The following is a 57,671-nucleotide window of genomic DNA, read 5'->3' on the forward strand; positions in this document are numbered from 1 at the left end:
CCAGTGGTCTCGGCTCGCGGCCGTCACTCGGCTATCCAGGTGACAAGTACGAAATGGGACTGGAGGCGATCGAAGAAATCGAGGTCATTGCGGCGAACCTTGCCTGTGAAGTCTTCAATTCGCGATACGCGGAAATCAGGGTTGGTTCTGGAGCGCTTGCCAATCTTTATTCTTTCATGGCGACCTGCGCGCCCGGTGACACCATCATCGCGCCGCCGGCTTCCGTCGGCGGGCATGTGACACATCATACTCCCGGCTGCGCCGGGCTCTACGGGCTGAAAATCCACGAAGCGCCGATTGACCAAGATGGTTACACGATTGATCTGGAGGGGCTCCGCAAGCAAGCGCTGGAACTTCGACCGAAGCTTATCACCATCGGCATGAGCCTGAACCTGTTCCCTCACCCGGTTTCCGAGATCAGGGCAATCGCAGATGAAGTTGGCGCCTATGTTCTGTTCGATGCAGCTCATCAATGCGGGATGATTGCAGGTGGTGTCTTCGCCGATCCTCTGGCTGAAGGTGCTCACCTGATGACGATGAGCACCTACAAGAGCCTAGGAGGACCGGCAGGAGGCCTGATCGTCACCAACGAACAAGCGCTGTCGAAAAAACTCGATGCGATTGCCTTTCCCGGCCTGACAGCCAATTTCGATGTTGCCAAGTCCGCCGCACTCGCGGTCTCCCTTCTGGACTGGCGCGACTTCGGCGCACCCTATGCAGAAAAAATGGTCGCCACAGCAGCAGCGCTTGCCGCGGCTCTGTCAGCGGAGCGGCTTCCGGTCTATTCAACCAAGAATGGCCCTACGGCCTCTCATCAGTTTGCGCTGGAAGCTGCTGCTTTCGGAGGCGGTCAGGCTGCCTCGAAAAAACTCCGCAAAGCGGGTTTTCTGGCCTGCGGTATCGGCCTGCCCCTCCCGCCGCTTGATGGAGACATGAATGGATTGCGGTTCGGGACGCCTGAACTCGTGCGCTGGGGCATGGATGAAAACGACATGACGCAACTCGCCCGCATGATTGCAGAAGCGTTGCGATCAAACGACCCGGAACCGATGGCCGAGCGCGTCAGCGAATGGCGCCGGAGTTTCAAGACGCTGCACTTCATCCGAACCTGATTCATGGAAAACAGAACGGCAGTGGATGCCTCTGCCGTTCCGGGGTCGGCAACAACGAAACAACTGTCTTGAGCGCAAAAGCCTTCTGGAGGCTGGAGCGTAAATGCCGCTTCACGGTTGACCAGTGTTTCCTCCTCACCATTGCCGTTCTCGCGAAGCGATGGGTCGAAAGACAACCTGTACCTAACCTGTCCCTTACGAAGGTCACTTTTTACCCCTCACCTGTTCCATCCTTTTCAATGCTGGGATCTAAAATTTATCCATTGCGTCTCAATTGCGCTTTCAGCTGAATCAAAAAAACCTTCAAGTATAATCAAGTGGCTTCTAAGCTTCTATTATTTATAGAAAATCAGTCACAAACCGTCTATCAACCAAGGCAGAATTCTGCGTAAATATCCAAGCGGGAAACTTCGCAGAAAGTCTCTCCTCATGGCCTCACGGGGAAATCTTCTTGACAAATCCAAACGTCACGATGAAAGTACAAGTAGGAACAGGTACTCAATATGAAAGCAGCAAAGAACATCGGCCTCCCCAAGGCGGAACAACTGGCCCAGACGATCGAGCGGGAGATCCGCGAAGGCCGGTTCGGCCATGGGGATCAGCTTGAGAGCGAAGGCGCCCTCATGCGCCGGTTCTCCGTCAGCCGAAACACCGTCCGACGCGGTCTGGAGAAGCTTTCCCGGCAAGGGCTTATCACGACGCGCACGGGGATCGGCTCGTTCGTCACTTACGACGGGACGACAATCGACAGCAATCTCGGCTGGACCGTCGCCCTTTCGGAAGGTGAAGGCGCAATCGAAACCCGACTTCTATCGCTTGAACGGGCTCCGAGCTCCGAAGCGAATGCATCGCTGAATATCGACACCGATTACCTTTGCCTGGACCGCCTCCGTTTCTGTCAGAAAGCAAATTGCGGCATTTCACTGGAGCGTAGCCGCCTTCCTTGGAGACCGGAATTCGAGACCGTCCTGCGCGAGGGACTGCACGGTGACTCCCTCAGCGAAACACTGAATGAATTCGGACTTGTCGCAGCCAGCGGTGAAGAGATGGCGGATGTCGTTCCAGCCCTGTCAGGAGCTGATGCAGCCATCATGAAACGCCCTGTCGGCGATCCCATGCTTCGTCTTCGACGCATTACACGCTGCGCTGACGGCTCGGCGCTTGAGTATGTCGAGAGCCTTCTGGATCCGGCACGCTTTGGTTTGAGGATATCGTTTTGACCTCTCAGATGGACAGAGCCATGGGTGCACTTGCCGGTGTCGCTCTGGGGGATGCGCTTGGAATGCCCGCGCAGACACTCCAGAGACCGGACATCGTGTCTGCCTATGGCCGCATCTCTGATTTTGTCGCCCCTTATTCCGGTCATCCGGTGTCTCACGGTCTCACCTCCGCTCAGGTGACCGACGATACCGAGCAGACATTGCTTCTGGCGAAATTGCTGATCGCAAACCCGGACGGGTTTGACGACCACCTCTGGGCGCAAACCTTGCTCGAATGGGAAGCCGATGTTCGCGCTCGCGGGCTTCTGGATCTGCTCGGTCCTTCGTCCAAGTCCGCTCTGGAGGCACTGGCGGCCGGTACATCTGTAAAAGAGACCGGCAAGAACGGTACGACCAACGGGGCTGCGATGCGCATTGCGCCGGTCGGGGTCATGATGCCCGCCGATGACACTGCCGGTCTTGTCGAAAAGGTAGTGGAGGCCTGCCAGGTCACGCACTCTTCGCGAGAGGCCATAGCTGCGGCTTCGGCCGTCGCGATGACAATCAGCCAGGGACTGGATGGCTCAAGCCTGGAGGCCGCGCTGCCCAAGGCGCTGGAAGCCTGCAAACTGGGCAGTAGCAAGGGACACCCTGTTGGCGAAGCCCATATGGATGCACGGATAACTGACGCCATTGAGGCTGCGGCAACCGGTGGAGAAGAGGCCTTGCTGAAGACCGCCGGCAATTCCGTCGCCAGCCGTGAATCCGTCGCAGCTGCATTCGGCATCGCCTGGCTCGCCAAGGATGATCCGTGGCAGGTGGCTCTTCTGGCGGCAAATTTCGGTGACGACACCGACACCATTGGCGCGATTGCATGTTCCATGGTTGGCGCCTGCACAGGGCTTGCCGCCTTTCCTGCCGACAAGATCAACCGGGTTCTGGAAGTCAACCACCTCGATCTGGAACCGATCGCCGGGTCGTTGCTGCACATTCGCAATGAAAAATCCGATCGCCGGAGGACCGCGCCATGACCGCTCGAATGGTCCAGCTGTCCGGCGTGATCGTTGATCTGATCTACACCGTCGAACAAGTGCCACTGCCCGGCACCGAAGCGATTGTCCATGACAGCACGCTGACGGCCGGTGGCGGCATAAATGCGATGATTGCCGCGCGCCGCACCGGCGTTGCAGTGGACTATGCCGGGACGCTTGGCACGGGACCGCTTTCAGACATCGTGGAAAAGGCACTCAAGGCAGAAGAGATCGGATTGTTGCGACCGCGTCTGAAGGACATGGACCAGGGTTGCTGCACCGTCCTTGTCGACCGGGATGGAGAGCGAAGCTTTATTGCCGCGCCGGGCGCAGATGGCGTTGTCCGCAGCGAAGACCTGGCGAGGATCCAGGTGCGAGCCGATGACTGGTTTCTCATTTCCGGTTACGCGCTCGGTTACGCTGGAAGCCACGCGGCACTTACCGAATGGCTTGCGCACCCGCCCGAAGGCCTTCAACTGGTCTTCGACCCCTGCCCGCTCGTGGCCCAGATCAAGCCGGCTGCACGGGAAGCCGCTATGCATGCCGCCACATGGATCACAGCCAATCAAAACGAAGCGGAGTTTCTGACGGGAGTTGCAGATCCGGCCAAGGCTGCTTCATCCCTGGCGAAAGGGCGTGCGGGAGGCGCACTGGTTCGCATGGGGGCTGATGGATGTTGGTTTGCGGAGGCCAATGGCGAGTGCATTCATCTGCCGGGCCACCGGGTAGAGGCAATTGATACGAACGGCGCCGGGGACGCGCATACAGGTGCCTTCATCGCCTTGGTTTCCCGTGGAGAAGCGCCGCTGGAGGCGGCGAAAATTGCCAATGTTTGTGCCGCCCTTTCGACCACAAGGGAAGGCCCCGCAACAGCACCGATCCTGAATACGGCACTGGAGGCAATGGGCCGGTAGTTCGCATCTGCGCCGGTCCGAAAGTCATTCTGATACAGGAGGAAAGAATGAAAAGACTGCTATTGACCACGGCAATGGCGCTTGCTGCTCAAAGCGCGTTTGCCGATGAAATTCGAGTCCTGAACTGGCAAGGTTACGGCACCGATCTCGACTGGTCGCTGGAAGCCTTTGCTGAGGCGACCGGGCACACGGTGGTTCATGAATACTTCACGTCCGAACAGGAGATGCTGACCAAGCTGCGCACCAATCCCGGCGCCTATGATGTCGTCCTGATCAACGCGGCTTACACGGCGCGGGCAAAGGACGAAGGCCTGATTTCTCCGATCGACAGTTCCAAAATCCCGAACTTTGTCGATCTGGATCCCAATCTGGCTGAAAACGAGGACCTCAACCCCGGTGGCGAACTTTATGGCGTTCCATGGACCTGGGGCCTGACATCGCTTGCGGTCAATGCCAACGAGTTTTCCGAAGTTCCCACATCACTTTCGGTCCTTTGGGACCCTGCGTTGAAAGGAAGGGTCTCCATTCGGGACGATGGTCTGGAAGCGGTTCAGTTTGCTGCAATGGCAACCGGCCAGAACATCAACGACATACAGGATATGGACGCGGTCAAGGAGAAACTGACCGAACTGCTGCCACAGATCACCACGTTCTGGGGGTCGGAGAACGACTGGAACCAGTACATGGCTTCGGGTGAATTTGCGGTAGCGACCTATTGGTCCGGCTCGGCGTCACGCTCCATTGCCAAGGGTCTGCCGATCACGTTCGTTGTGGCTGAAGAAGGCGCCATCGGCTGGCTGGACGGCCTTTCTGTTCCTTCGACATCGGAACACAAGGACGCGGCCTACGCCTTTATTAACTGGATGATCGATCCGGAATTCTACGTGAAGTGGGATGCCGAAGGCGCACCTGCAACGTCAAATGCAAAGGCAGCCGCCGGCCTTCCCGAAACAAGCTTCAATCGCAAGGTCCTGGGTGATCCGGCAACCGTTGCCAAGGTCCAGTTCATGCGGCCGGTCTCCGATGAAGACCGCGAGACTTACCTGAAGCTCTGGCAAGGCCTGAAAGCCAACCAGTAACGGCTGATCAAAGGGAGACGGGAAGTCGTGAGCACCATGATGGCGCGTGAAGACCGGACACGAGCGCTTATGCTTCTCTCTCCGGCTTACATCTGGCTGACGGTCGCGGTTTTTCTGCCGCTTTCGGCCATGGCCTATTTCAGCTTTCTGTCAGACGTGCCGTTCGGCGAACGCGAATGGCACGTCACGCTGGACAACTACCGGGAATTTCTTGAAACGGGCACCTATGCGACCCTGCTCTGGAAATCTCTGAAGCTTGGGCTGACGGTGACGGCCTTCTCGGTCGTCATCGGTTTTCCTTGCGCGTTCGTATTGGCCAAGGTGATCCGCGGGCGGTCTCGGGAAGCACTATTTCTTCTCGTCATCCTGCCTTTCTGGTCCAACTCGCTTGTCCGCATATTCTCCTGGGCCATCGTATTGCGCGGCAATGGTGTCCTGAACACCGCCGTCAATGCAATCCTGCCTTGGGACGTGCACGTAAATCTGATGTTCAGCCCGACGGCCATCGTGATCGGGCTGGTCCATTCCTACCTTCCCTATGTCATCCTGACCTCGTATCTGGCGCTTCAGGCCATTGACGATACGCTGATCGAGGCCGCCCGATCGATGGGAGCTCCGCGCAGAACAATCCTGACCCGCCTGATCCTGCCCCTGGCAGCCCCTGGCATCATTGCCGGAGCGGTCCTGATCTTCGTGCCAGTAGTCGGCTCGTTCATGGAACCACGCCTTCTGGGCGGCCGTTTCGGCACTTATTACGGCACGGTGATCGAGGATCAGTTCGTGGCCGTCTTCAACTGGCCTCTGGGAGCTGCACTGTCCTTCATTCTCCTGGCCGTGGTGCTGGCTATCCTGGCTGCCTTCAGCCCGATCCTCAGGAGAGCCCAGACATGAGCAACCGTTTTCTTGCCGGCCTTGGCCGCGTCTACGTGGCCTTGATCCTGGTGTTTCTGTACGCGCCGATCCTGGTGATGGCGGCCATGTCCTTCAACGCCTCGGAATTCTACCAGCTGCCTTTCAGCTTTTCGACGGAATGGTACGAGAGACTTTGGCGAAACAGCGAGATACTCGCTGCGGCGTGGCGTTCGGTCTGGATTGCGGTCATCGTGACCATTGTCGCGACGAGCCTGGGCACCGCCGCCTCGGTCGCGCTTTTCCGGTACGAGTTTCGCGGCAAGAAGGTCCTGCAGGTGTTGCTGTTCCCACCAATTGCGATTCCGTGGCTGATTACCGGTACGGCCATGCTGGTGTTTTTCTTCGGCATCGGCCTTGGCCGCGGCACGCCCGCAGTCATTATCGGTCACGTTGCGCTGGCCCTGCCCTATGTCATCGTCGTCGTGACGGCCCGGCTCACCACATTCGATCGCACGCTGGAAGAAGCGGCGCGCTCTCTTGGAGCCTCTCCCTGGAAAGTGACCCGCTCTGTGACCATTCCCTGGATCCTGCCAGGTATCATTGCCGGTGGACTGTTCGCCTTTGCCGTCAGCTTCGATCAGTTCGTGGTCTCCTACTTCCTTTCGGAACCGGGCGACAGCACCCTGCCGGTGTTGATCTACACCTCGATCCGCAAAGGCTTCACGCCTGAAATCAACGCAATTTCAACGATAATCATAGCGGCCTCCATGAGCATCATGCTTCTTGCCGCGCGCTACTCGAACTTTGGAGGAGAACGCTGATGGCCGAAGTCAGGGTTGAAAAGCTGATCAAGTCCTATGGTGCCCTGAAAGCCCTTAACGACGTGTCGCTGACCTTTCCCGATGGCGGGTTCTTCGGACTTCTGGGCCCCTCCGGCAGCGGCAAGACCACTTTGCTGCGCGCCATTGCAGGGTTCGTGATACCGGATACCGGCCGCGTGATCATCGGTGAACAGCCCGTCGAGAATGTTCCCGTGGAGCATCGTGAAATCGGCATGGTTTTTCAGAACTATGCGCTGTTTCCAAACATGAGCGTTGCAGACAACGTCGCCTTCGGGCTGGAGGTACGCAAGGTGCCGTCCGCCGATCGCAAGAAACGGGTGGCAGAAGCCCTGGAGCTTGTGCAACTCGGACATCTGGGCGAGCGGAAACCACACCAGCTTTCTGGCGGGCAAAGGCAACGTGTCGCCATGGCCCGCGCCATTGTCACCCAGCCGCGTGTGCTGTTGCTTGATGAGCCGCTTTCCGCGCTCGACAAGGCCTTGCGGGTCGACATGCAGATCGAACTCAAGCGAATCCAACGCGAGATCGGGATCACGACGATCTTTGTCACGCATGACCAGGAAGAGGCACTGACGCTATCGGACCAGATCGGCATCCTGAAGGATGGCCGCGTCATAAGGCACGGTCCGCCACGCGCCGTTTATGACGACCCCAGGGACGAATTCACTGCACGTTTTCTGGGCGAAGCCAATCTCTTTACCGGTACACCGGAAGACGGCGGCCTCCGGCTGCGTGACGGAAGCCTGATTGCAGGAACCAAAGCAGAGAAGATCGCTGTCAGACCCGAAAACCTGGAAATTTCCGAGACTGAACCAAACACACCGAACCGACTGAAAGCCCAATTGGTTCAACGGGTGTTCGGCGGGGCCATGGGAACCTGCATCATCAATTGGCAGGGAGAAACAATCAAAGTCATCGGCCGGGATAAGGATCTGCAAGGTCTTTCGGACACAGGCCCCGTCTGGATTTCTTGGGCTGCCGAACGGACGGTCGAGCTGCAAGCGTGAGGTTGATTGCGATCGAGGGAAGCTAGCGCGGACGCTGGCCAAGCACGAGGCCCGTCACGAGGGGGAGCAGCAGAACCATCCCGGTAAATCTGGCAATCTGGTGTGCCGCTACGAAGGCCGGGTCCAGGTCAAGCATGAAGGCCAGCAGCGTCATGACTTCCAATCCCCCCGGTGCATAGGCAAGCAGGGCCTGCCCGAAAGGAATGTCGACCAGCGCCGACACGAGCATAGCCCCGACGATGGATGTCAGGAACGCCGCACTGAAGGCGGCCAAAGAGGCGCCGAGCACGCTGACGAACTGGCGCAGTGTCATGTTGCCGAACCGGCAGCCAATCATTGCGCCCATCATCACGAAGCAGGGAAGGACGACGAAGTCCGGGAGTGCCAATGTCAGAACACCCGAAGCATTCAACCCCGCACTCATGAAGAAAGCGCCGGTCATCCATCCACCCGGCACCTTGAGCTTTACCGCCGCAAAACTGGCAGCAAGGCACACGGGCACACCCAGCAAAATTTCACGCAGGCTCGAAGACACCACAATGCCCCCTTCCCCCTCGACCACGCCGTTTGAAGACACGACAGCAAAGGGAAGCAAAGCAACGAGCACAAAGAGGCGTACAGACTGGCTGGAAGCAATGCGGGGCAGATCGGCTCCCCGATCGGACGCCAACGCAATCACATAAGACAACGCTCCCGGTATAGCACCGAAATAAGCCGTTTCCTTCGACCATTTCGCTCCGAAATGCAGCACGACGTAACCGGCAAGGGTGACGCAAACGACCACGACGAGCAAAAGCGCCATTGAAACCGGCCACTCGCCAATACGCTCAACAACATCCGGACGCACGCCCGCTCCCATGGAGATACCGATCAGCACAAACAACGCATCTCGCAAGCGATTGGGTAGGACCGTTGGAACCCCTCCGAGCGTTGCCACCGCTACGAACACCATTGCACCGGAAAGCCAGGCGGCCGGCAGATCGAGGATGTAGAACACGAAGCCGCCAAGAGCCGCGATCAGCAGTGTGGCAGGCAATCGAACGATGGTTGTGTCTGGCTTGGCGAGGGTCATAAAAAGCCGTCAGGTTTTCAAGATCTTCAAGCGATATAGATATATTGATCAGCTTGCGCATCATTGATTGCATCAATCAACATAATCAAGTTGCAACCAGCTACGCTGTTATGCCCGGCAAGGTCACTGGAGAAGGTGAAACGAAAGGAGAGCCCTCGATCATCTCCAGTTTGCAAGCTTGCCTGACCGCCGGTCTCTTTTCCAGCTCCGCCAGCAAATGTTTTATGCGTGGCGATGAATCGACCGGCCAGCTGCCGAACTGCCCGTAAATCTGCGCCCAGCGCGCGCACGCTGCCAGATAGTGATCGAGACAGCTCACTTCGCTTCCCAGAAGATAAGGCCCGCCGGTTGCGGTAATTTCATGTTCCAGTTGCTGAAAGGCGGATGCGATGCGGCCGGTCAAGGCATCGGCCAGCAGATTGCATTTCGACCTGTCCTCAACATACCTGTGCGGTTTGAAGGATATGCGCAGATCTGCGTGCAACGTGTTGGAAATGAAAAACAACCACTTGAGGAACCGTCCTCGTTCCGGCGATAGGGGCTCGGGAGAAAGCGCGCCGTAGCGATCCGTCAGGAACTGGATAATCGCACCGGTTTCAAACAATGGAGCGTCCTGCCCTGCGACCTCGAGAACCGGAATAAGTCCCTGCGGGTTGAGCTTTCTATATGCCTCCGACTTCTGTTCCGAAACCAACCGGTCAACCGGCACATATTCATAGTCTCGGCCAAGCTCCTCCAGAATCATTCGCACGACAAAATTGGCGCTGTCGGGAGAACCGTGAAGCCTGTACTGCGCGCCGGCATCACCTTTGACCGGTGGTTCATCAATGTCTTTCACAGTCGCTCTCCAATTTCGTTGCTCCGGACTTGAGCAATATCAAGGCTTCCACGGACAAATGCGGAAAATATGCGGCCATGACAAAAGATCCGCTTTCCTACGCCCTGCGCAACGTACCGCGCTACACAAGTTATCCGACTGCGCCACACTTCCACGCTGGCGTGACAGCCGAGACCTATGCGGACTGGCTGAGCACTATCACACCTGATGATACGCTGTCGCTTTACTTGCACGTGCCTTATTGCCGTGAGCTTTGTCACTATTGCGGCTGCCACACGAAGGCAACGCGTCAGGAAGCTCCCCTCAAGACCTACGCAGTTACGCTCGGACAGGAAATCGGCCTCGTCGGCAAGCATCTGAGAAATGCCGGTCCCGTCCGGCACATCCACTGGGGTGGCGGCACACCAAGCATGCTTCCAAGGCAGAGCTTTGTCGAACTGTCGGAATTGCTGAAGTCGCATTTCGATCTGGCGCCGGATCTCGAACATGCCATTGAACTGGACCCGCGTCTCGTTTCGGCCGAACTTGCTGAAACGCTTTCCGCCATTGGCGTCAACCGCGCAAGCCTGGGCGTGCAGGATTTTGACCTGAATGTCCAAAAGGCCATTGGCCGGGTGCAACCGTATGAGGTGGTTGCACGAGCGACGGACTATTTGCGCTCCGCGAACCTGACGGCACTCAATTTTGACCTGATGTATGGTCTCCCGCTGCAAACGCCGGAAACCATTCTGGATACGGTGGAAAAAACGCTTTCGCTGGCTCCGGGACGGATTGCTCTGTTCGGTTATGCGCATATGCCCTGGATGCGCAAGCACCAGAGGCTGATCGATGAGGCGACCCTGCCCTCTGCTGCAGAACGGCTGCAACTGGCCGACCTTGCCCGCAGCGCGCTTCTCGAAGCCGGCTATGTCGCAATCGGCCTCGACCATTTCGCACGGCCCGACGACAGTATGGCGATTGCTCTCAACGACGGTTCGCTGAAGCGTAACTTCCAGGGTTACACCACGGACCAGGGCGAGCAACTGGTTGGCCTGGGTGTTTCCTCCATCGGCAAACTGTCGAAAGGATTTATCCAGAACATGCCGGATGTCGGCAACTGGCGGCGGAGCATCCTTGCGGGCGAACTGCCGGTCAGCAAAGGATTGGCGCTTTCGGTAGACGACCGCCTGCGCGGCCGGATCATTGAAGAATTGATGACCAATTACTCCTGCGATCTTGCTCCGATCTGCAAGGCACATGGGATGGCGGTCCAGGACGTGTCCGATGCCTTCGCCGCATTGGACGGCCTCGTCGAAGACGGACTGGTTCAACTGGAATGCGGTGCTGGTGATGAGGTCAAGGTACAGGTGACCGAAGCAGGACGCCCTTATGTCCGGCTCGTCGCCGCAGCCTTTGACGCCTATCTGGTTGAAAGCCAGGCGACGGGCAAGGCAAGACACTCAACTGCAGTCTGATCTTCCAAAAGCGAAAAGCGCGCAATCAGCGCGCTCTTCCGATTTCCTTCGCTATGGGGTTGGCCGAAGATAAAGGCCGGTCAATTGACCGCCGCTGCCTTGCGCCAGTCCCCACTCGACACGGCCGCCTTCGAAATCAACGACATAGATATCGAAGCCATCCGTTCCGACACCCCTAAATTCTATGCTCTTCTCCCTCCCCAGGCGCTCAAGCTCTTGCCTGACGACGGGAAGTTGTTCCTCGACAAGCGACTTGAGCAACGGGCTCATATTGTCGTAATCGGGCTTGCCTCTTCTATGGTCGTCTATCACCTTGCGTAGCATCTGTTCGCTTCCCGGAAAGGCCGATTTTGTCTCAACTCGTTCGTTGAGCTCGCCTTTCATTCTGTCGAATTCACCTGTCTCACAGCACCGGGCCTTCATTTCGTAACCGCCCTGATGAAGGGCGAGTCCGTCGACTTGGCCTGTAGCATCCCTTGAGAATACGATCTGTGCGGGCGTCACCTTCAGAAAGAACTGGTCCTTGTCTTCACAGAAGAGATCAATTTCAGGTTGCCCCAGAAGCTGACCCCGCAATTGGCCTTGACTGTCGGAAATCCGCATGACGTAGCCATCTTCAAACTGATACTCACCTACGAATTCCAGGAGTTCTCCAGCCTCCGTTTTCTTCTCTGTTCTTGGACGCGCCTGTTCATAGCGTTTCCAGGCAAGCTCATCCGCTGCTTCACTCATCTGTACCTCCTTGGCCAGGGCCAGAAGGTCATCCATCGACAGATTGTCGCCAGAACTGCATTTTGCTCGCAATCCGCTGATCAGCCGCAAGCTGCGCTCAGCCTGCTCCAAACGGTTGTTTTGCAAGACTTCCTGCAATTCCAGAAGATTGCTGATATCTACAGTCCGATCGCAAGTCAGCTTCGCGATCTCTGACAGGCTAAGTCCCAGTTGCTTGAGAAACATGATCTCGTTCAATCGGGCGATATCGTCGACACCGTAAAGCAGCCAGTTTTTCTCGGTCCGGACCGGTTTCAGCAATCCTTGCGCTTCGTAAACGCGAAGCGCACGTGCCGAGATGCCGATCCGGCTGGCACATTCGGCAGCCGTCAGGAGCACATCCTTTGAAGTTTTTCTGTCCATGGGAACCTCCACGAAGGTTCCTGTAAGCTATGACCGTAGGTCCGGCTCAAGCAAGTTCGATGATTTTTTCCAACCAGTGTGGAAACACAAAAAAGGCTGCGGAATTCCGCAGCCGTCTTTCATTTCCGCTTTAGGGCGCGATCAGTGCATGCCGGTCATCTGGCAGAGGGAGCAGACGCGGTTCAAGTGGATCTTGTCCGCCTTGTCGACCCGGATCACGCCACGCCGTTTCAGATCCGACACGACCCGGCTGACGGTTTCAATCGTCAGGCCAAGATAGTCGGCGATTTCCTGGCGCGTCATATGAAGTTTCAGGTCACAGACATCGTTTTCTTCATCGCTGGGACCAACACATCCAAGCCCACCCCGGTTCGGAACGAGATGCATGAGGAAGCTGGCGACGCGCTCGACTGCCGATTTTCGGCCAAGCAAAACCGCATGCTCGTGAAGGGTTTGCATCTGATTGGTGAGACACCGGGTCAAGGTACGCTGCAGATCGACAGAACGCTCGACCTGTCGCAGGTCGATTTCATGCACTTCGGTTTCCGTCAATGTTTCTGCAGTGCAATCATGTTCATCGCTGCCGGCTAGACCGAAAATGTCACCGGGACGAAGAACTTCGACAACCTGGCGGCGGCCATCCGGGAGAAGCTTGTAGAGCATCACGGAACCGCTGACCAGTTCATAAAGACGCTTGGTGGGATCGCCCTCATAGTAGATTACCGCATGGGTCTCATATCGAGCGGCCTTCGCGCCGAACTCGGAAAAAGAAGATTTTCCGGTCACGCAAACTGGCGCGCGGTTTTGCCCTGCGCTCACACCGTGTGTCGGGGTGACTGCTTCGAGATATGCCATACGTCCCTCCTTCGTGCATTCATGCACGGCCTGTAATCGCAAACGCGGCGCCTGTAATTCAGTGAACCCGAGCTTTACACTGCCCTGTAAAACCTGATGCACACACGCCGTTGCCAAGCGCCCCGTCCGACGCTCCGCAAGTTGCAGGGTGCAATCTAACCAACGGATTGCACTGAAGGAATTCGGTCGACTGCGTAAGAGGAACTACATATGAGATGAAAGGACGCACGACTTTGGTAGCATGCGAAAAAAAGCAACCACTCCCCAATCACCGCTCGCGGTTCAGATCGGGCGAGCCTGTTCGATTGCTTCAGAGAGCATGTCTATGGAAAGCGGTTTGCGGAGAACCGTGAGCCCCGGAACAGCCCGCATGTGCCGCAGTAGCTTTACACGCGGCTTCCCGGAAATGGCGATTATCTTGGGTGGTTTCGCTTGTTCACTGAGCATATTGACCAATTCGGAGCCGCTCATTCCGGGCAAACCAAGGTCAACTATCACGCAGTGGCATGCCGACAGGCTCGCTTGCGCGAGGAAAGTTTCCCCATCCGGATATACTCTTGGACTATGATTCAGGTCAGCCAGCGCGACGCATAAAGCGTCTGCAACCGCTGCATCATCTTCCACAATATGAACATCCACGTGATTTCGTCCTCAGCTGCTGGCGATTTTGCAGCACCTGGGTACATACATACGTCACAATCCCGCTGACGCATGTACGCAGAAATACGAAGTCTTGAGATAATTGGCCCCTGCCACGGCTGAGCAGCGGCAGGGTCTTGATGAAATTCCGGGCTGATTCCCTATTGCGGGTGCCCCAATACGATCCGTACCAGGTCCGCCGCGTTACGCGCGCCGAGCTTTTCCATGATTCTGGCGCGATGGACTTCGACAGTCCTTGGACTAATCCCCAACGTCCGACCCGCTTCCTTGTTGGAAGCGCCATCGGTGATTTCCTTCAGCACTTCAAGCTCGCGACGGGTAAGCGCATCCGATCCCTGGAATGAGGGAGTGGCTTGTTCTTCCTCACGCTTTTTCATGGCGTTGATACCGTCCTGAACACGTTCCAGCACGGTTTCGGCAGAGAAAGGTTTTTCGATGAAATCAAACGCGCCGTTTCGGATGGCCTCTACAGCCATGGGGATATCCCCCTGCCCGGAAATGATAAAGATCGGAGCCGGATAGTTTTCCGCGTTCAACGCCTTCAGGATTTCAATCCCGGAACGACCCGGCATATGCACGTCCAGCATGACACAGGCAGGCACGGCCTTCTCTGCAAACTGGATAAAGGTATCGCCGTCAGAAAAGGTCTCGACCACGTATCCTTCCATGTTGAACAACACGGACAACGCGTCGCGCACCGCAGGGTCATCATCAACGATGTAAATGGCCTCCGCGTCAGATTTCATCTCTATCTTTTCCTTACTTCTTATTCAGCGACAGGCTCTTTCGGCCTCACAGTGATATCTTCCGCCGGGTTGACAGGTAGCGTCAGCAAAAACGAAGCGCCGCCGCCATCCGGCGCTGATTCCAGTCTTAAATCACCACCGTGGTTTTGTGCAATCGATCGTGAAATCGCCAGCCCCAAACCCACACCCTTGTGTTTCGCACCGGTAAAGGCGCGGAAGAGTCCTTCCACGAGTTCCTTTGGTACGCCCGGTCCGTTGTCGCGGACCCTGAATTCCAATCCGTCTTCGCCATGGAGAACCGACAGCGTGACCGTCCCTCCGGTCTGATCTGCAACGGCTTCCCGCGCATTGCGCAGAAGATTGATCAGGATCTGCCGGATCTGCACGGGATCCGCAAACAGAGGCGGAAGTTCTTCGGCAACTTCTGCCTTGAAGCAGGACTTCGCATCGCCGTTTCCAAGCTCCGCCATTTCGAGACATGTTCTGACCAGTTCCAGAACATCAATCTTCTGGCGTTCAGGTGCTTTCTTTTCAACCAGCTGCCGCATGCGCTGGATGATTTCACCGGCCCGTTCCGCTTCGCGCACCGCCTTGTCGATCACATCGAGGATCATGGGGTCCAGCGAGCTTTCAGCCTTGGCCTTGCGGGAGACGGTCTGCAGGTAAAGCAGCGTTGCGGTCAGAGGCTGATTGAGCTCGTGGGCAATCGCAGCGCCCATCTCATCCAGTGCGCTGATACGCGTCATATGAAGAAGCTGCGCCTGCGTTTTCGCCAACCGGTCCTCGATCTGCTTGCGCGACCGCAGATCCCTCAAAATGCCGATGAACTGACGCCCGTAAGGCGTTGCAGCTTCGCCGATCGAGAGCTCGATCGGAAACACGGTGCCATCCTTGTGGCGCGCCTGAACCTCGCGGCCAATTCCGATGATTTTCCTTTCACCGGTCTCAAGGTAGTTGCGGACATAGCGATCGTGCTGCCGGGCATGGCTGTCCGGCATGATCCAGCTGACATTCTGGCCCAGCAGATCCGAGGCTTCAAATCCGAACAGGTGTTCGCATGCCTTGTTGAAGGCCAGGATCTGCCCGCGATCATTGGTGACAATAATGCCATCCGCAGCGGTGTCGAAAACGCTCGCAAGGCGGGCTTCCGATACTGCTGCTGTCTCCTCATCGTGGTCTAGAACGCTGTCTCGCGTCATCCCTGTACCCATATGGAAATCACGTCCATTTATGGTTTAGGGGTTTTCCCGTAGGCCAGCAACCCGTCAAACGGCTAAATCGCTGGAAGCCAAGCGCTAATTCGCCGCACTGCTTCTTCCAGATGATCCTGGCGCCGGGCGTAGCAGAGCCGCAGATAGTTTTCGCCGCCCACACCAAAGGCTGTTCCCGGCGCAAGACCAACTCCGGTCTGACGCACCAGGTCGAGCGCGAACTGGCGCGTATCGGTAACGCCATCTATCGAAAAGAACAGGTAAAATGCCCCCTCAGGAGGGAGAACCCTGACGCGATCGAGGCCCTGAAATCCTTTGAGAAGACAGTCTCGCCCTGCACGCGCACGGGCAACCTGCGCCTCCAGAAACTCTCGCCCTTCCCGCAATGCGGCAACAGCACCCCATTGAGAGAACGAGGGAACACCAGAAGTGGAATACTGGATAAGATTTTCAAAAACCTGACCGAGAACAGGAGGAGCCGAGATCCAGCCGATTCGCCAGCCTGTCATCGCCCAGTTCTTGGACATGGAATTCACGAAGACGATCTGATCGTCCTCTTCCGCTATGTCATAGAAAGACGGCGCACGAGACCCTTCGCCGTAATAGAACAATGCATAGATTTCGTCCGCAATGATCCAGAGCTTGTGCTTCCGGGCAAGGTTCAGCACGTCCTTCAGGAGGTCCTGCTTTGCAACCCAGCCGGTCGGGTTGCAGGGAGAGTTGAGAAAAAGAGCCGTTGTGTTGGGTGTGATGGCCGCCTCGATGTCTTCCAGATGCAGCTGCCAACCACCTTCCTCTTCACGCATTGTCACCGGGACAGCCCGCGCGCCATGGACTTCCACCGCTGCAGTGATGTTTGGCCAGGCCGGTGAAGGTACAATCACCTCCTTTCCGGCTCCTGCAACAGCCTGGACAGCAAGCTGTATCGACTGCATGCCCGATCCGGTGACGTAAAACCGCTCCGGAGAAAAGTCCTTGCCGTAGAGATCTTTATGATAGTCGGCCAATGCCTCGCGCAATTGAGGAATGCCGCGCTGATAAGTGTAGAAGGTTTCGCCCCTGTCGAGCGACTCCTTCGCTGCGTGACAGATGAAATCCGGCGTCGACAGATCCCCTTCCCCGGCCCAAAGTGGAATCAGGTCATCGCGCCCCCAGCCAGCGTTGAACACTTCGACGATCCCGCTTTCCGGAGCATTGCGTCCTTCCGGGCTCAACCGGTCGATCAAGCTTGTCACTAGGCATATCCCCCAATCATTGTTTGCGACACCATACTTGGTTTGTATCCCAATGTTTTATGAAAGGATGTGAAGGTAACTTCACGATCTGTGATCAATCGCAATCAATTGCCTAAATCACAGAAATCCGCTCTCATGCGCCTTGTTCGCAAGACGAATAGACAGCAAGACTGAGCTGTGATCGGATTTGGAAAAGCAGCGCAAGGGGTTCTGCCGGGGTCTTTGAGCAGAACCTGCAGAACGAGGCGCCCAAACCGATCGGGAGGACGGTAAGCCAGACCATGCTGCACGGATGGTTCGTGATATTGGCCGCAACGGCCTACATCCTGTTCCTGTTTGCCATCGCCAGCTACGGCGATCGCATGACCAGGAAGCGTTCGTCCCGCTCAGGCGGGCGACCGTTTATCTATGCGCTCTCGCTGTCCGTGTATTGCACATCGTGGACGTTTTTCGGCTCGGTCGGCAACGCAAGCCGAAGCGGTGCGGAATTCCTGACGATCTATATCGGCCCGCTTCTCGTCTTTGCCCTTGGATATCCGCTCCTTCGCCGCATCGTTCAGATTTCCAAAACCGAAAGCATCACGTCGATTGCCGATTTCATCGGTGCCCGATACGGCAAGAGCCAGACTGTTGCAGCCCTGGCCACCCTGATCGCAGTGATCGGTGTCATCCCCTATATCGCCCTCCAGCTCAAGGCGGTCTCTCTTTCGGTCACGACAATGGTCGGACCGGTCATCTCCCCCGGAGACGTCTTTACCCCGGTCTTTGACGACTTGACGCTGTTGATCGCGCTCGGGATGGCCATCTTCAGCTGGGCTTTCGGCACCCGGCATATCGATGCGACCGAGCACCAGGAAGGCCTGATGCTGGCCATCGCAGCGGAAGCCATCGTCAAACTGATTGCGTTTCTGGCGGTCGGCATCTGGGTGACCTACTGGCTCTTCAATGGCCCCTTCGATCTCGTTCGGGCCATTTCGGAAGCGCCGGAGGTCGCCGCCATTTTCGAGCAACCGGTCAATATCAGTAATTGGGTTGTCCTCTCGGTTCTTTCATCCTTCGCCGTTCTCCTGCTTCCGCGCCAGTTCCATGTCACGGTGACGGAAAACAATTCCGATGAGGAATTGCGGCGGGCAACGTGGATGTTTCCGCTCTACCTCGTCCTGATCAATCTGTTCGTCATTCCGATCGCGGCCGCCGGGTTGTTGCGTTTCGGTCAGGACATCAATCCGGACACTTTCGTGCTCGCACTGCCGCTGGATGCAGGCCAGAACTGGCTTGCGCTGTTTGCCTTTATCGGTGGACTTTCAGCGGCGACCGCCATGGTCATTGTTGCGACCGTTGCATTGGCCATCATGATCTCGAACGACATCGTCGTGCCACTGCTCTTGCGGCGCCATAGCGAGGATGAACTGGTCGATACCAGCGGGCGAGACATGAGCCGTCAGCTGTTGCTTATCCGGCGCCTGGCAATCTTCGCCATCCTTCTGCTCGCTTACGCCTATTACAGGGCCGCCGGTGACACTGCCGCGCTGGTATCCATCGGATTGCTGTCCTTCGCGGCGATAGCACAGTTCGCACCTGCATTCGTCGGAGCACTGTTCTGGCGGCGGGCTACATCACTTGGAGCAATCGCAGGCCTCAGCGGAGGCTTCATTTTGTGGGGCTATACGCTCCTGCTGCCAACTTTCGCCCAGTCAGGGCTCATCTCCGACGGGTTCCTGGCAACCGGACCTTTCGGCCTAAGCATCCTGAAACCCCAGGCGCTGCTTGGACTGGAAATTGACCCCTTCATTCACGGCACGCTCTGGAGCCTGCTGGTCAACATCCTCCTCTTCGTTGGAGCTTCCTTTATCCGCAAGCCCCTGCCTGCCGAGACTCTCCAGGCGAATGTTTTCGTACCGGCGGCTTTCTCACCGACGCCGAGTTTGCGCTACTGGCGTACATCCGTAACTTCTGGTGACCTGCAGGCAACCGTCGCCAGGTATCTCGGCGAGGAACGCACGGACCGTTCGTTCCAGAGATTTGCCAACGAGCGTGGCATTCCGCTTGACCCCAACACGTTGGCCGATGCCAGTCTGCTGCGGTTCTCCGAGCAGCTTCTTGCCAGCGCGATCGGGGCGGCCTCTTCAAGGCTCGTCCTGACGCTGATGTTGAAGCGCCACGATCCGTCAACAAAGGGTGCCGTCAAGCTTCTCGATGATGCGTCTATCGCCATTCAGTACAACAGGGATCTGCTGCAAACCGCGCTGAATCAGGTGCGCCAAGGCATTGGCGTTTTCGACAGGGACCTTCGGCTGATCTGCTGGAACCGGCAGTTCCGCGATCTTCTCGGTTTGCCGGCCGAATACGGTCAGGTGGGCACGACCCTGGACGCAATCCTGCGCTTCAATGCCGAACGTGGGGAACACGGTCCCGGGCCGGTGGAAGCGATCGTCGCCGACCGGATCGAGCGGCTTGTGCTGATACAGGAAACATTCCAGGAAAAACTGGAATCAACCGGGACCGTATTCGAGGTTCGGATCAGCCCGATGCCGGACGGTGGTATCGTGACGACTTACACCGACATCACCGAGCGGGTTATGGCGGAAGAAGCGCTGGCACGGGCCAACGAAACTCTGGAACGGCGGGTGCGCGAAAGAACCGAAGAACTCACCCACGTCAACGAACGCCTTGTGGAAGCCACAAGAGCTGCGGAAGAAGCCAATATCGGCAAGACCCGTTTCCTGGCTGCAGCAGGCCACGACATCCTTCAACCTCTGAACGCCGCCCGCCTCTATGCATCTGTGTTGGTGGATCGCCTGAAGGCGGGCAATGATGGCGAACTGGTTCGGAATGTTGAATCAGCGCTTGAGTCGGTGGAAGACATCCTTGGCGCCGTACTCGACATTTCAAGACTTGATACGGGCGCGCTGAAACCTGAACCAAGCGTGTTCCGTCTTGACGAACTGCTGCGTGGACTGGCGCTTGATTTCCAGCCAGTGGCACAGGAAAAAGGACTGGAGCTCAGGATCGTACCGACATCTGTTTCGGTGCGCACGGACCGGCGTCTGCTGCGAAGATTGTTGCAGAACCTGGTCTCCAACGCCTTGAAATACACCCAGAAGGGTAAAGTTCTGGTCGGATGCCGCAGGCGTGGAAACCGGGTCCTGGTAGAAGTCTACGACACTGGAATGGGCATACCCAAGAGCAAACAGAAGGCGATTTTCCAGGAATTCCACAGGCTCGATGACGGAATGCGCGTTGCCAAAGGACTCGGGCTCGGATTGTCGATAGTCGAGCGCATCAGTCACGTGCTCAAGCATCCGGTGGAACTCAGATCAGAGGCAAACCGCGGCTCGTGCTTTTCTGTAGAGTTGCCGAGATCGGCAGCGATGCCGGATCTCACTCCTGTGCAGCAAGCTCCCTCGCCGGCTGGACAGTTGGATGGCCTCTGCGTTGTGGCGATTGACAATGAGCCGGACATCCTGAGCGGAATGCGCCACCTCCTGTTGAACTGGAACTGCAATGTGTTTACCGCGTCCGATGACGTGGAAGCAGCTTCAGTCCTGAACAAGGCCGGCGTTACACCGGATGTCATTCTGGCCGACTATCACCTGGATAACGGCACGGGAATTGATGCCATCGTCAAGCTGAGGTGGAAGTTTGGTGGGCACATTCCTGCGATCCTGATTACTGCCGACAGAAGCCGGGCGGTGCGGACCGAGGCCGGGGACAAAGACATCACGTTCTTCAACAAACCGGTCAAACCGGCCGCCCTCAGAGCACATCTCACCCGCTGTCAGGCCGGTCAGGCCGCCGAATAAACTGACCTGACGTTTGTGAGTTCAAGAGGCCGATCTGGCTGGAACAGATTCGTCGGCTCGCCGACCGGAGTTTTCCGAGTGCCAATCTGAGTTGTCGATGCGTGTGATATTCGCGGGATTGGCGTCCGGTCTCCCGAAGAAGTAGCCTTGAAGCGTATCGCAACCAAGCGCCTTCAGCGCATCCACCTGGAATTGCCGCTCAACGCCCTCGGCAGTGACCTCTAGGCCCAGATTGTGTGCGAGAGCGATCACAGCGGAAATGATCGCAAGTCCGTCACTGCGATCTCCGATTTCGTCGACGAACGACTTGTCGATCTTGATCTTGTCGAACTTGTACTGACGCAGATAGGACAGCGAAGAATAGCCGGTTCCAAAATCGTCGAGTGAGATCTTGATGCCAAGGTCGCGCAGTTTCTGAAGTTTTTCGGACGCAGAACCCAAATCGCGGAGGAAGACGGATTCGGTTATCTCAAGAACGAGCCGTTCGGCAGGGAAGCCTGTTTCCTCCAGAACGGAGGAAACGCTTTCGACCAGATTGGGATCCATGAACTGTACCGGCGAAAGGTTCATCGCCACACTTTCCAGATCAGGGCACTGCGCCGCCGTTGAACAGGCGCGTTTCAGCACCCAGCTCCCGAGCGGAAGGATTAGCCCGGCCTGCTCGGCAATCGGAATGAATGTATTTGGCGGCACCTCTCCCCGCGTCGGGTGATACCAGCGCACAAGAACCTCGCTGGAGACAACCTTCCCGGAACGAGTGTCGACGATTGGCTGGAACTCGACACTGAGCTTGCCGTATTCGAATGCTTCCCGAAGATCGGATTCCAGCTCACGGCGCTCCCGAACTTCCCTCTCCATGTCGCTTTCGAAGGCCAGAGCTCGACCGCGACCACTTTCCTTGGCCTTGTAAAGCGCAATGTCTGCCTTGCGCATCAGGTCGTCAACGGTATCGGTTCGATCCAGGAAGCGCGTGAAACCAACGGTCGCTCCAATCGCAAAGTCACGATTGCTGATCCTGAAAGGCTTGCGGGTGATGTTGACCAGTTCCTGAGCGAAGGCACTTGCAGCCTGATCGCTCACAAAGTGACCGAGGGCCGCGAATTCGTCACCACCAAAACGTGCCAGGCTGATCCTGCCCTCGCCGATCGCAGTGAACCGGTTGGCAACCTGTTTGAGCAACTCATCACCGGCCGGATGGCCGCTCGTGTCGTTCACAACTTTGAAGTTGTCCAGATCAATCAGGAACAGGGTCAAGGTATTCTGTTTTGACTTGAACTGTTCCGACCGCATCAATTCCGCCTGTTTCAGAAACCAGCTGCGGTTGCCGATACCCGTCAGGGAGTCATGTTCGGCCAGATGCGCGATCAACGCATTTGCGCGGCGGGTCTCCGTCACGTCTGACGCAACTCCGCGATAGCCGGTAAACGACCCGTGGTCGTCATACACAGGGCGGGCAGCAAGCGACCACCAGCGGTCCTCGCCATTGACCGATACACCTATCACCACTTCGCGGAACGACTTCTGCAAACTGATTTCCTTCTGCAGCGTACGCACGACTTCCCGGGCATCGGAATTGTTCAGCGAATAGGCCAGGTCAACCATTCGCATCGCTTCCAGCTCGGAACGGGTCCTGCCGCTTGCGTGAAGAAACCTTTCGGAAATGTTGCGGAAATTGCCGGCGCTGTCCGTTTCCCAGATCCAGTCGCTGGACTTTTCCTCGAACTCGTTCATGAGCAAGGCGATGAGCTCACCTCGTTGCTTCAACTCTGCTTCTGCCAGAAAGTGCGAGGCAAACAGCCAGCCCGCCGCAGTCACGCTGCCGACGACAACAATCGAATAACTCGTCAGCAGAAACAGCAGCGGCCACATGGACGCGCTTTGATCGAAAAGAAGCGAGATGACCGAGGCGGCATAGAGAATTGTCACCCAACGAAACGCAGCCTGGGGCACCGTTGCCATGGCAAATCCGCCACCGCAAATCATCCCCGTTGTAATACACGAGGAAATCCAGATGCCGTTCGGATCTCCGCTGGCGAAAGCCACGATGGGCACCACGGCCCAAAGCAAACTGAGCACAGTTGCATGCCGAACCGCCTTTTCCAGCGCTCTGCGCGATGCCGTTTCAACCGGATCCCGCCTCGTGGAAATCCATTTGACAACCGTAAAGCTCATCAGGCAGCCAAGACCTATGAGCCACACTGTCAAATAGGACAAGGGCACGAAGTTCATGAAAACCGGCATCACGACCAGCGCGTTGACGACATTTGCAAGAACAATAACGGGTGTAAGACGGGCGACGCTGGCAATCTGTGCAGCGCGAACCCGGCGGGCGAGAAACTCCTCCACAACCGGATAACCGAATGCAAGGAGCAGCGCCCGGTTCTGGTCGTTGTCCACCAGACCGTTTTGCTCCGGCCCTGTGTTTTCAGCAGGCATCGTCGCGCAGGCGTTGGGTGAGATGAACGCCCGGCAAATCGTGCTGAAGACCAGTTTCCAATTGGCGCTAAGCCGCATTTCTTCTCCGCTTTTGCTCCTGAAGTGCCGTGTTCAACACAGCTCCCTGAAGCAGAGGGATACGCGCATTCATTGAAATTCCGGTAAAGGCCCCGACGGAAGGCACTCCGAATTCTCGATATTTTTCAAAAAATTAGAACTAATTTCGGTTTACCTTAACAAAACTTCTCCGGCTGTTTTGCGCCGGACACAACCGGTCTCAGCCCGGACGGAGTGACCGCCCGGGCTGATTCAACATGCCTGGTTTTCTTCAGAAATTACGCTACCTGTCGATGAATTTCACATCAATGCAACTCGGCATTTTCGGTAGCATCACCGCCAAGCTGCCACTGTCCGGCTTCAATCTTGGAAGCCGCGATGACCGCCTGTGTGCGGCTTTCAACGCCGAGCTTTTGCAATATAGCGGAGACGTGCGCTTTCACAGTCGCTTCGGACACCGACAGTTCATAGGCGATCTGCTTGTTCAGCAATCCCTCGGACAGCATCATCAGCACGCGTACCTGCTGAGGTGTCAGAGTGGCAAGGCGCTGAACAAGATCACCGCTGCCGTCATCAGCCTTCAGATCGACATCCGGCGGTGTCCACATGTTTCCGGACATGACTTCCGAAATCGCCTGCCGGATCACATCGATGCCGTGAGACTTGGGAATGAACCCCGAAGCTCCGAATTCCACCGCGCGGCGGATCGCCTGCGGATCCTCGTTCGCCGATACGACGACCACAGGAACACCCGAGTATTGCGCACGCAAATACATGAGACCGGAAAAACCGCGCATTCCCGGCATCGTCAGATCCAGTAGAATCAAATCTACGTCGCCGTCCTGTTCCAGACGTGTGGTCACATCTTCCAGGGCACCTGCTTCTTCAATTGCGGCGTTTGGATACTGTGTCTCAAGTGTTTGGCGCAAAGCCCCTCGGAACAAGGGATGATCATCCGCGATGATAAACCTATACGTTGTCGCCGACACGTTGCATTACCTCCCTGAACGGCCCCATCCGCTTCACGACCAGTTAAACCGAGCGCCGCTGCCACTTGCGCATCAAGGTTTTCTGGTTTCCGGCTCCTCACCCCGTTTGGCGGCTTGTTTTGAAGTATGTTTGCATCATGGATTACATTCAAGTCAAACCATGCTTTTGACCAAGACGGGTTCTTTTGTCAGCCCACACTGCTTTGAGCGCCAAAGCACCCGGGACTAAGCTCCCGCAGCGTAGTACTGGCTACGAGAACAATCCGGCAGATGCTCACAACTTCAGATTTTACGCCAAACTTCCGCAGTTGAATTTTTCCTAGTGAACTCAGCCACCTGATCAATCGATCTAATTTTCCACAGATTACATTTCTTATTGATATATTCACCAAAAGACTGCAACAAATGTACCTCAACGACTTTGTACAGATTAAATAAAATCACTGAGCGCACGAATTTATAGGATGACAATTCAAGAGACCCTTTTTTCATTTGTTAATCGCTGGGAATGCGACGAAAATGACCATCTAAATGTTCAGTTTTACTTTAGCCGGTTTGAAGAAGCTGATCGTCAATTCCGCCTGCTGTCCGGCCTGAGCGAAACGCTTGTCGGTGCCCGCAGGGTTCGTCACGTGCGGTACCACAAGGAACTGCGCACCGGCGACCTGATTACAATTCAATCCAGCATCGCATTCGACGGTCCGCATATGATGACCGTCGTGCATGAGATGCGTGACGGCGCAAGTGGCGCCCTCGCTGCGACGGCCCTGGATGGCTATGAACCGAACGCGAATTCGGCCAAGACCCTGCGCCAACGGTTCAAGGACTTTCAAACCCCGATGATCAAGGAAGCCGCGCCGAGGGGCATCCAGACCGGACCGAGTGCGCTTCGGGCAACTCCTTCGGGACTGCAGGGGAAAGGCGCCGAGGTCTGTTACCGCGGAACCGTACTTCCGCGCGATATCGGCGTCGACAGCAAGGCAGACGATCAGTATGCCCTGTCCTGCTGCACGGACGGCGTTCCGCATGTCTGGCAGCGCACGCCGATGACGCATGAATATCTTACGGAAAACGGGTTCGGACGGGTGGCCGTCGAAATGAAGCTGACCTGGTCGACCCCGCTCAAAACCGGAGACACCGTTGTCGTCGTAACAGGCTTCACCGGGGTCAATTCAAAGTCCTTTACAATGCGGCATCACCTGTTTGAAAGCAGGACCAACCGTCTGGCGGCAACCCTGGACGTGGTAGCGCTCATGATGGACCTGTCATCACGCAAGGCCGTTGAACTGCCGCAAGAAGCGCAGAACAATCTCTCCAAGATGCTGATCGACTAAGACCGTGGTCAAAGTGATCAATGACGAGGGCAACTGGCTCAGTTGCCCTCGTCCTCAAAATCCTTTTGAAGTTCCCGCACCATGCCGAAGAAGCGCCTCATCGCGCTTTCTGTGAACGTCAAAACCTTCTCAAGTTCCTCATCCGCTTCTTCAAGACCGGTTGTCATGTCGGTGTTACCGTTTTCCGACGGCTTGCGATCGAGGGCCGAGCCCGGCGGCAATTGCCTGTCGCCATTCGCACCACTCTCCAGTTCCTGGACCCGAGCGGTGAGCCGGTCAATCTCGCTTGCCAGTTCGTTGATCTCGGCCAGATAGGCATCTTCCGCCAGTGGGACCGGGTTGCAGCGCCAGGAGGTGTTCTGTTCCCGGCAAACCGAAACCGTGCCGTTTTGCCGATCCACACGCAGAATGTCGCCATCGACAGCCACGAGAGAATATCGGCCGGGCTGACCTTGTGTGACGGCGTCGGATTGTTCCGGCGTGATCTGGTCCTGAGCCGTTGCGGCTCCAGCAAGCAACAAAACGGCAGCTGCACCGCCCAAGACTGTTGCAGGCACAAACTTGCGGATTTTCATCTCGTCTCTCCGTTATACGGCATGGCGATCCACCGTTGTTCTTCACCTGATGGTTGCCACGATTCCGTGACCAAAGCACGGCCATTGCCGGTTTTTCGCGGTTTATCGTAAATTTAGCGCTTTCAGCCTTCATTCGCAGGCAATAGCGCTTCGAGGCTCTCAATCCGATCCGCTTCCGACGGCGGCTTGTCCCATCTCAGCCTGGAAATTCTCGGAAACCGCATCGCAACACCGGACTTGTGGCGTGTGGACCGATTCAGCCCCTCAAAGGCAACTTCCAGAACAAGGCCGTTCTCGCTGCCATGAGCCACCTCCCTGACCGGTCCAAACCTGTTGATGGTGTTGGCGCGAACAAATCGATCGATTTCCCGCAATTCTTCGTCGGTAAATCCAAAATACGCCTTGCCGACAGGAACGATCTCCGGACCGCTTTCTCCGTCTCTCCAAACCCCGAATGTATAGTCTGAATAAAACGAAGACCGTTTGCCGTGCCCGCGCTGAGCGTACATCAGGACCGCATCTATCAGGAAAGGTTCCCGCTTCCATTTGTACCACAGTCCTTTTGGCCGGCCGTTGAGATAGCGAGCCTCCCATTTTTTCAGCATCAAGCCTTCCACGGCCCCGGCATCGTTCACCTCGAGGAACCTATCCGGTTTCGAGCGGGCAGCCGCGATGACATCCCAGTCCTCAACCTCCACCATTGGAGACAAGTCGATCCGGTGCGGCGCCCGAGTGGCAATGAAGTCTTCCAGTTTCGCTCTTCGTTCCGAAAAGGGCAGTTCGCGCAAGTCCTCTCCGTCCAGAAACAAAAGATCATATGCACGGATCGCTGCCGGATAGTCCTTCAGCAGTTTTGGGCCTGCGGTTTTCCTGTTCAAACGCTTTTGCAAGTCGGAAAACGGCAAGACCCTGCCCTCTTTGACGATCAGGAGCTCCCCGTCGATGCAGGCATCAAAATCAAGCCCGTCAATCACATCGGGAAACGCTTTCGAAATATCCTCACCGGTTCGACTGTAGAGCCTGCGAATGGTTTCTCCCTGTTTCGTTTTGCCTGCAGCGGCCTGAATGCGGATGCCGTCCCATTTCCATTCAACCGCAAACTCCCCGGCATCCAGTTGAGCAATATCCTTCTCCTCGTCCAGCGGATGCGCAAGCATCACCGGCCGGAAAGGGGCCGGATCGTCGGTCTCGGGCGGCCCTGCTCGCCCTTCCATCCAGGCGAACAGGGTTTCGTAAGGCGGCCTGAGCCCGTGCCAAACCTCCTCCACTTGAGCCACGTCCACTTCTCCAAGTCGTGCAACCGCAGTCTTGGCAAGCCTGGCAGAAACGCCAACTCGCATCCCACCGGTCACAAGTTTCAGCAAAGCCCATCGTCCGGTTTCGTCCAGTTGCTCCAGCCAGTCGGTCAACAATCTCGGCACATCGGTTTTACCGGCATTCTCGAGGGCGACGATCACACGCGACAACTCAAGCGACGATTGGTCTTCCTGCCCCGCTGAGCCAGCGGGCCACATCAACGCAATGGTTTCAGAAAGGTCTCCGACGAAATCATACGAAAGGGCGAAGAGCTGCGGGTCGGTTCGTTCGCTTGCGAGAGACCTGAGCATGGCAGGCTTAGCGTTCTTGAAGCTGAGCCCTCCGGTTAGCGCCGCCAGCGCATATCCACGATCCGGATCCGGCGTCTCCTTGAAATACCTGACCAGCAGCGCCTCTTTCGCGAGACGCCTGGGCTCCAGAGAAAGTCTGTCCAAAAGCTGGGAAAATGCCTGCATGGGACCAGAAAAACCGGGAATGCTCCCGTTTACAAGTCCGGGATGGACCTTCTTACCATTTCCCTGTATAAGCCGCGCCCATCTTAGGCACATCCAGGCTGATACTAAGACAGCCCGATCCGGTAGACTGCTGACTGGCACGCAGATGATCCGGAGCAGTTGAAAGATTTCTATGACTGAGTTGACGTCTCTCGCCCCGGCCCTGTCGGCCGCGCTGGCGAAACGAGGCTATGAGAGCCTCACTCCTGTACAGGAAAGCGTTCTGAACGACGCGCCCCCGGAAGCAGACCTTCTGGTATCAGCACAGACCGGTTCTGGCAAAACTGTAGCTTTCGGTCTCGCACTTGCCCCTACCCTCCTGCAGGGACAGGACCAGCTTGGCAAGGCGGCGGCTCCCATTGCGCTTGCGATCGCACCGACCCGCGAACTTGCCCTTCAGGTGAAGGAAGAACTTACCTGGCTTTACGAACAGGCTGGAGCCGTTACCACTTCGTGCGTGGGCGGCATGGATCCGCGCTCCGAGCGCCGGGCGCTGGAACGCGGTGCGCATATTGTCGTCGGAACACCAGGACGTCTTCGCGATCATATTGAACGTGGCGCCCTGGACCTCTCCGAGATCCGTGCTGTCGTGCTGGATGAAGCCGACGAGATGCTTGATATGGGTTTCCGGGAAGATCTGGAGTTCATCCTGGACGCAGCGCCTCAAGAGCGCAGAACCCTGATGTTCTCCGCGACCGTTCCACGACCGATCGCAGAACTTGCAAAACGGTTCCAGAAGGATGCTGTCCGCCTTTCGACCATCAATGCGCGTGAACAGCATGGCGATATCGACTATGTCGCCCACCCTGTTCCGCCGAATGAGCGCGAAAACGCGATTATCAATGTCCTGCGGTTGCACGAAGCTGAAAAGGCGATCGTATTCTGTTCGACCCGCGAAGCTGTCAGCCGCCTGACGTCCCGCCTCGCAAACCGCGGTTTTTCGATCGTTTCCCTTTCCGGTGAACTCAGCCAGGAGCAACGCTCCAGCGCACTTGCCGCGATGAAGGACGGACGCGCCCGCGTGTGTGTTGCGACCGACGTTGCTGCACGCGGGATCGACTTGCCCAATCTGGATCTCGTCATCCATGCGGACCTGCCGACAGGCAAGGCTGCCCTCTTGCACCGGTCCGGCCGCACCGGCCGTGCAGGCCGGAAAGGCACTTGCGTTCTGATGGTTCCGTTCCCCCGCCGGAGACAAGCGGAGCGCGTTCTCCATTTCGCGGGCATCAAGGCAACCTGGAAAGGCGCACCGACCGCAGACGAGATCCGCGCTGAGGACAAGGCGCGCCTTCTGGCAGATCCGGCATTAACGGTCGAGCTGGAGGAAGAGGACCGCGCAATCGCAATGGAGCTTCTTGCGCTCCACAGCCCCGAGCAGCTTGCCTCTGCCTTCGTAAAGCTGCGGCAGTCCCGCATGCCGGCTCCCGAAGAAATCTCCGAGCTGAACGAAACGTCGTTGAAAGGCCGTGACGCAGGTTCTCGCGGTGGCCGCAACGCGGAAATCACCGGCAAGTTCGAGGATGGCATCTGGTTCTCATTGTCGCTTGGTCACCGTCAGCGGGCCGAACCACGTTGGATCCTGCCGATGATCTGCCGTGCCGGCCATGTGACCAAGAAGGAAGTGGGCGCGATCAAGATCTTCCAGAATCAGCTCTACTTCGAAATTTCCGCCAGCCACGGTGAACGCTTTGCGGACGTCATCAAGCGGGAAGGAACGGGTGAGGACAACGTCACAATCACGTTGCTCGATGCACGCGGCGGAAAGGTTCCCAGCCCTCCAAAGGAAGACTTCGAACGTCGGGGACGTCAGAATGCACCCAGACGGCGCCCTTCCAGAGGCGATGCGCCGGACTATGAGAACCTTGGCCCGGAAGACAGTTTGAAGTCCGACCGTCCGAAGCGCGGACCGAAACGGGAATTCGATGGCCCTCGCGGCAAAAAGCGCCGCAAGTTCGGAGACGACGAGGGTGCACCTCATCACCCGGCATACGAGCCGCTGGACATGAAGGCACTGGCCCGGGACCTTGACGGAGACGACCGTAAACCTTCGCGGAAGCCACGCGGTGCCGACCACCCGGAGGGAGACGACCAGCGCAGATCAAAACCGCGGTCCGCGTCAAAGGCAGCTTCGCCCAAAAAGAAAGCACCAAAGAAAAACAAGCCTTCCCGGTCGGAACGCAAGGCAGCTAAAGCCAAGAAATAAGGCGATCCTGAACAGCGCCCCTGGCAGAGACGAGCTTCAAAACGAACCCGTTCGCCAGCCAGGAGCAAACGTTCTACCTTTTGCAATTCAGGCCGCAAGCTCATGAGCTTGCGGCCTTTTTCATCCCCTCACATTCCAATTTTCAAAATCCGTCTTCTCCGCTGTCTTCTTCATGACGGGCCTGCAGAGCAGGTTGTACGCTTCGGCATGCTAAAATTGCCGAAGCCCTGCTGCTCAATGACCGTATCGATGTGTTCTCCTTCGGCCAGAAAGCTGTTTTCCAGGAACGATCGTCCGGACGGAGAGAACGAATGATTACCAGAAATCACCGTGTTCTTGATTGGACGGTTCAGAAATCTGGCGCGAAACGGGCTCCCGAGATAAAGATACTCGAAGTCACCGATGAAACGATTGCCGGTAACAGCGTTGCCGTCATCTTCAATGCGAATTCCCGTTTCCAACCATTCAAAGCAATTGTCTTCGTAAATGTTGTCCTTGGCGAAATCCTCGTAGAGATGCAGCTTCGTCGGGAAAGGCCAACGCGGTGAAAGCGCACGCTTGTCGACGAAGCCGGCAATCTGCTCCGGGTTGAAATGGTAGCCCTGGAAGCCGTCGGACTGTCCCCATTCCCGCTCGCCCATCATCAATTCCAGAGATACCGGATTTTCATAAGGGCTCTTGTCGCCGCAATCCCACATAACCAAGTCACGGGACTGACGAGATGCTACCCAAATACCGATGTCCATATTGCGAAACACATTTCCACGGATGACATTGCCATCCGACCCCTGAAGCCGTGGGCAGCTTTGGGAGTTTGTGGTGTGGAACTCCCAACAGTTCTTGTAATGAAAAATGCCGCCGAAGGCATTGCCGTCAAAGACATTATTCTCAATCAGGTTGAAGGCTGATCCGTCGACCGAGAGCCCCTCCCGGCGCGTCGGACCAATCCGTCTGATACCGAAGTTCGTGAACAGGCCATTGTTGCGGACAAGGTTGCCTGAGACGGTGTTTTTCTGGGACCCGTGCTCCAGATAGATACCGACGTGATGGCCATCGGCGACAATCGAGTTTCGAATGACCGCGCCGACAACATAGTGATCGACAAAAATGCCGGTCATGAAAGAGTTTGTAATCGTGAGGTGTTCCAGAACGACCCCTTGCGACGACCCGACACGTGCAGCTTCCCGGGACTGCGGATCGTCCTCCGGCGTCTGCCCTTCGATGAGAATTCCACCGGTATCGTGAAGGCGGCAGTCTCTCACGGTCACGCTCTTCAATCCGGGCCGGATAACAATTCCGCGCCGGTGCATGCCGGTGATTGTGGCTCCCTGGCAGTCGAGTACGACGTCGCTTGCTGAAATCGTGATGCTGCGCGTGTAGCGGCACCCGGTCTCAAGAAGTGTAGTTCCCGAAATATCTGCCGGGAGTTCGCAATCTCTCAAGTCCTGCGGCGCTTCCGTCAACGCTCCGTAGGAAGCAGCAAACGCGCCAGTCATGGCGGGCAGGAATGTAACAACAGCAAGGATGAGGGAGGCAACCCAGGCCGACTGCAGCAACGTCCAGCGTTCAGTCATTGATGATGCAGGCGATGACCCAGTCGGAGCCGTCGTGAATCAGCTGGTAGTGACATGTGAATTCGAAGATCGCCTCGCCATCGTCCGTTTCCTGGCTCCAATCAAGCGTCACCAATGCGGTCGTGCCGCTTACATGGCTTGAACTGACGTGAAAATCGGAATGGGTCACCCCTTCCTTTTCCAGAGCCTTCAAAAGCGCTTCGATGTTTTCCAGCAACTCTTCGTCGTCGTTGAAGACATGGCCTTTTTCATGCTGCCAGATGATGGCAGGCAGCGCAAAACAATCGCAGATCCTGTCTGCTTCGTAATCGTTGAAACCGGCCTGATAGTCATCGAACAGCTGCGCGATGGCTTCTTCTGCTTCACCGTTCAGGTTCGCAGCCTCATTGCTGGCCTGCTCTTCGTCAGAGTTCGTGATTTTGTCGTCATCCGACATGACTGCCTCCCCAATAGATCGGACAAACGGTCCGCCCGTTCATATTGAACCTTAGGCCTCCTGGGCTGGCGGATTACCGGTGTCTTCACCGTCGTCATACCCTATCATATTGAGTGGTCGTGCATGCCGTCCATTCAATTCACACCAGTGGACAAGTGCCTCTTCTGCGCCATGCGTTACCCAAACCTGCTCCGCCCCTGTCTCAATGATCGTTCGACAAAGGTCGTCCCAATCAGCATGGTCTGAAATGATCAACGGAAGTTCGGCACCTCGCTGACGGGCGCGGGCGCGCACGCGCATCCACCCGGAAGCCATGGCTGCAACTGGATCGCCGAAACGCCTGGCCCAACGATCCCCAAGTTGCCCGGGTGGGCAGACAACAATCTCGCCCTGAAGCTCTTTCCCGCGCTTGCCCACGGGCTCCAGATCTCCCAGCTCGATACCTTGGCTCTGGTAATACGTCGTCAGCTTTTCCTGCGCCCCATGCAGAAAAATCGTCTTTTGATAACCGGCTGCCCGCAACTCCGCGATGACTCGCTGAGCCTTACCAAGCGCATAAGCGCCAACAAGATGCGTCTGCTCGGGAAAGAGTTCCAGTGACGACAGAAGCTTCTCGACTTCTCTACGGGCCGGAGGGTGTCTGAAAACCGGCAGGCCAAACGTTGCCTCGGTCACAAAAGTATCGCAGGGCACCAACTCAAAGGGAGTACAGGTCGGATCTTGCTGGCGCTTGTAATCTCCCGAGACCACTGTGCGACGCCCGCGATCGGCCAGAAGAACCTGAGCCGAACCCAGGACGTGCCCGGCAGGGTGGAGCGAGACTGAGACACCGCCGACTTCAATCACTTCACCATAGTCGATTGATTGGGGCCGCCCGCAGAACTCCTCACCATACCGGATCGACATGATGTCAAGGGTTTGCCGTGTTGCCAGAACCGCACCATGCCCCGCCCGTGCATGATCGGCATGCCCGTGGGTAACAATCGCCTTTTCCACCGGGCGCACCGGATCGATATGGGCATCGGCCTGCGGACAAAAAAGCCCGGCAGGTGTGAGCGTCAGAAGCTCGGACATCGGCTAAAAGTCATCCTTCCCGGTGGCATGCCCAAGATCTCTGCCTTGGCGCTTGCCACAATGCAATAAATTTTGGAGCAGAACACAATAAGAACATTCATAGCCCGAAATGCTCGCCTTTTCAAAATTCGTGTCTTAAAACAATCTCATGGATGCAGCGCTTTTACCCAATCGATTTCAAAGCTGGTTCGCTTCGCGAGGCTGGTCTGCGAGAGCGCACCAACTGCAGCTGATCGATCACCTCGGGCAAGGCCATTCCACTTTGCTGATTGCTCCAACGGGTGCCGGCAAGACACTCGCCGGATTTCTGCCAAGCCTTGTAGAACTTGAAGCAAGAGGCAAGAGAAAGCCGGGACAGGCAGGCAACGGCATTCATACTCTTTACATTTCCCCGTTGAAGGCCCTTGCGGTCGACATTGCCCGGAACCTGGAAGCACCCGTTTCGGAAATGGGCCTGCCAGTGCGACTTGAGACGCGTACCGGTGACACGCCGTCTCACAAACGACAGCGTCAAAAGCTCAATCCGCCCGATATCCTGCTCACGACGCCTGAACAGATTGCCCTGCTTCTGTCGGATCCGGCATCTGCCAAGCTGTTCGCGTCGTTGAAGACAGTCATTCTGGACGAGCTTCACGCCATGGTAACGTCCAAGCGCGGAGACCTGCTCGCGCTCGGGCTGGCCAGACTGCGCCGCCTTTCCCCCGGACTGCGCACTGTCGGCCTGTCGGCGACGGTTGCCGAACCCGATGACCTGCGCGCCTATCTGGTGGAGCAGACCGACACGGCGGCAAGATCCTTGTCGCATCTTGTTGAGGTCAGTGGCGGGGCACAACCTGATGTTTCGATCCTCAATTCGGAAGAACGCCTGCCATGGTCGGGTCACTCCTCCCGTTATGCCATTGGCGACATGTATCAGCTGATCAGGGAACACAATGTTTCGCTGCTTTTCGTGAATACGCGCAGCCAGGCGGAAATGGTTTTTCAGGAGCTCTGGCGCATCAATGACGAGACATTGCCGATCGCGTTGCATCACGGTTCGTTGGACGTCGGTCAGCGGCGCAAGGTGGAAGCTGCAATGGCGTCGGGGGCACTCAGAGCCGTCGTTGCAACTTCCTCGCTCGACATGGGCATCGACTGGGGAGATATCGACCTCGTCATCAACATCGGTGCACCCAAGGGGGCAAGTCGCCTGGCTCAAAGGATCGGCCGCGCCAACCACCGGATGGATGAACCTTCGAAAGCCATTCTAATTCCCGCAAACAGATTTGAGGTTCTTGAATGCCAGGCAGCTCTGGCCGCATCCAAGCGAGGTGATCAGGATACGCCTCCCTTGCGCAAGGGAGCCCTCGACGTGCTTGCGCAGCATATTCTCGGACTTGCCTGTTCCGACCCTCTCGATGCCGTCGCCACATTCGACGAAATCAGATCATCGGAAACCTACAGGCATCTGGATTGGGAAACCTTCGAGAAGGTTCTGGATTTCGTTGCCACCGGCGGCTACGCGCTCAAGAGTTATGATCAGTATGCCAAGTTGCGCAAGGGCAAGGACGGCCTGTGGCGCATTTCGCATCCCAAGATCGCCCAGCAATACCGGTTGAACGTCGGCACGATTGTCGAGGCCCCGATGCTGAAGGTGCGCCTGGTCCGGTCCAAGGCAGACGGACGGCGCACGCCGGTCGGGCGTGGCGGGCGCCTACTGGGAGAAATCGAAGAATATTTCATCGAGCAAATGTCACAAGGCGATACGTTTCTCTTCGGAGGTGAAGTTCTCAGGTTCGAAGGCATGCGCGAGAGCGAAGCCTATGTTTCGCGCGCCAAAACAGACAACCCCATGATCCCCTCCTACATGGGTGGCAAGTTCCCGCTTTCCACTTACCTTGCAGAAAGCGTGCGGACCATGCTGGCAACCCCTTCCTCCTGGCCTGCCTTGCCCGATCAGGTGCGCGACTGGCTGGAAATCCAGAGGGACAAGTCGGTTCTGCCGGCAAAAGACGGTCTGCTCGTGGAAACCTTTCCAAGAGCCAACAAGCACTACATGGTCTGCTATCCGTTTGAAGGCCGCCTGGCGCACCAGACGCTCGGAATGCTTCTGACCAAGCGGCTTGAGCGCATGGGGGCGAGGCCTATGGGGTTTGTGGCCAATGATTACGCCCTGTCGGTGTGGGGCCTGGGCGACTTGTCGCTGCTGTTTTCCTCCGGCCGAATTCCGTTGGATCAGGTGTTCGAAGAGGACATTCTGGGCGATGATCTCGACGCCTGGCTCGCCGAATCCAGCCTCATGAAACGTACGTTTCGTAATTGTGCCGTGATCGCCGGCCTGATCGAGCGCCGCCATCCGGGGCAGGAGAAAACAGGTCGGCAGGTAACTGTGTCCTCGGACCTGATCTACGATGTGTTACGTGCCCATGAACCTGACCATATTCTGCTCAAGGCGACCTGGAACGATGCCGCAGAAGGACTTTTGGATATCTCGCGCCTCGGGGAACTTCTTGCCCGAATTCGCGGGCGAATCACCCATACTGCCCTTCCGCACGTCTCTCCCCTCGCCGTGCCTATCCTTCTGGAAATAGGAAAAGAACCGGTCTACGGAGAAGCCATGGACACATTGCTGGAAGAAGCTGCCGAGGAGTTGGTTCTGGAGGCTATGGAATGACTGCCCTGACATCCCATCTGCGCAAGTATTCTGCTGCGCCGGTGTGTCATGACATTCAGATCAACGGTCAATTGGTTGGCCTGCACGACAGCGGTGTGCTGTGGTGGCCCGACGAGTCGACCCTGATCGTTGCCGACCTCCACCTGGAAAAGGGCTCTAGTTTTGCTCGCCGCGGCATCATGTTGCCGCCTTACGACACCGGCGCGACGCTTGAAAAGCTGGCCGGCGTCATGGATGCGTTCGACCCGGCGAGAGTTATCTGCCTGGGCGACAGTTTCCACGATTCTGATGGATCCGACAGGCTGCCTGCCCCTTACCGTGCCATGCTGACCACCTTGCAGCTGGGACGGGAATGGATCTGGGTGACGGGAAACCACGACCCGGTTGCACCGGTGCGCCTGTGCGGTGAAACCGTGGACGAGACAACGATCGGTCCCCTCACCTTCCGCCACGAGCCGATCGAGAAAATCGGGTCGGAAGAAACTGCAGGAGAAGTGTGTGGTCACCTGCATCCGGCTGCGCGCGTGCGCCGCTTTGGCCGGTCCATCCGCCGCGCCTGTTTCATTACCGACGGCACCCGCCTGGTGCTCCCTGCCTTCGGCGCTCTTACCGGCGGTCTGAACGTCACGCATGATGCCTACAGCATGATCTTCCGGCGCCGCCAGTTTTCGGTCTTCATGCTCGGCAATGACCGCTTGTTTCCCTTTACCGCGAGCCGGTTGGTAGGCGACTGAGCCCATCCTTCGGCACGAGTGTTGGAGGCTGGAGAAACCTCAATCCTCCGAAGCAACGTTGGTTTTGCCCTGGAACAAGGCAAGACGTTTTGTCAGGACGGTCTTCGCTTGTTTCTCGGTCAGCTGATGGATGAAATCAGATTTCTTCGTCGGCTTCCTCCCGCACCTTCACCCAGGCAATGACAAGCTCGTAGAAGACTGAGAGGATGACCGGGCCGAGAAACAGGCCGAGCAGACCATAGGCGATGGTTCCGCCGAACACGCCGATCAATATGACAAGCATCGGCACATCCAGGCCGCGAGACATCAAAAGTGGCCTCAGCACATTGTCGATCAGCATCACCGGTACCATCAGCGCCGTGAAAATGATCGCAGGAACGACCGCCCAAGAACTCCACGCCCAGATGATGGCCGGAATGATGACGAGCGCCGGTCCGATCTGAATGATGCAGAGGATCAAGGTCACGAAGGTCAGGACACCCGCAAACGGCACGGCAAACAGAACAAGCAGGATACCGGTCAGCAGGCCCTGGATCACCGCAACACCAATCACGCCGCGAGAGACGTTGCGAATGGTGGCGCCGGACAGATCGACGAACTCCGCACCGCGCGGAGCAATGATCCGGTCGGCAAACCGCTTGGCGCCCGATGCGAGCGCGGGCCCGGGGACGAAGAGAAAGCCGGCGACAATGATGGAAACCATGAAAAAGAGCACACTGCCGCTCAAGCTGGCGAGCACGGACAGAACCTTTTCGCCTGCAGGCACCAGGGTCGGGCCGACCTTGACCACGAACTGTTCCAGGCTGCGACTGGCGAGGTCCCACATCTCGGCAATTTTGGAACCGACCACAGGGGCATTGGCCAGTTTTTCGGGCAGCGTCGGAAACTTGAAAGTGCCACCGGCAATGGCGTGATACCAGGTCTGCAGCGTATCCACGAGGTTGACCACAAGAACGGCGACAGGACCGACAACAATCGCAAGGCAAACCAGCGTCACGAGAGTGGCAGAAAGGCCCTTACGCCCCCCCAGCCTCTTCGCCAGCCAGCTGTAAACGGGATAGAGCGCAACGGTCAAAACAACCGCCCAAAGCAGAAACAGGAAAAACGGCGCGACCAATTGCAGGGAGAAATAGGCAAAGAGGCCCAGGACCCCCAATCGAATGGCGATATCGATCACCTTGGCATCGACAGAAGGCTCTACTTTGGCCTGTGCGTTCTTCGAAATATCGGAATTGGATTGATCAGCCATGCTGCCCTGCCTGAACGTTTAAAAAATACGTAACGGCAGCATAGCGGCGGTATCACCGAGTTCCAGACAAAAAGTGCTGCTTTTTCAATCGGCAGGCCGCGCTACCCTACCAGCGTCAGCGAAGAGTGTTTCGCCGGAGCGCCTCTTTGACCGAAGGAAGTCAGTCCTTCCGGAAGATGACACCCGCAAGCCAGCCGGTGAAAATTGCCAAGGCAACCGCCAGCAGTCCATAGACCAACGAATAATGTTGGGCGAGTTCGAATGTTATCTGCTCGAAACCGATTTTTGCGACCGCGAGTGTCTGCTCCGTCTGCGATACCAAATTTCCCTGATTGAAGAGGAAGCTTTTGACCTTGTAGTCGCCGACCGGGATGTTTGCCGGCAAGGGAATGTTGGTGCGGAACATTGTATTGGTCAGAAACTGGATCGAGGTCTCCTGCTCGGAATAGAGCCCCATGTCCTGACGAAGGCGAATGAAAGCCTTTCGGAAATCATCGCGATCCGACAGAGGCACATTGGAGACGCCCGACACGGCCAGATTGATGTGATTGAGCCCGATACCGTATTCGTCCAGAATATTCCTGTGTGCAATCTCTCCGATATCCGTCGTACTCGCGACAGCATAGAAAGACGGCACCTTCTGAAATTTTTCCGCTTCGCGGTTTACCCAGACGCCAAGAAAGCGCCCCTTGCGCCGGGTGGTGATGTCTTGCGGGGGACCTTCGACGATAATGGCGAGCTCAAAGCCACCCGGGGCGTTGGGCTGCCTGTCGATATGGCTCGCCTGCCCGAAAATGACGATCTCCGTTCCGGTAAAATTGGACTGGATGGAAACCATGTCAGACGAGAGGGCCGTCACAAGGTCCTTGTTTTTCTCCTGAGCCAGAACCGGTCCGCTGAAGAAAAGCAAAACGGTCGCGAGCAACAGCATGATCCGGGTCATGCGCCCGCTCCCTTGCGAATAGCAATGGAGTAGAGATCGTCGGGCACCAGCAGCAGGTCGACCGCGAAACGCATTCCGACCCCAAGCACCAGGAGCGCCAGCAACAGGCGCAACTGATCACCGCGAAGGTTCTGTCCCATGCGCGCGCCAAACTGGGCTCCGATCACGCCGCCGATCATAAGAGTCATCGCAAGGACGATGTCGACCGTTTTGGTTCCCATCGAGTGGAAAATGGTGGCCGCGGCCATCGTGAACAGGATCTGAAACAGCGATGTGCCGATCACGATGTTGGTCGGAACGCGTAAGAGGTAGATGAGCGCCGGAACCATCATGAAGCCGCCGCCGATGCCCAGAACGGTGCCCAGAAAGCCAATGATTGCACCGAGACCAACAACCGGGATGACGCTCACATAAAGCTTCGACCGGCGGAACCGCACTTTCAGGGGCAGCCCGTGAATCCAATTGTGCTGACCTGGCCTGCGTGCCTTTGGTGCCGCACCGGATTTTCTCCGCCGGATCGCCCGGACGGATTCAAACAGCATCAGCCCTCCGATGGTTCCCAGGAACGTCACGTAGGAGAGCGAAATAACCACATCCAGCTGGCCGACCGCCTGCAGCACATCAAACAGGATAACGCCAATCAAGGACCCGAAAACACCACCGGCCAGCAAGATGGTCGCCAGCTTGAGATCAATGGCCTTACGTCGCCAATAGGTCATCACGGCAGATGCCGACGACGCGACGACCTGTGTCGTCACGGTTGCGACTGAAACCGCCGGTGGGATGCCGGAAAAGATCAGCAGCGGGGTCAGAAGAAAACCACCTCCGATCCCGAACAGGCCAGAGAGAAACCCCACAGCACCACCCATGCCGAATATCACAAAGATATTGACCGGTATTTCGGCTATGGGCAGATATAATTGCACAGGGTTACGCCGGTTTTCAGTGCAGCTGAACTGCTTAGGGATTGGTTTGTGGTCTCGGAAGTTAGATCAAATTGGTTAAAGACCCGTGCCAGCCACTATGTCAACCAGTCGATCATACAGTTTCAGTCCACCAGGCCAGTCAAACCGGTATCTGGAACTATATTTTTTACCGATTTGGCCCTATCGGGACCAGCGTGTTCTCATGCAGGCATGCAATCGATTACCTTGCCCCAAGACAGAATAGCCTGGAAGGATTTCAGGATTGGTTCGCTCGCCCGGCAACGAGCGATAACCCCAAATGCAACTGCCCCCGCCGGTTGACAGGGGCAGCAGATCATTTTCAGCTGAATGTTTTCGACAGTCGGGTTTCAGACAGGATTTCAGATCGCCTGACTGTTCAATTCGTCAATCAGCTTTCTGTCCACCTCGCCGGTCTCGGTCAGACCGAGACTACGCTGAAAGGCACGTATCGCACTGCGGGTGCGCGGTCCCATCTGGCCATCGGGTGTGCCGGTGTCGAAGCCCAGGTAGTTCAGCTTGTCCTGAGCTTCCTTGACCATCGCGGTGTTATCGACAGTCGTTACCGAAGCCTTGGCCGCCGGCAGCGATGCTTCATCTGCCCATGATGGCTCCAGCGTCACCTTGTTGGCTGCTGCGTCCGGTGCAGTCAGAGCGAACCCTTCGACCGCCAACCGTGCATTGGCCAGCATTTCCTGATCCATCATGTTGGCAACATCGTCGCGGCGCTTGGCAGCCTCCGGATCCCCCTGATCGGCGGCAATGGCGAACCACTTGTAGCTCGCGATCAGATCCTTATCGACGCCGATCCCGCCTGCGTAGAGTATGCCCAGATTGAAAAGGCTGTCCTTCACACCGTAATTCGCAGCCGCTTCAAACCACTTTGCGGCCGCCGCATAGTTCGGCTCACCGCCACCACCTTCAGCATAGAGAACGGCAAGGTTATGCATGGCCTTCGCATTTCCTGCTTCCGCAGCCTTCGCGTACCACGCCTTGGCTTTTGGCAGGTCCTTGTTGATACCGCGGCCCTTCTCATAAAGGCTTGCAAGACGATATTGCGCTGGCGGCAGGCCTTTGTCCGCCGCCTTCTGATACCACACGGCAGCCTTCGACATATCGGCCGGGACACCATTGCCTTCCGTGTACTTGACCCCGACCAGGAACTCAGCGGCGGGATTACCGCTCGCTGCCGCGCTGCGCAGCGCCATCGGTCCGATACCCTCCGGTGGCAGGCTTGCGATCAGGGCAGAAGGCGCATCATTCGTGGAAACAGTTTCCGGCTTGGTCGGTGTGAAGCTCGAGGGATTGCCAGCCGGTTTCTCTCCAAAGCTGCTGGCGACACCGGCGGGCGGCGCAAATGCCAGCTCAGTTTCAGAGGTTGCCGCATCACTCGCTGACGCTGGCTGAACCTTGTCCGATGCTCCCATCGGCATGGTGCGCGGCTCGTCAGTCGCCTTCGCGGTGACTTCGGGTTCCACCTTGGAAGCGACTTCGACTGCAACCGGAGCCGGGTTCGCAGAGACTTCTTCCGCCCCCACCGGCGCAGGCCCGGCCTCCGCTTCAGTTGCAGGAGCAACTTCGGTGACAGAAGCAACCGCAACTGCGGCCGCGACGGGTTCCTCGGATGCCGCAACCGGTTGTGTTTCTTCTTGCGGTGCAGCAGCGAGATCCTGCCCGCTTTCAGATGGCGCCGATACGAACCGGTAGGCCTGAAGCGTACCCATCACCAGAACAACGGCGGCAGCTGCGAACAAAATGGCACGGCGACGGCTACCGGATGCCTGAGAAGCTTCCGGTGCCGGACGATCACCGGGCAACACCTTTGCCTCTTGCGCTTCATAGGCCGCATCCGCGATATCTTCGTTGCTGAGCGCCAGATCGGTTTCGTCTGGAAGCTCGATCGTGTCCTGTGAAACTTCCGGGGCCTTGTCCTTCTTGGCGTCCTGCTCCTTTGCCTTGTCGCGCTTCAGGACGTTGCGCAACCAGCCGATACGAGCTTTGCCACGCTCTTCGTCCGCATCTTCCGGTTCTGCACTGAACTTTTGTTTCTTCTCAAGCTTTGCAGCTTCAGCAGATGCAGCCTGCGCAGCACGTCGCGCGGCGGCAATGAAATCTGCCTTGCGATCCCGCGCCCGGTTTTCCTGCCGGTCTGCTTCCGGCTCGGAAAGCGCGTTCGGCTTTTCGTCTGCTTTCGGGCTCGCAGGTTTGGTGAAAACCGGGGTTGCCTCTTCCAGGTTGAAGGGAGTGAAGCTCGCTGCCGTTGCCGCCTGCGGCTTGAGCGGACCGTCGACGCGCTCCAGATTGTCCAGCCGTTCAGTCAACGAGCCAAGGACGGACTTCACCCCATCGAATGTGTTGCGGGTTCTCTCTTCACTGCCCTCGGCGGCATCGAGAAGGCGCTTCAGGTCGCCCTGCAAGGCGTTGATGGCATCTTCGTATTGGTCGTTTCGGGCGGATGGAACGGAAGCAACTGCTTCCTGCGCTGCTTTTGTTGCAATCCCGGCAACGTCAGTCCGGGTCTGTTGCAAACCGTGCTCGATCCGTTCCAGAACCGGCGAGATCTGCTCAACATCGAGCGCTTTTACCGAATTGCTCTCGATCTGTTCTGCAAGGGCAGCAACCTTGGCGCCTAGTTGCTCGAAACGTTCGTCGTCAGACGCATCACCGCCCTTGGAAACGATCTGGGCCAGGTCGGAAATTCGCTTTTCCAGCGCGTCAGTGGACACTGGGGCCGCCACGCTCGCCCGCATGGAGCCGATCTCTTCACGCAGCTTGTCCAGATCAGAAGTTGTGACGGTGTCCTGCGGCTGGTCCAGACGCGCGGTCAGATCATTCAGCCGCTCCTGCAGTTGAGCCAGAAACTTGTTGTCCGGCCCCGCCCCGGCGCGCATGGCAGCGGCATCGAGCACAGGAACGGGCCGCGATGTTTTCTTTTCAATGGCATCGATCTTGCCGGAAATGCCTTCAAGGCGATGTTCCAGCGCCTCAAACGCCCCTGCATCAGCAGACGGCATTGGCGCCGCCTGTTCCATCCGATCCAGACGGTCAACAATCTCGTTCAGACGCTGATCCACAAGGGACAGATGTTCGTGATCGACCGGGTTCGCCCGGTCGTCCGCCATCATGCCGGCGATGTCCTCCAGGCGTCCCTGCAACCGGGAAATCGTTTCCGGCTCCGGCATGCGCTCTTCCATCGCGGAAAGACGGCTGTCCAACCCGCGCTGTTCGCGTGCCAGAACCTCCAGATCATCCAGGCGACTGGAGACGAATTTCATCCGGTCGTCGATACCTTCGACCAGGCCCTTGATGTCGATTTGCTCAACGAAGCCGCGCACTTCACGCAATTCAACCCTGAGCGGCTCAATCTCCGCATGTCCCTTGCGCTGAAGCAGCTCCTCCATTCGCTCGGCGATGGTCACCACACGGTCTTCAAGCACGATCATGTGCTCGGAACGCGGCAACGCGGCAAAGGCATCTTCGATTTCGTTCAAACGGGCAGTTACGCCCTTCAGGACCCTCGGGTCGACCGACGCCCTGGAAAGTTCATCCAATCGCTGCAGAATATGGGCATAACCATGCTCAAGCGTCTGAAGAGCGCCTTCCACATTCGTTCGTCCGACCATGTCCTTGAGATCTGCGACTTCCCTGCGGACCTCTTTCGCCAACTGGTCGTTTTTCTTGTCAGCTCTCAAGCGCTCGACCATATCGGCCAACCGGCGCAGTTCCGCGTTCTGCCGGCTTACTGTCTCATGAGTGCCGCGGGAGATGCCTCCAAGAGCGTCCCGCAACGAGCCGAGTTCTTCGCGAACCTGGTTGAGGGCCTGTTCCTGAGGTGCCCTTAGGGCGTCGATACGTCGTCCGAGGTCCTTGTAGACATGCATTGACGCATCGCGGCGAGCGCGCGCGTTCCTTGCGCTGACCGGCTGGCTGTCAAATTCGTAACCCGCACCGAAGGCGTTTTCGCTGTCTTCTTCCGGGTAATATTCCTCGGGTTCCGGGTATCCCCGGTCAGGCGCCATGCTCTCCGTGGCATAACGGTCCGGCCGGTGCGGTGACCCGGATTGAGAATGACGGAAACTTTCTCTCGGCATGTCAGCATTCACCAGACCCTTCACCTGTTCGTCCAGGCGGTCCAGTGCTCCCATGACGTCGTCCATTTTCGTTTCACGTTGAAACCTGCCTGCGTCGCGAACCGGAGCGCGCCGCTGAGCAACAGGTCGAACCGGCCGTACAGGTTCAGGTGACCGGGGCGGAACGGCATCGGATCGTTCAGACAACAACCGGTCCAGTTCATCGGCGACGGCATCCAGGTCCTCGTCATGCCTGCTTTCCAGGTGTGGATCGCCCCGTCGCCCCAAAGCTGTGGCGGTGCGGGTCAACCGCTCTATCCGGCTGCGCGCCGGTTCCCGGTGCGGCGTTTCGTAGAACCCGTCGCTTTCGTGCGCGTCACGACCGTGGCGTCCTGCCTCGTGTGTCTTCCAAGCCGGCATATCTTGACCCTGGATTTACGGCCCTCCAGGCCGCTGATTTTGCAGGCTGCTCTCATTCTCCCCCAAAGACGGAACAAGGCGCAGCGTTTTAATAGACTTTGTCGACTTAGGGTAAACAGGGCGTTAACCGGTCTTGCTAAATGCGAAAATGAACCGTTTTCGAATGAAAACCAGGGCTTTATCACCGCATTTGAGGCGAAACAGCTGACCAAGCGTTAACGAATAATGAGGACCAACGCTTACGCCACTGGACCTTAACGCAAACGTAAGCTAAATAGAGGCCAAGAAACCGGCTGATTACTGTGCACTCACATAAGTCAATAGAAACACGCTGAAGACAAATTCCTCGGCTCCGGTTTCACGGAACCGTAAAATATCAACAATGAGCCGGACAACGGCTGGAAATCGAGTACCAACTGCCATGAGCGAAGCGCTTTCAATTCTGAACGAAGACGATCTTGTGGATGTGGTGTCCGCAAGTGACGACAGCACCAAGAAAACCCAATTCACGATCGGCGACCTGGCCAAGGAATTCAGCTGCACGCTGAGGACATTGCGTTTTTACGAAGACAAGGGTCTTCTGAATCCAAAACGCGACGGCATGAACCGGATTTACAACCGCCGTGACCGTGCACGCCTGAAACTTGTCCTGATGGGCAAACGGGTCGGCTTCTCCCTTTCTGAAATCCGCGACATGCTCGACCTGTACGATCTGCGCGACGGCCAGGTCACACAGCTGCGTGTTGCCTTGTCCAAGTTCAATGAACAGATTTCGGTTCTCGAGGATCAGCGCAAGGACATTGAGCAAGCGATAGAAGAGCTTTCCAGAACAGTGGAAATCGTCTCCGGCATGCTGAAGCACAAGGAAGCCGAAGAGCGCTAACAGCTCCAGAAATTCGAATTCACCAGTCAAACGCCGGGCCGAAGGTCCGGCGTTTTTCTTTGCCTATCACGGAAAAATTGCCTTCAAACAACACCGCAACCACTTCGAGGCACCTCAGCGAATATCCTCAAAATTTCGTCATCTGAACACGAAACCGGCGATACCAACTCCCGAAAACATTCACATATGCATGTTTTGGGCATATTTTTTTGCCATCCCTTCCCTTGGGACACCACTTGTCGGAGCCAATCAAGATGGGTATATAGGGCTCAAGGTGACGTTTACGGAAACGTAAGCTACACATAAACCGGCAGATCTGGGAGGATTTCCATGCCGAGCTATTCCGCCCCCGTTGAAGATACTCTTTTTCTGCTGAAGGACGTATTTGGCTACGAACGTTATTCCAACCTGCCCGGCTTCGCCGACGCACCGATGGATCTTGTCGAGGCGATCCTGCGCGAAGGTGGCAAGTTTGCTGAAGAGGTTATTCAGCCTCTCAACCAGAGCGGTGACCAGGAAGGCTGTACACGACACGATGACGGCACGGTAAGCGTCCCCAATGGTTTTCAGGACGCCTACAAGGCCTTTTGTGAAAACGGCTGGGGAACGTTGTCCGCACATCCGGACTTTGGCGGCCAGGGCCTGCCGCACACGCTGGCCACCATCTTCAATGAATACGCTTCCTCCGCAAACATGGCCTTTTCCATGTACCCGGGACTGACGGCTGGCGCGGTCGCTGCCCTGACGCTTCACGGAACAGAAGACCAAAAACAAACATACCTGCCAAACATGATCGCCGGCACGTGGACCGGCACCATGAACCTGACCGAACCGCATTGCGGTACCGATCTCGGCTTGATCCGCACAAAGGCCGTGCCGCAGGCAGACGGAAGCTACAAAATCTCGGGGACGAAGATCTTCATTTCCGCCGGTGAGCACGACATGGTGGACAACATCATCCACCTGGTGCTCGCGCGCATCGAGGGCGCGCCGGAGGGGACCAAGGGAATTTCGCTCTTCGTCGTTCCCCGAAACGAAATCGGTGACGACGGTTCTGTCGGTGAACGCAACGGCGTTTCCTGCGGGTCCATCGAGCACAAGATGGGTATTCACGGCAACGCGACTTGCGTCATGAACTACGACAACGCCCGCGGCTGGCTGGTTGGCGAGGAGAACAAGGGCCTGAGAGCCATGTTCACCATGATGAACGAAGCCCGCCTTGGCGTTGCCGTTCAAGGACTTTCCCAGTCAGAGGTGGCCTACCAGAACGCGGTGACCTACGCGAAGGACCGCCTTCAGGGACGCTCGTTGACCGGACCGAAAGACCCTGACAAGCCAGCAGATCCGATCATCGTTCACCCTGATGTCCGACGCACGCTCATGTCGATCCGGGCATTCAACGAAGCCGCGCGCGCGTTCATCATCTGGACCGCGTTGCATGGCGACGTTTCCCACCGGTCCGACGACGAAAGCGCAAGACAGTTCTCCGACGACATGATGGGTCTGATGACCCCTGTGCTGAAGGGGGTTCTGACGGACACTGGATTTGCCAATGCAGTGAATGCACAGCAGATGTATGGCGGACACGGCTACATCGCCGAATGGGGCATGGAGCAGTTCGTGCGCGATGCCCGCATCGCCATGATCTACGAAGGCGCCAACGGCATTCAGGCACTCGACCTGGTGGGGCGCAAGCTGCCCGCCAACGGTGGCCGCGCAGTCATGAGCTTCTTCAACGAGGTCAACACCTTCCTGAAAGAGAACAAGGACAACGATGACCTTGCCGGCTTCACCGGCCCGTTGAAGAAGGGGGCCGATGACCTGCAGGCGGCGACCATGTGGTTAATGAACAACGCCATGAAAAATCCGGACAATGCAGGTGCTGGATCGGTCGACTACATGCACCTCTTCGGTCTCGTCGCGCTTGGTTACATGTGGGCGAAAATGGCCAAGACCATCAAGGAGCAATTGGCGCAGGGCGCGGGTGACAAGACTGACTGGCTGGAAAACAAACTCACCTTCGGCACCTTCTTCATGGAACGCACCATGCCGGAAACCGCAGCGCATCTGGCCCGGATCTCATCCGGCTCGGATACGCTCATGTCACTGGACGCCGACGCGTTCTGATCTCGCCCGGCCTGGCTTGTTCCGGGCCGGAAATCAACCCAAGCAAATATGAAACTCCCGGTGTAGGCTCGCTCCGGATTCGATTTGTCAGGGAGATTTTCAAGTTATGGCTGAATACGTTCTTCATTGCATGGCGCAGTCGGGACACTCTTACAAGGTGGCCCTGATGCTGGAGCTGTGCGGAGCAGACTGGGAGCCGAGGTGGGTCGACTTTTTCAACGGAGAAACCCGCACCGAAGAATTCCGCAATACCTTGAACGAAATGGGAGAAGTTCCTGTTCTCGTTCAGGGAGATAAGATTCTGACGCAGTCCGCTGTCATCATGGACGACCTGTTCGGAACGTTCGGCAAGTTCGGCTGGGACAACGACGATGAACGCCGGGAAGTACTGCGCTGGACAATCTTCGACAATCAGAAGGTCTCCGGTGTCATCGGCCCGCTCCGCTTTATGCGAACGCTGATCAAGACCGGTGAAAACGATGTCACCGGATTTCTGGATGGCCGGGCGCAATCAGCGCTTTCCATCCTGAACAAGCACTTCTCCAAAAACGAGTTTGCCATCGGCTCTAAACCGACCAGCGCCGATCTCTCGTTGTGCAGCTATCTCTACTACGACGGCGAACTCGGAATCGATTTCGCACGCTATCCACATGTCACCGCCTGGTTGGACCGGATCAAGTCCCTGCCCGGCTGGAAGCACCCTTATGACCTGATGCCCGGCCACCCGATGCCGGATGCAAAATGATGCTGATCTGATCTAGAGGAGGATCTGATGCCTGAAGCCTATATTTATGATCATGTGCGGACCCCGCGCGGCCGCGGCAAGAAGGACGGTGCCCTGCACGAAGTGCCGTCCGTTCGCCTTGCCGCAACCGCACTGGAGGCTATCCGCGACCGCAACAACCTCGACACTGCCAGGGTGGACGACGTTGTGTTGGGTTGCGTGGATCCGGTCGGGGAAGCAGGTGGCGATATCGCCCGAGCCGCTGTCTTCGCCGCTGATTATGATACTTCGGTTCCCGGCATGCAGATCAACCGCTTCTGTGCCTCCGGGCTGGATGCCGTCAACATGGCATCCGCCCAGGTCATGGCGGGTCAGCACAAGCTGGTCGTTGCCGGGGGCGTGGAAAGCATGAGCCGGGTCGGCATCGGCGCTTCGGGTGGCGCCTGGCCAATCGAACCACAGGTCGCCATCCCGTCCTATTTCATGCCTCAAGGTGTCTCGGCCGACCTGATCGCGACGAAATACGGCTTCAGCCGGGACGATTGCGACGCCTATGCGGTGGAAAGCCAGAAACGTGCCGGGAAGTCATGGGAAGAAGGACGATTTTCCAAATCCGTCGTCCCGGTGAAAGACATCAATGGCATCACGATCCTTGACCGCGATGAACATATGCGGCCGGAAACAGACATGCAGTCCCTCGCCTCGCTCAACCCCTCCTTTGAGCTGATGGGCAGCATGGGTGGCTTCGACGCGGTCGGCATTCAGGCACATCCGGAGATCGAAGCTCTCAAGCACGTTCACCATGCAGGCAACTCTTCAGGCATCGTCGATGGTGCGGCGGCAGTTCTTATCGGCTCCAGCACGGCCGGCCGTTCCTCCGGCCTGAAAGCCCGTGCACGGATCAAGGCCTTCGCCAATATCGGTTCCGAGCCGGCGCTCATGCTGACCGGCCCTGTCGATGTGACCGAAAAGCTTCTGAAAAACGCCAAGATGGAGATGAAGGACATCGACCTCATCGAAATCAACGAAGCCTTTGCCTCGGTTGTTCTGCGCTACCAGCAGGCCTTCGACCTCGACCCGGAAACCGTCAACGTCAACGGCGGTGCGATTGCCATGGGCCATCCACTCGGAGCAACCGGGGCGATGATACTCGGCACCGTGCTGGACGAACTGGAACGTCGCGACCTCAATACAGCGCTCGTTACCCTTTGCATCGGGGCCGGCATGGGAACCGCGACAATCATCGAGCGGGTCTGAACCATGATTAACAACATCGACCGGGAATTTGCGCAGATCACCGACTACTGGTCGCCCCGAGTGGTGGCGGACGTCAACGATCAGAGCGTCAAGCTCGCCAAACTGAAAGGCGAGTTCGTCTGGCATGACCATGAGGACGAAGATGAATTGTTCTTCGTCGTCAAGGGCAGTGTGACCATTCAGTACCGAGACCGGGACGACGCCGTTCTGGGTGCGGGCGACATGCACGTGGTGCCGAAGGGCGTTGAGCATAACCCGATCGCGAAAGACGAATGCTGGGTGATGTTGTTTGAACCCGCTGAAACCAAACATACGGGCGACGTGGTCGTGGAAGGCACAAAGTCGGCAGCGCAACAGCGCGCCCACTTGCAGCCGAACAGCACACGTTCCACCGGCGCCTGACCCGAGGAGGATTTTCAAATGAGTTACAAGAACTTCACCGTTGAGACCGACGACGACGGCATTGCCCTGATCACCTGGGACATGCCGGAAAAGTCCATGAATGTGATCGACCTCACCGTCATGGATGAGCTCGACGCGATTATCGACCAGATCGCCGGTGACGATGCCATCAAGGGTGCAGTCATCGCTTCAGGCAAATCGGCTTTTTCCGGTGGCGCTGACCTGACCATGCTGGAAGGTCTTCTGAAAGACTTCCACACGAAGCGCGCGCAGGACCCGGAAGCTGCCGCCAAAGCGCTTTTTGACGGTTCACGCAAACTGACGCTCGTCTATCGCAAACTGGAAACATGCGGCAAACCGTTTGTTGCTGCCGTATCCGGCACCTGCATGGGCGGCGGAACCGAGCTCGCCCTCGCCTGCCATGGCCGCGTCGTTGACGAAGGTCTGAAGATGGGCCTGCCGGAAGTGAAGGTGGGACTATTCCCGGGAGCCGGAGGAACGCAGCGCGTCATGCGCATGACTGACGGTCAGCAAGGTATGCAGTTCCTCCTCCAGGGCCGCACCTTGCGGGCGCCACAGGCCAAACAGATGAAGCTCGTCGATGAGGTGACCGGCACGAAAAGGCTGGTCGCAGCTGCGAAGAAAATGCTGAATGCCGGTGTCGACCCGGTCAAGGACTGGGACAAGAAGGGCTACAAGTTGCCGAACGGCAAGATCTATTCGCCCGCCGGGTTCCAGTTCTGGCCCGCCGCGAATGCGATCTACCGCCGTGAGACGTTCGACAACTATCCGGGTGCTCGCTATCTGCTGCATTCGGTCGTTGAGGGTCTGCAATTGCCGATGGATCTCGCCCTTCAGGTGGAAAGCCGGTACTTTGCCAAAGTGCTGCAGACGCCTGAAGCTGCCAACATGATCCGCTCGCTGTTCGTGTCCATGCAAGAGCTGAACAAACTGGCGCGCCGTCCGCTCGACCAACGCCCGAACAAGATCAAGAAGGTCGGAATTCTGGGTGCGGGCTTCATGGGAGCCGGTATCGCCTACGTCACGGCGCAGGCCGGTATTGACGTGGTGTTGATCGACCGCGATCAGGACGCTGCTGACAAGGGCAAGGCACATTCCGACGAGTTGATCACCAAAGCGATCAAGCGCGGACGGGCTACAGAAGAACAGAAGGAAAAGCTTCTCTCCAAGATCACCGCAACCGTCGACTACGAGGCTCTTGCCGACTGCGACCTGGTGATCGAAGCGGTCTTCGAAGACCGTGAGATCAAGAAAACCGTCACGGAAAGGGCCGAGGCGGTGATGAAGTCGCGCGCGATCTTTGCCTCCAACACGTCAACCTTGCCGATCACTTCGCTTGCACAAGCCTCCAAGCGGCCGAAGAATTTCATCGGCATTCACTTCTTCTCGCCGGTCGACAAGATGATGCTGGTGGAGGTGATCCTCGGCAAACGCACGTCGGACCGGGCGCTGGCCATGGCGCTGGACTACATCAAGGCCATCAAGAAGACACCGATTGTCGTCAACGACAGCCGCGGTTTCTACACATCCCGCGTGGTGATGACCTACATCCGTGAAGGTTTGATGATGCTGGCTGATGGCGTGCCGGCCGCGATGATCGAAAATGCCGGCAAAATGGCAGGTATGCCTGTTGGTCCGCTTTCCCTGGGTGATGAAGTGGCTCTCGACCTTGCCTGGAAGATCGTCTCCGCCACCCGCAAGGACCTTGGTGTGAAGTATGTCGAAGGACCACTGGACAACATCCTTGAGGAGATGGTGGTCAAGCAGGAACGCTTTGGCCGCAAGAACGGCAAGGGCTTTTACGACTACAAAGGCAAGGACAAGAGCCTCTGGCCCGGAATTCCGGATGTCACCGGCCAGCCGAAGTCTGCCGACAGCTTCAACATCGAGGAACTGAAGCAGCGCCTTCTGGTCATGCAGGCACTGGAGACAGCCCGCATCTTTGAGGAAAAGTGCCTCACGGATGTCCGAGAAGCCGATGTCGGTTCAATTCTGGGCTTCGGTTTTGCCCCCTATAGCGGGGGAACGCTCAGCTATATCGACACGATGGGCACCCCTGCTTTTGTTGAACTTTGCAAGAAATTCACTCGTAAATGGGGTCCAAGGTTCAAGCCCAACAAGCTGTTGCGCGAAATGGCCAAGGAAAACGCAACCTTCTACGGAAAGTTTCCGCCGAAAGCCGAAAAGCCTGCAAAAGAAGCAGCTTAGGGAAAATACTTACACCGCCTCCCCCGGGAGGCGGTATTTTTATACTTTCGTATATTCAGCAGAATAGATGTTAGCAATTTGTGCTACAACTTGATCCACGCTGACTTGTCATGCAAATTTCCCTAAAGATAGGTGCACGGGTCGGCTGGAGAACTGAATGCCGCTTGAAGGCGAATGGGCGCGCGCGGATGTTTTCCGTGTTCTGCGTGATACTTGTTCAAATGTGGATTTGGACTGGCCGCATATCGCCCAATTGTACAACTTCGAACTTGCCAGCCTGGAAGATCCCGAGGGTATCGTGCCGATAACCGCATGGCACGGCGTGTTTGAGCATGTGGCGGGCGAACTGGGCGATGATGCCGCCATGTTCGACCTGTTCAACAATATCGATATCGGCTGCTTTTCCATCTTCGACTACCTGTTTGCCTGCGCCCCTACCCTGCGGGATGCCTGCCAGGCCTGGGTCAAATTCATCCCCATCAGAACCAATGCCTACCGGATGATCTTCACCGAAACGGAGACCAGCGGATATGTCGAATGGCCTATACTGGAAGGCCGGGGAGATTGGCGGCAAAACATGTTTGCCCGGGTTGGCTGGGCAACAAGGCAGCTTGAGCATGCCCTTGATATGCAGGTCCCTCCGGTGTTGATCGAACTGGCGGCCACCCCACCTCAGAACACGTCGGTGTTTCAGAAGAAATATCAGGGCAGGTTGAATTTTGGAGCACCGCATAACCGAATTTCATTCCCCCGCTCCCTGCTTTCTCGCCCTTTGCGGCGAAACGATGCGCATCTTTACGAGATCATTCTCAGAGCCGCATCAGGAGAGATGGACAAGTTTGGGCAGATGGAATCGCCGCTGTCGCGAATTGCGAATGAGGTCGCATCCAATCTCTCGCATGGCGCTTGTACGCTTCCGCAAATCTCTGCAAAACTGGGAATGTCGCAACGGGCTGTTCAGCGCCTTCTGGAAAAGGAAGGCACAAGCTTCCGCAAACTGAGCGAAGAGATCCGCCGGTCAGCCGCCGAGCGATATCTGCGCAGCACCGATCTCCCGATGAAGGAAATTGCTTACCTGCTTGGCTTTTCCGAGCTCAGCACCTTTTCCAGAGCTGTGAAAACCTGGTTTGGGGTCTCCCCCAGAAAAGTTCGCGAAGCGTCGCTTTCGCCCTGTCAGATGAAAACAGATCCGGACAGACTGGCTGGAGGTGTTCGAGTGGGTTCCGTATCCGCAGCGGTCAGCACTGCGCCCGGCTACATGAAGTCCAAGACGTCAGCCGATATCAAATAAGCAGGTGCAACCCGGTCGGAAGGGCATCCGGGAATTGGGGCGCGGTGACGGTCTCGGGCATACCATCGCCGCGCCTAAGATCGATCATTCAGGTTTGCAGACACTCAACACTTCCGTTTCAGCATCCGCCTCGTGCCAGCAACCTCTTGGCAGCGCAATTGAAGCGCTTCATGATCCAGCTGACATCGGACCTACCCCGCAATGTGATTTTTTCGTTGCCAACCGCGCCAAAAACACTGAATTGGAAGTCTGTCTTTCACCACGGGTAGAGGCAGCACCCGCGCGATCGCAAGTGGGTTTGCGCTCGGGCCGGATGGTGCTGACCTGACCTCATTCATACACCAGCACGCAGGTGGTGTCTTTGGCTGGAAACGAGAGGGAATTAGCTTTTTGCGACAAGTCGTCTATCGGAAAGGCGCTTTAACTGTCCATATTACCAATGGCCCAGGACCGAACACATTGTAATTGACGTGCAACATTCCTAACTTCCCGCTAGGAGATACACGATCCAGACAATCAGGAGACAAAGATGTCGGACTCCGGCTTTAGCCGATTTTTGGGGGGCTCGCCTGCGCAAGTGTTGTTGCGACTGGTGTTCCTTTCCTTTGTTGTCGGGATCGTACTTTCCGCCCTGAACCTCGATCCACTCGACCTGGTTCACATGACGATCAACTTTGTCGAGCGGCTTTGGGACATGGGCTTCCATGCCATTGGACGTCTCGGGAACTACCTGGTGATTGGTGCGATCGTGGTTGTTCCAATCTGGCTCGTTTCGCGACTTCTGGCGATGGGGAAGTCCAGATAACCTGACATCCCGGCGCTCTTCAGCGCCGGTGCTCCTGCCCCAGAAACAACCGATGCGCGAAATTAAGACTTTCTTAACCAAGATTAAGAAGTATTAGGCATACCTTCCCGAGCCGTCGCAGGCCAAGTATGTCGATCTTTTCAGTTCTTCAAAGTTCCAGCCGCCAACAGTTCAATTTGCGCAGTGGCACTGCCGCGCAAGATAACTCGAGACACCTGGCCACAGCAGAAAGCCTGACCAAGGCAATAAGTTCTTCCGGAAAGAGCACTGCGGAAGCGGAAGAAGCAGCCAAATCCCTGTTTGAAAGCTACAAGGAAGCATCTGATCTCAGCAGCAGCCTGTCGCGATCCGTCAAGGACAACCAGGACACGATGCGCAAGCAGCGTGTCGAAAGGATGCAGCAGCGCATCAAGCAACTGAAGGAGATGTTGCGGTTCGCAACGCCTGAGCAGGCCAAACGGATGCTCAAGGAACTCAAGCAGATTTCAAAGGAGTTCAAAACCGCTTCACAGGACCTGAACAAGGCTGGTCAGGGACAGGGACCCGGAGCCCTTTCTTCGACGACCACTGGCTCGGCAAGTGCCATCAGTTCTGTGATAGAGGCGGCGACCGGAACCGGCACGATCGCCGAAACCCAAAGCGCAACAGCAGTCAACGCCTCAACATTGCATACAGAAGCAGCCGGCACCACAAGCTCGCTCAACACAGGCTCTCACTCCAACGCCGGAAACAGCAATCAGGATGAAGAAAGCCAAACATCGTCCGGAACCACCCTTTCGAACCCGTCTGCCGATCAAGAGAAGAAGGCCGACGAGGACGCAGCAGCGTTTGACGTGAAAACGGCGGTCCAGGCGTATACCGACAGGCTGAACGAGAGCGACAGTGCTCACCGCCAGAACCGAACGGCACGGATGCAGGAGGAGCATGAAGAACTCGGCAAGATTGCCAAAGAAATCAAGCTGCTTGCAGACCGTCTGGAAAGTCTGGCGAAGAAGGACGACGACGAGGCGAAAAAAGACCTGAAGGATGTCAGAGACGATCTGAAAGACGGTCTTGAAGAATTGAATGACCCCGGTTTGAAAAATGCTCTCGGCCTGGGAGCCGGAGGTTCCACAGCTTCTGCATCAACGGTTTCGAGCACCTCTATAAACGTCTCAATTTCCCAGATAGTCGTCTGATACGACCATCCGGTCCTTCAACCGAACTGAAAGCCTCTCTCCCGCGCTCACACTCGAGCTGGCATCCATCGCGACGGCTCGTGCTGTTCTGTGAAGTGTGACGTGCCGGTCTGCGAGTTCTTCGATATCGGTCGAGTAGCCTCCTCCAAGAACCCCTGCCAGTGGCAGGCCGGCGTTCCTGACCGTTTCAATCACGGTACGATCTCTGCGTCTCAGCCCTTCGCGGGTCAAGGCAAGCCGGCCCAGACGATCATCAACGTAAGGGTCAACGCCTGCATTGTAGAAGACCAGGTTCCAGTTCTCCTTGCCGAGCAGTTCCGGCAAGACCTGTTCCAGGTGCTTCAGGTAAGCTTCATCACCGGTAAGATCCGGCAGACCGATGTCGAGATGTGAGGGAACCTTCCGAACCGGATAGTTTTTCGCCGAGTGCATGGAGAACGTGAACACGTCGCCGTCCCCCTGGAAGATATCTGCGGTTCCGTCTCCCTGGTGAACATCAAGGTCAATGACCAGTGCCTTGCGGATAGCTCCGTCCGCCTGCATGACCCTGATCGCGACCGCGACATCGTTGAACACGCAGAAACCGGCTCCGTGGCGCCATCTGGCGTGATGGCTGCCGCCTGCCGTGTTGCAGGCAATTCCGTGCTCCAACGCCAGATATCCGGTCAGAACCGTGCCGCCTGTCGCACAGCGTGCCCTCAACGAGATGTCTTCGCGCATCGGAAATCCGATTTCACGCACGATTTTCTCCGGCACGTCGGCATTGAAAACCTGATCGACGTAAACGGGATCATGCGCGAGTGCGACCCATTCGAAAGGAGCCGGCCTTGGACGAAAAAACGATCCCTCATCAAGCAGGTTCTCCTTGCGAATAAGATCGGCAACCGCACGAAACTTATCCATGGGAAACCGATGATTTGCAGGAAGGTCGGCACAATACGCCGGGTGATAAACAATCGGAAGCATCATTGCGCGCAATATAAGGCACTCATTTCGTGAGGAAAGCCCGACCGTCTCAATGCTTTGAAAGAAGCAAGAAAACAATTGACGAACCCGATGCGCTGGACAAAAAGGGCTGCTGTTTCAAAGTGAGCCAATCATGTCCAGTTCTCTTGCAACCCAAAAGGCAGCAGGGCAAGCATTTTCGGTGACGCACCGCTCGGTGCTCGCCATTGCTGTGCCGATGACCCTTGGCTATCTGTCGACGCCGCTTCTCGGTGTTATCGACATGGCTGTGATCGGTCGGCTCGGCGATGCGGCCCTGCTCGGTGGCATCGCGATGGGTGGCATCATTTTCGACCTGGTTTTCACCGCGTTCAATTTCCTGCGCTCAGGAACGACCGGGCTGACAGCACAGGCCCTGGGTGCCCGCAACGAGGAAGAAATCAAGGCAACGCTCCTGCGTGCCCTTGTTGTTGCTGCAATCGGTGGGATCGCCGTGATCGCAGTTCACGCGCCCGTGCGGGATGTCGGATTATGGTTTCTCGGGGGCAGTGCCGATGTTCAATCCGCAACCAGCCGCTATTTTGACATTCGGGTGCTTAGTGCGCCGTTTCTATTGGCAAACTATGCGATTTTGGGCTGGTTCATCGGCCGCGGTCGCGCCGGGACCGGTCTGGCGTTGCAGCTTTTCCTCAACGGTTTGAACATCGGCTTGAGCATCTGGTTTGTCATCGGCTTGAACTGGAGCGTTGAAGGCGTCGCGCTGGCGACTGTTCTGAGTGAAATCATGGCAACAGCCCTCGGTCTGGTTCTGGTGTTAACGAGCGTAAAGAAAGGCTCGTGGCCGCCAGCGTCGATCATATTCGATCGCCGCCTGCTGTTGCGCATGATGGCTCTCAACCGCGATATCATGATCCGGTCCTTTGCCCTTCTGTATGCCTATGCCTTCTTCATGGCGCGCTCCGCAGATCAGGGTGATGCCGTATTGGCGGCCAACGCGGTACTGGAAAAGTTCATCCTCGTGTCCGGATACTTTCTGGACGGCCTGGCAACCGCAGCTGAACAGCTTTCCGGGCGCGCTGTCGGAGCGCGGTACAGGCCGGCTTTCGACCGGACGCTAAAGCTGACTGCTCTCTGGAGCTTTGTCATGGCCGGTATTCTCGCCGCAATCTACTCCGTTGCCGGACCCGCAATGATAGATTTCATGACCACTGCACCCGAGGTGCGCGCACTCGGCTACACCTATCTGATCTGGGCAATCATCGCACCGCTTCTTGGCGTCCTGGC

44 protein-coding genes (2 of these 44 cut by a window edge) are annotated in these 57,671 nt (G+C 57.0%); 24 read left to right on the plus strand and 20 right to left on the minus strand.

Annotation, left to right across the window (positions count from 1 at the left end; all coding sequences use genetic code 11):
- The 8 genes from glyA to ABLO27_RS07675 form a co-directional block, all read left to right on the plus strand.
- Positions 1-1,112: the 3' portion of a serine hydroxymethyltransferase gene (gene glyA, locus ABLO27_RS07640; RefSeq protein WP_353031807.1), read on the plus strand. 211 nt of this gene lie to the left of the window's left edge; the window shows 1,112 of its 1,323 coding nt (coding positions 212-1,323); its start codon lies off the left edge, out of view; the stop codon is at positions 1,110-1,112.
- 503 nt (positions 1,113-1,615) lie between these two features.
- The gene (locus ABLO27_RS07645; protein ID WP_353031809.1) at positions 1,616-2,332 is read left to right on the plus strand and encodes a GntR family transcriptional regulator; all 717 of its coding nucleotides are present in this window, start codon (positions 1,616-1,618) and stop codon (positions 2,330-2,332) included.
- Entirely contained in the window at positions 2,329-3,342 is a 1,014-nt protein-coding gene (locus tag ABLO27_RS07650; RefSeq protein WP_353031810.1) for an ADP-ribosylglycohydrolase family protein, read from the plus strand. Before ABLO27_RS07645 ends, ABLO27_RS07650 begins: the two co-directional genes overlap by 4 nt.
- Complete coding sequence (locus ABLO27_RS07655; RefSeq protein WP_353031811.1) at positions 3,339-4,256, plus strand: PfkB family carbohydrate kinase; 918 nt, start codon at positions 3,339-3,341, stop codon at positions 4,254-4,256. The genes ABLO27_RS07650 and ABLO27_RS07655 overlap by 4 nt, the downstream gene beginning before the upstream one ends.
- A gap of 47 nt (positions 4,257-4,303) precedes the next feature.
- Positions 4,304-5,335 (plus strand): ABC transporter substrate-binding protein, encoded by a 1,032-nt coding sequence (locus ABLO27_RS07660; protein WP_353031812.1) that lies wholly within the window; start codon positions 4,304-4,306, stop codon positions 5,333-5,335.
- Positions 5,336-5,371: 36 nt separating this feature from the next.
- Positions 5,372-6,226: an ABC transporter permease gene (locus ABLO27_RS07665; protein ID WP_353033489.1), complete on the plus strand. Its 855-nt coding sequence runs from the start codon at positions 5,372-5,374 to the stop codon at positions 6,224-6,226.
- Positions 6,223-7,008: an ABC transporter permease gene (locus tag ABLO27_RS07670; RefSeq protein ID WP_353031814.1), complete on the plus strand. Its 786-nt coding sequence runs from the start codon at positions 6,223-6,225 to the stop codon at positions 7,006-7,008. The genes ABLO27_RS07665 and ABLO27_RS07670 overlap by 4 nt, the downstream gene beginning before the upstream one ends.
- Positions 7,008-8,036, plus strand: a complete 1,029-nt coding sequence (locus tag ABLO27_RS07675) for an ABC transporter ATP-binding protein (RefSeq protein WP_353031815.1) — start codon at positions 7,008-7,010, stop codon at positions 8,034-8,036. Before ABLO27_RS07670 ends, ABLO27_RS07675 begins: the two co-directional genes overlap by 1 nt.
- A 22-nt stretch (positions 8,037-8,058) precedes the next feature.
- On the opposite strand, the gene ABLO27_RS07680 is transcribed toward ABLO27_RS07675, so the two are convergent.
- Positions 8,059-9,108: an AbrB family transcriptional regulator gene (locus tag ABLO27_RS07680; RefSeq protein WP_353031816.1), complete on the minus strand. Its 1,050-nt coding sequence runs from the start codon at positions 9,106-9,108 to the stop codon at positions 8,059-8,061.
- A gap of 100 nt (positions 9,109-9,208) precedes the next feature.
- Complete coding sequence (locus ABLO27_RS07685) at positions 9,209-9,946, minus strand: glutathione S-transferase family protein (protein WP_353031817.1); 738 nt, start codon at positions 9,944-9,946, stop codon at positions 9,209-9,211.
- Between the two features lie 77 nt (positions 9,947-10,023).
- Here ABLO27_RS07685 and hemN point away from each other — a divergent pair, with 77 nt between their 5' ends.
- Positions 10,024-11,400, plus strand: a complete 1,377-nt coding sequence (gene hemN / locus ABLO27_RS07690; protein WP_353031818.1) for an oxygen-independent coproporphyrinogen III oxidase — start codon at positions 10,024-10,026, stop codon at positions 11,398-11,400.
- 51 nt (positions 11,401-11,451) lie between these two features.
- On the opposite strand, the gene ABLO27_RS07695 is transcribed toward hemN, so the two are convergent.
- From ABLO27_RS07695 to ABLO27_RS07720, 6 genes are all read right to left on the minus strand, one after another.
- Positions 11,452-12,534 (minus strand): MerR family transcriptional regulator, encoded by a 1,083-nt coding sequence (locus ABLO27_RS07695; protein WP_353031819.1) that lies wholly within the window; start codon positions 12,532-12,534, stop codon positions 11,452-11,454.
- Positions 12,535-12,675: 141 nt separating this feature from the next.
- Positions 12,676-13,389 carry a cyclic nucleotide-binding domain-containing protein gene (locus tag ABLO27_RS07700; protein WP_353031820.1) on the minus strand — a complete coding sequence of 238 codons (714 nt, stop codon included), beginning with the start codon at positions 13,387-13,389 and terminating at the stop codon, positions 12,676-12,678.
- 282 nt (positions 13,390-13,671) lie between these two features.
- Positions 13,672-14,028 carry a response regulator gene (locus tag ABLO27_RS07705; protein ID WP_353031821.1) on the minus strand — a complete coding sequence of 119 codons (357 nt, stop codon included), beginning with the start codon at positions 14,026-14,028 and terminating at the stop codon, positions 13,672-13,674.
- A gap of 161 nt (positions 14,029-14,189) precedes the next feature.
- Positions 14,190-14,795, minus strand: coding sequence for a response regulator transcription factor (locus ABLO27_RS07710; protein ID WP_353031822.1), 606 nt, complete (start codon positions 14,793-14,795; stop codon positions 14,190-14,192).
- A gap of 20 nt (positions 14,796-14,815) precedes the next feature.
- Positions 14,816-15,994 (minus strand): two-component system sensor histidine kinase NtrB, encoded by a 1,179-nt coding sequence (locus ABLO27_RS07715; protein WP_353031823.1) that lies wholly within the window; start codon positions 15,992-15,994, stop codon positions 14,816-14,818.
- A 74-nt stretch (positions 15,995-16,068) separates the two neighbouring features.
- Entirely contained in the window at positions 16,069-17,241 is a 1,173-nt protein-coding gene (locus ABLO27_RS07720; RefSeq protein ID WP_353031824.1) for a pyridoxal phosphate-dependent aminotransferase, read from the minus strand.
- 281 nt (positions 17,242-17,522) lie between these two features.
- On the opposite strand from ABLO27_RS07720, the gene ABLO27_RS07725 reads away from it, so the two are divergent.
- Complete coding sequence (locus ABLO27_RS07725; RefSeq protein WP_353031825.1) at positions 17,523-21,044, plus strand: PAS domain-containing hybrid sensor histidine kinase/response regulator; 3,522 nt, start codon at positions 17,523-17,525, stop codon at positions 21,042-21,044.
- Positions 21,045-21,065: 21 nt separating this feature from the next.
- Here ABLO27_RS07725 and ABLO27_RS07730 read toward each other — a convergent pair whose 3' ends face one another.
- The gene (locus ABLO27_RS07730) at positions 21,066-23,558 is read right to left on the minus strand and encodes a putative bifunctional diguanylate cyclase/phosphodiesterase (RefSeq protein WP_353031826.1); all 2,493 of its coding nucleotides are present in this window, start codon (positions 23,556-23,558) and stop codon (positions 21,066-21,068) included.
- Between the two features lie 284 nt (positions 23,559-23,842).
- A complete protein-coding gene (locus tag ABLO27_RS07735; RefSeq protein ID WP_353031827.1) occupies positions 23,843-24,526 on the minus strand; it encodes a response regulator transcription factor in 684 nt (227 codons plus the stop codon).
- 464 nt (positions 24,527-24,990) lie between these two features.
- Here ABLO27_RS07735 and ABLO27_RS07740 point away from each other — a divergent pair, with 464 nt between their 5' ends.
- Complete coding sequence (locus ABLO27_RS07740) at positions 24,991-25,860, plus strand: acyl-CoA thioesterase (RefSeq protein ID WP_353031829.1); 870 nt, start codon at positions 24,991-24,993, stop codon at positions 25,858-25,860.
- A 38-nt stretch (positions 25,861-25,898) separates the two neighbouring features.
- On the opposite strand, the gene ABLO27_RS07745 is transcribed toward ABLO27_RS07740, so the two are convergent.
- Together ABLO27_RS07745 and ABLO27_RS07750 are read right to left on the minus strand one after the other, a co-directional pair.
- Positions 25,899-26,435 (minus strand): hypothetical protein, encoded by a 537-nt coding sequence (locus ABLO27_RS07745; protein WP_353031831.1) that lies wholly within the window; start codon positions 26,433-26,435, stop codon positions 25,899-25,901.
- Positions 26,436-26,557: 122 nt separating this feature from the next.
- The gene (locus ABLO27_RS07750) at positions 26,558-28,207 is read right to left on the minus strand and encodes a cisplatin damage response ATP-dependent DNA ligase (protein WP_353031832.1); all 1,650 of its coding nucleotides are present in this window, start codon (positions 28,205-28,207) and stop codon (positions 26,558-26,560) included.
- 172 nt (positions 28,208-28,379) lie between these two features.
- Between ABLO27_RS07750 and ABLO27_RS07755 the strand changes: the two genes are divergently transcribed.
- The gene (locus tag ABLO27_RS07755) at positions 28,380-30,449 is read left to right on the plus strand and encodes a DEAD/DEAH box helicase (protein ID WP_353031834.1); all 2,070 of its coding nucleotides are present in this window, start codon (positions 28,380-28,382) and stop codon (positions 30,447-30,449) included.
- A 170-nt stretch (positions 30,450-30,619) separates the two neighbouring features.
- On the opposite strand, the gene ABLO27_RS07760 is transcribed toward ABLO27_RS07755, so the two are convergent.
- The 3 genes from ABLO27_RS07760 to ABLO27_RS07770 are packed head-to-tail and all read right to left on the minus strand — an operon-like array spanning position 30,620 to position 33,533.
- The gene (locus ABLO27_RS07760; protein WP_353031835.1) at positions 30,620-32,023 is read right to left on the minus strand and encodes a right-handed parallel beta-helix repeat-containing protein; all 1,404 of its coding nucleotides are present in this window, start codon (positions 32,021-32,023) and stop codon (positions 30,620-30,622) included.
- Positions 32,016-32,459: a DUF4440 domain-containing protein gene (locus ABLO27_RS07765; RefSeq protein ID WP_353031836.1), complete on the minus strand. Its 444-nt coding sequence runs from the start codon at positions 32,457-32,459 to the stop codon at positions 32,016-32,018. Before ABLO27_RS07765 ends, ABLO27_RS07760 begins: the two co-directional genes overlap by 8 nt.
- A gap of 51 nt (positions 32,460-32,510) precedes the next feature.
- Positions 32,511-33,533, minus strand: a complete 1,023-nt coding sequence (locus ABLO27_RS07770) for a ligase-associated DNA damage response exonuclease (RefSeq protein WP_353031837.1) — start codon at positions 33,531-33,533, stop codon at positions 32,511-32,513.
- A gap of 148 nt (positions 33,534-33,681) precedes the next feature.
- On the opposite strand from ABLO27_RS07770, the gene ABLO27_RS07775 reads away from it, so the two are divergent.
- Positions 33,682-36,186: a ligase-associated DNA damage response DEXH box helicase gene (locus ABLO27_RS07775; protein ID WP_353031839.1), complete on the plus strand. Its 2,505-nt coding sequence runs from the start codon at positions 33,682-33,684 to the stop codon at positions 36,184-36,186.
- On the plus strand, positions 36,183-36,920 hold the full coding sequence (pdeM, locus tag ABLO27_RS07780; RefSeq protein WP_353031840.1) for a ligase-associated DNA damage response endonuclease PdeM: 738 nt from the start codon (positions 36,183-36,185) through the stop codon (positions 36,918-36,920). The genes ABLO27_RS07775 and pdeM overlap by 4 nt, the downstream gene beginning before the upstream one ends.
- Positions 36,921-37,056: 136 nt before the next feature.
- Here the strand turns inward: pdeM and ABLO27_RS07785 are convergent, their stop codons facing one another.
- From ABLO27_RS07785 to ABLO27_RS07800, 4 genes are all read right to left on the minus strand, one after another.
- Positions 37,057-38,169 carry an AI-2E family transporter gene (locus ABLO27_RS07785; protein ID WP_353031841.1) on the minus strand — a complete coding sequence of 371 codons (1,113 nt, stop codon included), beginning with the start codon at positions 38,167-38,169 and terminating at the stop codon, positions 37,057-37,059.
- A gap of 160 nt (positions 38,170-38,329) precedes the next feature.
- The gene (locus ABLO27_RS07790) at positions 38,330-39,112 is read right to left on the minus strand and encodes a TIGR02186 family protein (RefSeq protein WP_353031842.1); all 783 of its coding nucleotides are present in this window, start codon (positions 39,110-39,112) and stop codon (positions 38,330-38,332) included.
- Positions 39,109-40,038: a sulfite exporter TauE/SafE family protein gene (locus ABLO27_RS07795; protein ID WP_353031844.1), complete on the minus strand. Its 930-nt coding sequence runs from the start codon at positions 40,036-40,038 to the stop codon at positions 39,109-39,111. Before ABLO27_RS07795 ends, ABLO27_RS07790 begins: the two co-directional genes overlap by 4 nt.
- 380 nt (positions 40,039-40,418) lie before the next feature.
- Positions 40,419-44,546, minus strand: coding sequence for a peptidoglycan-binding protein (locus ABLO27_RS07800; protein WP_353031845.1), 4,128 nt, complete (start codon positions 44,544-44,546; stop codon positions 40,419-40,421).
- Between the two features lie 421 nt (positions 44,547-44,967).
- On the opposite strand from ABLO27_RS07800, the gene ABLO27_RS07805 reads away from it, so the two are divergent.
- The 9 genes from ABLO27_RS07805 to ABLO27_RS07845 all read left to right on the plus strand — a co-directional run bounded on the left by ABLO27_RS07805 (position 44,968) and on the right by ABLO27_RS07845 (position 55,442).
- On the plus strand, positions 44,968-45,429 hold the full coding sequence (locus ABLO27_RS07805) for a MerR family transcriptional regulator (RefSeq protein ID WP_352939925.1): 462 nt from the start codon (positions 44,968-44,970) through the stop codon (positions 45,427-45,429).
- Positions 45,430-45,759: 330 nt separating this feature from the next.
- Positions 45,760-47,556: an acyl-CoA dehydrogenase C-terminal domain-containing protein gene (locus ABLO27_RS07810; protein WP_353031847.1), complete on the plus strand. Its 1,797-nt coding sequence runs from the start codon at positions 45,760-45,762 to the stop codon at positions 47,554-47,556.
- Positions 47,557-47,662: 106 nt separating this feature from the next.
- Entirely contained in the window at positions 47,663-48,301 is a 639-nt protein-coding gene (locus ABLO27_RS07815) for a glutathione S-transferase family protein (protein WP_353031848.1), read from the plus strand.
- A 27-nt stretch (positions 48,302-48,328) separates the two neighbouring features.
- Positions 48,329-49,537, plus strand: coding sequence for an acetyl-CoA C-acetyltransferase (locus ABLO27_RS07820; RefSeq protein ID WP_353031849.1), 1,209 nt, complete (start codon positions 48,329-48,331; stop codon positions 49,535-49,537).
- 3 nt (positions 49,538-49,540) lie between these two features.
- Positions 49,541-49,939 (plus strand): cupin domain-containing protein, encoded by a 399-nt coding sequence (locus ABLO27_RS07825; protein WP_353031851.1) that lies wholly within the window; start codon positions 49,541-49,543, stop codon positions 49,937-49,939.
- Positions 49,940-49,957: 18 nt separating this feature from the next.
- Entirely contained in the window at positions 49,958-52,168 is a 2,211-nt protein-coding gene (locus tag ABLO27_RS07830) for an FAD-dependent oxidoreductase (protein WP_353031852.1), read from the plus strand.
- A gap of 157 nt (positions 52,169-52,325) precedes the next feature.
- Positions 52,326-53,459, plus strand: a complete 1,134-nt coding sequence (locus tag ABLO27_RS07835) for an AraC family transcriptional regulator (protein WP_353031853.1) — start codon at positions 52,326-52,328, stop codon at positions 53,457-53,459.
- 529 nt (positions 53,460-53,988) lie between these two features.
- Positions 53,989-54,264, plus strand: a complete 276-nt coding sequence (locus ABLO27_RS07840) for a DUF6460 domain-containing protein (RefSeq protein WP_353031854.1) — start codon at positions 53,989-53,991, stop codon at positions 54,262-54,264.
- A 128-nt stretch (positions 54,265-54,392) separates the two neighbouring features.
- Entirely contained in the window at positions 54,393-55,442 is a 1,050-nt protein-coding gene (locus tag ABLO27_RS07845) for a hypothetical protein (RefSeq protein ID WP_353031855.1), read from the plus strand.
- Here ABLO27_RS07845 and ABLO27_RS07850 read toward each other — a convergent pair.
- Positions 55,419-56,411, minus strand: coding sequence for a histone deacetylase family protein (locus ABLO27_RS07850; RefSeq protein ID WP_353033490.1), 993 nt, complete (start codon positions 56,409-56,411; stop codon positions 55,419-55,421). The two genes, ABLO27_RS07845 and ABLO27_RS07850, sit on opposite strands and share 24 nt — an antisense overlap.
- 130 nt (positions 56,412-56,541) lie before the next feature.
- On the opposite strand from ABLO27_RS07850, the gene ABLO27_RS07855 reads away from it, so the two are divergent.
- A protein-coding gene (locus tag ABLO27_RS07855) for an MATE family efflux transporter (RefSeq protein WP_353031857.1) crosses the window boundary here: on the plus strand, positions 56,542-57,671 show its 5' portion. It continues 223 nt past the right edge of the window; the window shows 1,130 of its 1,353 coding nt (coding positions 1-1,130); its start codon is at positions 56,542-56,544; the stop codon falls past the right edge of the window.

This window comes from Roseibium sp. SCP15, assembly GCF_040329435.1.
Classification (GTDB): Bacteria; Pseudomonadota; Alphaproteobacteria; order Rhizobiales; family Stappiaceae; genus Roseibium.

Coding starts and splice junctions, on each gene's coding strand:
- ABLO27_RS07645 (WP_353031809.1), top strand. CDS start 1,616: ATGAAAGCAGCAAAGAACATCGGCCTCCCCAAGGCGGAACAACTGGCC.
- ABLO27_RS07655 (WP_353031811.1), top strand. CDS start 3,339: ATGACCGCTCGAATGGTCCAGCTGTCCGGCGTGATCGTTGATCTGATC.
- ABLO27_RS07660 (WP_353031812.1), top strand. CDS start 4,304: ATGAAAAGACTGCTATTGACCACGGCAATGGCGCTTGCTGCTCAAAGC.
- ABLO27_RS07665 (WP_353033489.1), top strand. CDS start 5,372: ATGATGGCGCGTGAAGACCGGACACGAGCGCTTATGCTTCTCTCTCCG.
- ABLO27_RS07670 (WP_353031814.1), top strand. CDS start 6,223: ATGAGCAACCGTTTTCTTGCCGGCCTTGGCCGCGTCTACGTGGCCTTG.
- ABLO27_RS07675 (WP_353031815.1), top strand. CDS start 7,008: ATGGCCGAAGTCAGGGTTGAAAAGCTGATCAAGTCCTATGGTGCCCTG.
- ABLO27_RS07680 (WP_353031816.1), bottom strand. CDS start 9,108: ATGACCCTCGCCAAGCCAGACACAACCATCGTTCGATTGCCTGCCACA.
- hemN (WP_353031818.1), top strand. CDS start 10,024: ATGACAAAAGATCCGCTTTCCTACGCCCTGCGCAACGTACCGCGCTAC.
- ABLO27_RS07695 (WP_353031819.1), bottom strand. CDS start 12,534: ATGGACAGAAAAACTTCAAAGGATGTGCTCCTGACGGCTGCCGAATGT.
- ABLO27_RS07700 (WP_353031820.1), bottom strand. CDS start 13,389: ATGGCATATCTCGAAGCAGTCACCCCGACACACGGTGTGAGCGCAGGG.
- ABLO27_RS07710 (WP_353031822.1), bottom strand. CDS start 14,795: ATGAAATCTGACGCGGAGGCCATTTACATCGTTGATGATGACCCTGCG.
- ABLO27_RS07715 (WP_353031823.1), bottom strand. CDS start 15,994: ATGACGCGAGACAGCGTTCTAGACCACGATGAGGAGACAGCAGCAGTA.
- ABLO27_RS07725 (WP_353031825.1), top strand. CDS start 17,523: ATGCTGCACGGATGGTTCGTGATATTGGCCGCAACGGCCTACATCCTG.
- ABLO27_RS07730 (WP_353031826.1), bottom strand. CDS start 23,558: ATGCGGCTTAGCGCCAATTGGAAACTGGTCTTCAGCACGATTTGCCGG.
- ABLO27_RS07740 (WP_353031829.1), top strand. CDS start 24,991: ATGACAATTCAAGAGACCCTTTTTTCATTTGTTAATCGCTGGGAATGC.
- ABLO27_RS07745 (WP_353031831.1), bottom strand. CDS start 26,435: ATGAAAATCCGCAAGTTTGTGCCTGCAACAGTCTTGGGCGGTGCAGCT.
- ABLO27_RS07750 (WP_353031832.1), bottom strand. CDS start 28,207: ATGCAGGCATTTTCCCAGCTTTTGGACAGACTTTCTCTGGAGCCCAGG.
- ABLO27_RS07755 (WP_353031834.1), top strand. CDS start 28,380: ATGACTGAGTTGACGTCTCTCGCCCCGGCCCTGTCGGCCGCGCTGGCG.
- ABLO27_RS07760 (WP_353031835.1), bottom strand. CDS start 32,023: ATGACTGAACGCTGGACGTTGCTGCAGTCGGCCTGGGTTGCCTCCCTC.
- ABLO27_RS07765 (WP_353031836.1), bottom strand. CDS start 32,459: ATGTCGGATGACGACAAAATCACGAACTCTGACGAAGAGCAGGCCAGC.
- ABLO27_RS07770 (WP_353031837.1), bottom strand. CDS start 33,533: ATGTCCGAGCTTCTGACGCTCACACCTGCCGGGCTTTTTTGTCCGCAG.
- ABLO27_RS07775 (WP_353031839.1), top strand. CDS start 33,682: ATGGATGCAGCGCTTTTACCCAATCGATTTCAAAGCTGGTTCGCTTCG.
- pdeM (WP_353031840.1), top strand. CDS start 36,183: ATGACTGCCCTGACATCCCATCTGCGCAAGTATTCTGCTGCGCCGGTG.
- ABLO27_RS07785 (WP_353031841.1), bottom strand. CDS start 38,169: ATGGCTGATCAATCCAATTCCGATATTTCGAAGAACGCACAGGCCAAA.
- ABLO27_RS07790 (WP_353031842.1), bottom strand. CDS start 39,112: ATGACCCGGATCATGCTGTTGCTCGCGACCGTTTTGCTTTTCTTCAGC.
- ABLO27_RS07800 (WP_353031845.1), bottom strand. CDS start 44,546: ATGCCGGCTTGGAAGACACACGAGGCAGGACGCCACGGTCGTGACGCG.
- ABLO27_RS07805 (WP_352939925.1), top strand. CDS start 44,968: ATGAGCGAAGCGCTTTCAATTCTGAACGAAGACGATCTTGTGGATGTG.
- ABLO27_RS07810 (WP_353031847.1), top strand. CDS start 45,760: ATGCCGAGCTATTCCGCCCCCGTTGAAGATACTCTTTTTCTGCTGAAG.
- ABLO27_RS07815 (WP_353031848.1), top strand. CDS start 47,663: ATGGCTGAATACGTTCTTCATTGCATGGCGCAGTCGGGACACTCTTAC.
- ABLO27_RS07820 (WP_353031849.1), top strand. CDS start 48,329: ATGCCTGAAGCCTATATTTATGATCATGTGCGGACCCCGCGCGGCCGC.
- ABLO27_RS07825 (WP_353031851.1), top strand. CDS start 49,541: ATGATTAACAACATCGACCGGGAATTTGCGCAGATCACCGACTACTGG.
- ABLO27_RS07830 (WP_353031852.1), top strand. CDS start 49,958: ATGAGTTACAAGAACTTCACCGTTGAGACCGACGACGACGGCATTGCC.
- ABLO27_RS07835 (WP_353031853.1), top strand. CDS start 52,326: ATGCCGCTTGAAGGCGAATGGGCGCGCGCGGATGTTTTCCGTGTTCTG.
- ABLO27_RS07840 (WP_353031854.1), top strand. CDS start 53,989: ATGTCGGACTCCGGCTTTAGCCGATTTTTGGGGGGCTCGCCTGCGCAA.
- ABLO27_RS07845 (WP_353031855.1), top strand. CDS start 54,393: ATGTCGATCTTTTCAGTTCTTCAAAGTTCCAGCCGCCAACAGTTCAAT.
- ABLO27_RS07850 (WP_353033490.1), bottom strand. CDS start 56,411: ATGATGCTTCCGATTGTTTATCACCCGGCGTATTGTGCCGACCTTCCT.